The sequence below is a fragment of the Butyrivibrio sp. MC2021 genome (assembly GCF_000621605.1).
Taxonomy (GTDB): domain Bacteria; phylum Bacillota; class Clostridia; order Lachnospirales; family Lachnospiraceae; genus Butyrivibrio.
In genome coordinates, this window is record NZ_KK211316.1 from 1 (window position 1) to 57,671 (window position 57,671).

Annotated in this window: 47 protein-coding genes and 1 riboswitch (1 of these 48 running past the window's edge); of the genes, 14 read left to right on the forward strand and 33 right to left on the reverse strand. The window is 41.3% G+C overall.

The annotated features are described in order from the left end of the window. Positions 1 to 431: 431 nt before the first annotated feature. The 3 genes from T359_RS0118285 to T359_RS0118295 all read right to left on the reverse strand — a co-directional run bounded on the left by T359_RS0118285 (position 432) and on the right by T359_RS0118295 (position 7,811). A complete protein-coding gene (locus tag T359_RS0118285) occupies positions 432 to 1,550 on the reverse strand; it encodes an IS110 family transposase (protein ID WP_026517506.1) in 1,119 nt (372 codons plus the stop codon). A gap of 221 nt (positions 1,551 to 1,771) precedes the next feature. Continuing rightward, the gene (locus T359_RS23160) at positions 1,772 to 5,770 is read right to left on the reverse strand and encodes an endo-1,4-beta-xylanase (protein ID WP_242839134.1); all 3,999 of its coding nucleotides are present in this window, start codon (positions 5,768 to 5,770) and stop codon (positions 1,772 to 1,774) included. Positions 5,771 to 6,038: 268 nt separating this feature from the next. Continuing rightward, positions 6,039 to 7,811 (reverse strand): glycoside hydrolase family 13 protein, encoded by a 1,773-nt coding sequence (locus T359_RS0118295; protein ID WP_026518639.1) that lies wholly within the window; start codon positions 7,809 to 7,811, stop codon positions 6,039 to 6,041. Positions 7,812 to 7,977: 166 nt separating this feature from the next. Here T359_RS0118295 and T359_RS0118300 point away from each other — a divergent pair, with 166 nt between their 5' ends. Further along, the gene (locus T359_RS0118300) at positions 7,978 to 8,349 is read left to right on the forward strand and encodes a hypothetical protein (protein WP_026518640.1); all 372 of its coding nucleotides are present in this window, start codon (positions 7,978 to 7,980) and stop codon (positions 8,347 to 8,349) included. Here the strand turns inward: T359_RS0118300 and T359_RS21955 are convergent. The 8 genes from T359_RS21955 to T359_RS21095 form a co-directional block, all read right to left on the reverse strand. Next, positions 8,330 to 9,133 carry a metallophosphoesterase gene (locus T359_RS21955; RefSeq protein ID WP_051545615.1) on the reverse strand — a complete coding sequence of 268 codons (804 nt, stop codon included), beginning with the start codon at positions 9,131 to 9,133 and terminating at the stop codon, positions 8,330 to 8,332. The two genes, T359_RS0118300 and T359_RS21955, sit on opposite strands and share 20 nt — an antisense overlap. 82 nt (positions 9,134 to 9,215) lie before the next feature. Next, the gene (locus tag T359_RS0118310; protein ID WP_026518641.1) at positions 9,216 to 9,893 is read right to left on the reverse strand and encodes a hypothetical protein; all 678 of its coding nucleotides are present in this window, start codon (positions 9,891 to 9,893) and stop codon (positions 9,216 to 9,218) included. Between the two features lie 87 nt (positions 9,894 to 9,980). After that, positions 9,981 to 10,385: an oxidoreductase gene (locus tag T359_RS21090; protein ID WP_330370227.1), complete on the reverse strand. Its 405-nt coding sequence runs from the start codon at positions 10,383 to 10,385 to the stop codon at positions 9,981 to 9,983. 203 nt (positions 10,386 to 10,588) lie between these two features. Continuing rightward, entirely contained in the window at positions 10,589 to 12,271 is a 1,683-nt protein-coding gene (locus tag T359_RS0118320) for an N-acetylmuramoyl-L-alanine amidase family protein (RefSeq protein ID WP_155840187.1), read from the reverse strand. A 273-nt stretch (positions 12,272 to 12,544) separates the two neighbouring features. Continuing rightward, positions 12,545 to 13,603 (reverse strand): DUF3089 domain-containing protein, encoded by a 1,059-nt coding sequence (locus T359_RS0118325; RefSeq protein WP_051545617.1) that lies wholly within the window; start codon positions 13,601 to 13,603, stop codon positions 12,545 to 12,547. A gap of 140 nt (positions 13,604 to 13,743) precedes the next feature. Beyond that, entirely contained in the window at positions 13,744 to 14,151 is a 408-nt protein-coding gene (locus T359_RS0118330; protein WP_026518645.1) for a hypothetical protein, read from the reverse strand. Between the two features lie 128 nt (positions 14,152 to 14,279). Then, the gene (locus tag T359_RS0118335) at positions 14,280 to 15,080 is read right to left on the reverse strand and encodes a creatininase family protein (protein WP_026518646.1); all 801 of its coding nucleotides are present in this window, start codon (positions 15,078 to 15,080) and stop codon (positions 14,280 to 14,282) included. 2 nt (positions 15,081 to 15,082) lie between these two features. Then, entirely contained in the window at positions 15,083 to 15,745 is a 663-nt protein-coding gene (locus tag T359_RS21095; RefSeq protein ID WP_051545619.1) for an ECF transporter S component, read from the reverse strand. 177 nt (positions 15,746 to 15,922) lie between these two features. Then, positions 15,923 to 16,041, reverse strand: a riboswitch (FMN riboswitch). A gap of 73 nt (positions 16,042 to 16,114) precedes the next feature. Here T359_RS21095 and T359_RS0118345 point away from each other — a divergent pair. Both T359_RS0118345 and T359_RS0118350 read left to right on the forward strand, forming a co-directional pair. Further along, positions 16,115 to 16,789 carry a hypothetical protein gene (locus tag T359_RS0118345; protein WP_026518647.1) on the forward strand — a complete coding sequence of 225 codons (675 nt, stop codon included), beginning with the start codon at positions 16,115 to 16,117 and terminating at the stop codon, positions 16,787 to 16,789. Further along, positions 16,786 to 17,760: a hypothetical protein gene (locus T359_RS0118350; protein WP_026518648.1), complete on the forward strand. Its 975-nt coding sequence runs from the start codon at positions 16,786 to 16,788 to the stop codon at positions 17,758 to 17,760. Before T359_RS0118345 ends, T359_RS0118350 begins: the two co-directional genes overlap by 4 nt. Here T359_RS0118350 and T359_RS0118355 read toward each other — a convergent pair. Next, the gene (locus T359_RS0118355; protein WP_035785000.1) at positions 17,757 to 18,506 is read right to left on the reverse strand and encodes an HAD hydrolase-like protein; all 750 of its coding nucleotides are present in this window, start codon (positions 18,504 to 18,506) and stop codon (positions 17,757 to 17,759) included. The genes T359_RS0118350 and T359_RS0118355 overlap by 4 nt on opposite strands. Positions 18,507 to 18,606: 100 nt before the next feature. Between T359_RS0118355 and T359_RS0118360 the strand changes: the two genes are divergently transcribed. Then, positions 18,607 to 19,026: an HIT family protein gene (locus T359_RS0118360; protein WP_026518650.1), complete on the forward strand. Its 420-nt coding sequence runs from the start codon at positions 18,607 to 18,609 to the stop codon at positions 19,024 to 19,026. Positions 19,027 to 19,089: 63 nt separating this feature from the next. Here T359_RS0118360 and T359_RS21960 read toward each other — a convergent pair whose 3' ends face one another. The 7 genes from T359_RS21960 to T359_RS0118395 all read right to left on the reverse strand — a co-directional run bounded on the left by T359_RS21960 (position 19,090) and on the right by T359_RS0118395 (position 30,294). Beyond that, on the reverse strand, positions 19,090 to 20,682 hold the full coding sequence (locus T359_RS21960; protein WP_051545621.1) for an EAL domain-containing protein: 1,593 nt from the start codon (positions 20,680 to 20,682) through the stop codon (positions 19,090 to 19,092). A 122-nt stretch (positions 20,683 to 20,804) separates the two neighbouring features. Continuing rightward, positions 20,805 to 22,094 (reverse strand): endo-1,4-beta-xylanase, encoded by a 1,290-nt coding sequence (locus T359_RS0118370; protein ID WP_026518651.1) that lies wholly within the window; start codon positions 22,092 to 22,094, stop codon positions 20,805 to 20,807. 136 nt (positions 22,095 to 22,230) lie between these two features. Further along, complete coding sequence (locus T359_RS0118375; protein WP_026518652.1) at positions 22,231 to 23,385, reverse strand: glycosyl hydrolase family 8; 1,155 nt, start codon at positions 23,383 to 23,385, stop codon at positions 22,231 to 22,233. Between the two features lie 115 nt (positions 23,386 to 23,500). Next, entirely contained in the window at positions 23,501 to 25,495 is a 1,995-nt protein-coding gene (locus tag T359_RS0118380; protein ID WP_026518653.1) for a glycoside hydrolase family 31 protein, read from the reverse strand. 131 nt (positions 25,496 to 25,626) lie between these two features. Then, entirely contained in the window at positions 25,627 to 25,998 is a 372-nt protein-coding gene (locus T359_RS0118385; RefSeq protein WP_026518654.1) for a response regulator, read from the reverse strand. 166 nt (positions 25,999 to 26,164) lie between these two features. After that, positions 26,165 to 26,953, reverse strand: a complete 789-nt coding sequence (gene srtB, locus T359_RS0118390; protein ID WP_051545624.1) for a class B sortase — start codon at positions 26,951 to 26,953, stop codon at positions 26,165 to 26,167. A 98-nt stretch (positions 26,954 to 27,051) separates the two neighbouring features. Next, complete coding sequence (locus tag T359_RS0118395) at positions 27,052 to 30,294, reverse strand: hypothetical protein (RefSeq protein WP_026518656.1); 3,243 nt, start codon at positions 30,292 to 30,294, stop codon at positions 27,052 to 27,054. A gap of 264 nt (positions 30,295 to 30,558) precedes the next feature. On the opposite strand from T359_RS0118395, the gene T359_RS0118400 reads away from it, so the two are divergent. Together T359_RS0118400 and T359_RS0118405 are read left to right on the forward strand one after the other, a co-directional pair. Continuing rightward, the gene (locus tag T359_RS0118400) at positions 30,559 to 31,863 is read left to right on the forward strand and encodes an ABC transporter substrate-binding protein (RefSeq protein WP_026518657.1); all 1,305 of its coding nucleotides are present in this window, start codon (positions 30,559 to 30,561) and stop codon (positions 31,861 to 31,863) included. A gap of 16 nt (positions 31,864 to 31,879) precedes the next feature. After that, positions 31,880 to 33,643: a methyl-accepting chemotaxis protein gene (locus T359_RS0118405; protein ID WP_026518658.1), complete on the forward strand. Its 1,764-nt coding sequence runs from the start codon at positions 31,880 to 31,882 to the stop codon at positions 33,641 to 33,643. Here the strand turns inward: T359_RS0118405 and T359_RS21105 are convergent. The 11 genes from T359_RS21105 to T359_RS0118460 all read right to left on the reverse strand — a co-directional run bounded on the left by T359_RS21105 (position 33,640) and on the right by T359_RS0118460 (position 43,260). Continuing rightward, on the reverse strand, positions 33,640 to 35,385 hold the full coding sequence (locus T359_RS21105; protein ID WP_155840188.1) for an AMP-binding protein: 1,746 nt from the start codon (positions 35,383 to 35,385) through the stop codon (positions 33,640 to 33,642). The genes T359_RS0118405 and T359_RS21105 overlap by 4 nt on opposite strands. Further along, positions 35,382 to 36,137, reverse strand: a complete 756-nt coding sequence (gene accA / locus T359_RS0118415; protein ID WP_026518659.1) for a carboxyltransferase subunit alpha — start codon at positions 36,135 to 36,137, stop codon at positions 35,382 to 35,384. Before accA ends, T359_RS21105 begins: the two co-directional genes overlap by 4 nt. After that, positions 36,124 to 36,783: an acetyl-CoA carboxylase carboxyltransferase subunit beta gene (locus T359_RS0118420; RefSeq protein ID WP_242839135.1), complete on the reverse strand. Its 660-nt coding sequence runs from the start codon at positions 36,781 to 36,783 to the stop codon at positions 36,124 to 36,126. Before T359_RS0118420 ends, accA begins: the two co-directional genes overlap by 14 nt. Before the next feature lie 192 nt (positions 36,784 to 36,975). Beyond that, positions 36,976 to 38,304 (reverse strand): acetyl-CoA carboxylase biotin carboxylase subunit, encoded by a 1,329-nt coding sequence (locus tag T359_RS0118425; protein WP_026518661.1) that lies wholly within the window; start codon positions 38,302 to 38,304, stop codon positions 36,976 to 36,978. Position 38,305: 1 nt separating this feature from the next. Beyond that, positions 38,306 to 38,740, reverse strand: coding sequence for a 3-hydroxyacyl-ACP dehydratase FabZ family protein (locus T359_RS0118430; RefSeq protein ID WP_026518662.1), 435 nt, complete (start codon positions 38,738 to 38,740; stop codon positions 38,306 to 38,308). A gap of 19 nt (positions 38,741 to 38,759) precedes the next feature. Next, positions 38,760 to 39,143, reverse strand: coding sequence for an acetyl-CoA carboxylase biotin carboxyl carrier protein (locus tag T359_RS0118435; protein WP_026518663.1), 384 nt, complete (start codon positions 39,141 to 39,143; stop codon positions 38,760 to 38,762). A 2-nt stretch (positions 39,144 to 39,145) separates the two neighbouring features. Next, on the reverse strand, positions 39,146 to 40,390 hold the full coding sequence (fabF, locus tag T359_RS0118440; protein WP_026518664.1) for a beta-ketoacyl-ACP synthase II: 1,245 nt from the start codon (positions 40,388 to 40,390) through the stop codon (positions 39,146 to 39,148). Further along, complete coding sequence (fabG, locus tag T359_RS0118445) at positions 40,383 to 41,126, reverse strand: 3-oxoacyl-[acyl-carrier-protein] reductase (protein ID WP_035785008.1); 744 nt, start codon at positions 41,124 to 41,126, stop codon at positions 40,383 to 40,385. The genes fabF and fabG overlap by 8 nt, the downstream gene beginning before the upstream one ends. Before the next feature lie 28 nt (positions 41,127 to 41,154). Continuing rightward, positions 41,155 to 42,084, reverse strand: a complete 930-nt coding sequence (locus tag T359_RS0118450) for an ACP S-malonyltransferase (RefSeq protein ID WP_026518666.1) — start codon at positions 42,082 to 42,084, stop codon at positions 41,155 to 41,157. 13 nt (positions 42,085 to 42,097) lie between these two features. Further along, the gene (fabK, locus tag T359_RS0118455; protein ID WP_026518667.1) at positions 42,098 to 43,027 is read right to left on the reverse strand and encodes an enoyl-[acyl-carrier-protein] reductase FabK; all 930 of its coding nucleotides are present in this window, start codon (positions 43,025 to 43,027) and stop codon (positions 42,098 to 42,100) included. Between the two features lie 11 nt (positions 43,028 to 43,038). Next, entirely contained in the window at positions 43,039 to 43,260 is a 222-nt protein-coding gene (locus T359_RS0118460; RefSeq protein WP_026518668.1) for an acyl carrier protein, read from the reverse strand. 263 nt (positions 43,261 to 43,523) lie between these two features. On the opposite strand from T359_RS0118460, the gene T359_RS0118470 reads away from it, so the two are divergent. From T359_RS0118470 to T359_RS0118480, 3 genes are all read left to right on the forward strand, one after another. After that, positions 43,524 to 44,372, forward strand: a complete 849-nt coding sequence (locus tag T359_RS0118470; protein ID WP_026518669.1) for a MerR family transcriptional regulator — start codon at positions 43,524 to 43,526, stop codon at positions 44,370 to 44,372. Between the two features lie 81 nt (positions 44,373 to 44,453). Beyond that, positions 44,454 to 45,812 (forward strand): MATE family efflux transporter, encoded by a 1,359-nt coding sequence (locus tag T359_RS0118475; protein WP_035785012.1) that lies wholly within the window; start codon positions 44,454 to 44,456, stop codon positions 45,810 to 45,812. Positions 45,813 to 45,997: 185 nt separating this feature from the next. Beyond that, positions 45,998 to 46,282, forward strand: a complete 285-nt coding sequence (locus T359_RS0118480; protein ID WP_026518671.1) for an HU family DNA-binding protein — start codon at positions 45,998 to 46,000, stop codon at positions 46,280 to 46,282. Positions 46,283 to 46,357: 75 nt separating this feature from the next. Here T359_RS0118480 and T359_RS21965 read toward each other — a convergent pair whose 3' ends face one another. Together T359_RS21965 and T359_RS0118490 are read right to left on the reverse strand one after the other, a co-directional pair. Continuing rightward, positions 46,358 to 47,188, reverse strand: coding sequence for a hypothetical protein (locus T359_RS21965; protein WP_026518672.1), 831 nt, complete (start codon positions 47,186 to 47,188; stop codon positions 46,358 to 46,360). After that, positions 47,188 to 48,015, reverse strand: coding sequence for a ParA family protein (locus T359_RS0118490; RefSeq protein ID WP_026518673.1), 828 nt, complete (start codon positions 48,013 to 48,015; stop codon positions 47,188 to 47,190). Before T359_RS0118490 ends, T359_RS21965 begins: the two co-directional genes overlap by 1 nt. Positions 48,016 to 51,044: 3,029 nt before the next feature. On the opposite strand from T359_RS0118490, the gene T359_RS0118495 reads away from it, so the two are divergent. From T359_RS0118495 to larC, 4 genes are all read left to right on the forward strand, one after another. Then, positions 51,045 to 52,211, forward strand: coding sequence for a replication initiation protein (locus tag T359_RS0118495; RefSeq protein WP_026518674.1), 1,167 nt, complete (start codon positions 51,045 to 51,047; stop codon positions 52,209 to 52,211). Between the two features lie 259 nt (positions 52,212 to 52,470). Beyond that, a complete protein-coding gene (locus T359_RS0118500; protein ID WP_026518675.1) occupies positions 52,471 to 53,772 on the forward strand; it encodes an ATP-binding protein in 1,302 nt (433 codons plus the stop codon). A gap of 369 nt (positions 53,773 to 54,141) precedes the next feature. Beyond that, positions 54,142 to 54,480, forward strand: coding sequence for a hydrogenase maturation nickel metallochaperone HypA/HybF (locus T359_RS0118510; protein ID WP_026518677.1), 339 nt, complete (start codon positions 54,142 to 54,144; stop codon positions 54,478 to 54,480). A 21-nt stretch (positions 54,481 to 54,501) separates the two neighbouring features. Further along, positions 54,502 to 55,728 carry a nickel pincer cofactor biosynthesis protein LarC gene (gene larC, locus T359_RS0118515; RefSeq protein WP_026518678.1) on the forward strand — a complete coding sequence of 409 codons (1,227 nt, stop codon included), beginning with the start codon at positions 54,502 to 54,504 and terminating at the stop codon, positions 55,726 to 55,728. A 60-nt stretch (positions 55,729 to 55,788) separates the two neighbouring features. Here larC and T359_RS0118520 read toward each other — a convergent pair whose 3' ends face one another. Further along, entirely contained in the window at positions 55,789 to 57,024 is a 1,236-nt protein-coding gene (locus T359_RS0118520) for an extracellular solute-binding protein (RefSeq protein WP_026518679.1), read from the reverse strand. 122 nt (positions 57,025 to 57,146) lie between these two features. On the opposite strand from T359_RS0118520, the gene T359_RS0118525 reads away from it, so the two are divergent. Then, positions 57,147 to 57,671 carry the 5' portion of a GTP-binding protein gene (locus T359_RS0118525; protein WP_026518680.1) on the forward strand. The gene runs 423 nt beyond the window's last position, so the window shows 525 of its 948 coding nt (coding positions 1-525); it begins with the start codon at positions 57,147 to 57,149; its stop codon lies beyond the right edge, outside the window.

Consider the following 57,671-nt stretch of genomic DNA (forward strand, 5'->3'; position numbering starts at 1 on the left):
ATAATTCTGATATGTAATGACCTCCTGTCAAGAGAAAGCTTACAGGAATCCACCACATAATTATTTAGTTGTTTCTGAAGGCACCTTGAAAGGGCCTCGGGGTATCAGTTCCCGGCATTGGCCACTCTGATATACGTGGATTGGTTACCGACAGGTCAATGGTCCGCCGTGAGCTCTACCGTCTACCATCGTGGATCACAGATTGCTCCGTGCCAACATAGAATTATCGTAGATAGCTCGAACCTTGAAATGGCCGAAGCCCTTTCAAGATGTCTTCAGTTGTTGCTTTTGTTTTGGCCAGATGTAAATGGCGTAAGCCATCTTACATCTGCTTGATTACCCACTATAACAGTGGGATGATGATGTCAAGGCTGCGAAGCACCGCCTTGGGCGGCTTGGCCTTGAGATTAGCAGCGCACTGTTATAACAGATTAAGCTATATTATCGGTCATCATGCCCCACATAAAGCAAGCGAGTTCTCTTGCAACTGCCATTATTGCCACATTTCGCTTTTTTCCATTATTTAATACCATTTTGTAGTATTTGCGTTTCAGACGTTCATTAGCTTTATCTGCATATGCAATAACTTGTGGAGTATTTCCATTTTGACGAGCTTTGATTGTTTTGGATTTGTAACCAACTCTGCCTCTAGTATAGCATTGAGATGCTTCTGTTAACAGAGTTCGTACGTGACTATTTCCTGCTTTTGTAATGCTAAGCCTAGTGGTATCGTCTCCACTGGATGCTTCGCCAGGAACAAGTCCTATATATGAGGCAAACTTTTCTGCGGAAGAAAAACGATTAAAATCTCCGACCTCAACAATAACTGATAATGCAGAATGAGTCTGAATACCAATGAAACAACATAGCTTTTTTACAGATTCTCTGTATTCATCTACTGATGCAAGTTCTTCGATTCGCTTATCAAGACGTTCTATTTTATCAGTAAGCGTAGCATATGTAAGCAAGTACTCATCAAGAATCTCTTTATATAAACCTTCGGGTTTTAATGCTTTTAACCAATTGATATGTGCTATTGTCCAGTGACTTTTACTTTCGTATCTATAGTCGTGGCGAAGGCAAAAAGACTGAATTTGTTGTTTGATCTTTTTTAGTGCAAGTTTATGATCATTCCGCATGCGCAGATATTCTTTAGTCTGTTCATCTTTGGCAGTAGGAATATGTACTGGACTATAATTGTTTTGACACAAACATCTGCCAATAAGCTCAGCATCACGCTTATCAGTTTTTATTCTCTTGTTATTACGCTGAGAAAGCATGGTAGATGGCGCTAGTATCACACAGTTAACATTTCGGTCTGTTAGCTGATGATATAAAGTATAGCCAAGACACCCGGCTTCATAACCGCATATAAATGTAGTATCGTTACCGTAGATTGAGCGAAGGAATTCAAGATACTTTAAAACTGCTTTGTAATCTGCTGAAGTACGCTGGTAATACAAACCTTTTTCGACTTCAATTGTATAAGCGCAAAGTGTAAAACTTTCCTTATGGACATCCATACCTACGTAAACTGTGTTATTATTCATTTAGTGACCTCCTTTTGTATGCGGTAATCCCTGTTACCATTGACTCGACATCTTTAGTATACAGGTGAATCCACGTTGCTACAAAATGGAGGTCATTACATATTGTCTATCATCAGAATGTAAACCAATAATGTTAAAAAAGTATAAAAGAAAGAGGCCCGACCTGCCTATGATGCAGGTCGAACCCCTTTATTATTGGAATATCCAATATTATTCAGTTATCAATCAAGTGTGTAGTTGAGAGAATTGCCAACCTGGCCTACGCCAAGAGCACCGAACTCAATGCTCTGACCGTTAGCGATGTAGCTGTTCCAATCAACAGGCTTGATTACGTAGTAGTTGCCGCTCTCTGTAAGCTTAACGTTCCAGCAGTTAGAAAGATTGATCTCGCTCTTGTTAAGCTTAAGTGTCCAGCCGTTAACTGCCTTACCTGTGTTGTTCTTAACCTTGAAGTTGATCTGATATCCTGAACCCCAGCTGTTTACGCTGTATTCAAGCTCAAGACCGTCTTCGGTAACTACAGGCTCCGGATCGGGCTCAACTACTGGCTCAGGAGTAGGCTCTGGATCGGGCTCAACAACAGGCTGCTGCTGTTCAGATACATTAGCCTTCTCGAACTGCCAGAGCTGGTTGTTTCCACCGTTGTATCTCCACTGGCATACGTTTGTGCCATCAGCTGTCTTCTTCTCATAGATATCAAGAGTCTTAGCTGAATTTGAGCATCTTGTAGCGATTGTGAAGTAACCTGAATTAGCAGTGTTCTTAACTACGAACTTCTGAGCGTTTCCGCCGTGTGCAGGATAGATACCAACGTTTGCACCATCCTCATCCTCGCCGTTAGCAACGTCAAGCATGAAGTTGCCAAGTCTTGATGTAAGAGTGATGTATCCGTCTGAAGTATTTGTTACATACCACTTCTGACCGTCAACGCCTGTACCTGTGCTGATAACAACGTTTGTCCAGCCGTCAGCTGTGTTGTTCTCAACTGTGAGGTACTTCTGTGATAAAGGATTCTTTACATAGTACCATCCATCCTGGATGTAAGCATTTGTGTTCTCGTTAACAGGCTCGCTAGGCTGTGGTTCCGGCTCAGGATCGGGCTGAGGTGTAGGCTGAGGATCAACTGAAGGAGTCTGTGATCCACCTGATCTAGGCTGTCCAAATACCTCAACGTTAGCCTGGATTACCTTGTTGTATGCTGACTTAGCAACACCGGGTCTTGAGAACAGAAGAGGAGCAGAATTGTTGATCCATGTTGTCTGATCTGAAAGTCCCCACCATGTTACACCGGTGATCTTAGAACCATTCTTCTTGAGGTTGTTGATGTTCTTGAAGAGGTTGTAAGCATAGTTAGCAAGGTCTGAGTCACCCTTGTTGGTGATATCAAGCTCAGTGATCTGAACTTCGAATCCTGCGTTAAGGAATGACTTAAGTGCTGTTGTGTAGTAATCAACTGAAGGATAGTTGGTTCCAAGGTGAGACTGCATACCAACACCTGCGCAAACCTTCTTACCCTGGTTGATGTAGTTAACAAGTGTGATTACATCATTAACTTCCATGTATGTGTTGTAATCGTTGTAGAACAGGCTTACAGAATTTGTGAGCTTGAAGTACTCAAGAGTCTCATAAGCATAGTTGAATGCCTTCTTAACATAAGTAGCATTTCTTCTGTTGTTGCCGTAAACTGCTTCCCAACCGGAGTTGTTAGCATGAAGGATCTCGTTTGCTACGTCCCATGCATATACTACGCTGCCGTACTGGTTGTTGTATACATGGTTCATAACTGTCTTAACATACATCTCAAGACGCTTATCCATTGTGGATGAGTTAACGAATCCGCCGTTTCCTGAATAGCCGTTTCTGAAGAACCAGCTAGGAGTCTGTGAGTGCCATACAAGAGTATGCGCTCTCATCTTAAGGCCGTTCTGGTAGCAGATCTTCATAACTTCATCAACAGTGTTGAAGTTGATCTGAGGAACATACTGCTCATTGTATCCGCTAGGGATGTAGTAGCCTCTGTTCTTAGCTTCGTTTACAGAGATAAGTCTTGCGCTGCCTCCGAGAAGTGCGTCGGGCTTCATCTCGTTCTCAAGAGTAATGCTGTTGTAGTGTGTCTTAAGGAATGCAAGCTGGCTGGAATCACGAAGCTGATAAAGGTTGATACATGTTCCTGAATTGCCGAACTGCTTACCATATGTGTTAAGGAGGTTAGCCTCTACGGTCTGACCCTGGCTGCCCTGATTGCCGCCCTGGTTTCCACCCTGGTTGCCGCCTGTGCTGCCACCGGCTGAAGAGCCTGAGCCGTTGCCCCATGTAAGGTAATCAACATATGCATCCCATGTTCCGTCATCTGATGTTACAACGAGTTCAACTGTTGTAGCACCTGTAGCGTGGTTAACGCCCTCGATTGTATACTCTGCAGGATACTGATCACCGAAGTAGAAGGTTCCCTTCTCCTCTCCGCCGATCTTAAGAACTACCTTAGCCATGTTGCTGCCATCTGAGCAACCGCGAAGAGTAAAGTCGTGTGTGCCATATGCGAAGTACTGATCGAAGCTTACCTTATCGTTGTTAGCATAAAGAGCAACACCATTGAAAGGACTTGAGATTGTGCCTGCATACTGGCCACTCTTAGTCATGTTCTCGCACTCAACCTTATTGTTGTTCTGTGCTGTCTCGTTGCCACCCTGATTGCCGCCCTGGTTTCCACCCTGGTTGCCACCTTCGTTGCCACCCTGGTTTCCGCCGCCGGCTGTCTCGCCCTGAGCTGTTGCCTTCCAGTAATCAAACTCAAAGCTTCCGTTGAATACGAATACAAGGTTCTTAACTCCGGTAACGTTCTTCATTGTGCCTGTGAACTCTGTATTCTTGTTGTTTGTATTAGAAAGATTGATAGTTCCGAGAAGGCTTCCGCTAGGACTGCCGTCTCTTACCTGAATTGTGCCTGTACCTCTGCTGTTAACGCTAACTGTGATGGAACCAAGTCCCTTGGAGAAGTTAACTCCCTTAACCTTGGTGTAATCACCGTTAGAAATGTTATCAACCCATGCTGTGCCATCGCCATTGCCTGATACTTTGATTCCGCTCTGTGTAAACATTGTCTCAGCCTGAACTGCTGAATAGGGATCTACGTATGAGGTCTGTGAAACACCTGACATAGTAGGTGTAAGTCCGCTGATCTTGCCGCCTGATACATTGATCTTATCGATCTGTGTTGTTCTGTAGCCAAGGCTCTTGCGGATGACCTTAGACTCAACTGATCTTGTGTGATAAGCCATGTAATAGCTGCCCTTGAACTCAAAGATCTGGTGGTGGTTGTTTCCTGTTGAACCTGAGAAGAATACTCCGGGGTTCTTCATAACCTCACCCTGATATGTGAAAGGTCCCATAGGTCTTGAGCTGGTCATGTACTCAATTGCTGCGTTGTTGAAACCGTTTGCGCAGTTCCAGTTGGAGCAATATGAATAGTAATATGTGTTACCGATCTTGTTGATGCCTGAATCTTCGAAAAGATAAGGAGCATCGATAGTTGCAGCAGAGCCTGATGTGCTAGTCATGTTAGAACCGAGCTTGATAACTCTTGCTGTCTTAGGATGTGCATTCTGACCTGTAGGAACACCGCCACCGAAATAGAGATATCCCTGTCCGTCTGAATCTACAAGTACTGCAGGATCAAAGAGCCATTCAACTCCGCTGCATCCTGAGGTCTGTCTTGTGATAAGTGCCTTACCGATAGGATCTGACCAAGGTCCTGTCGGGCTGTCAGCAGTAAGTACCCCAATGCTGCTGGCATTGTTTGCGAAGTAAAGGAAGAACTTATCCTTACCGTTGATTTTCTTGGTAGCGATACATGGAGCCCATGAATTGGAAGCCCATCTTGCTGCACCGCTGCTGCCTGCTACTTTGAAGCTGCCATGGTCAGTCCAGTTGACCATATCCTTAGATGAATAGCAGTTCAGTGTGTTGATCTTGCCGTAAGTGTTCTCGTTGTTGCCAGCGAGTTCCTGAGTGTCATTGGTAGTATAAACATAGATTGTGTCGTTATACACCAGTACTCCGGGATCTGCGCCGTAGTTCTGTGTTACAAGCGGGTTATTCTCGTTGTCGGCCTTAACATAGCTGCCGTTAACAACGCTTGCCGCCTGCACTGTTGTGCTATTTCCAATGACTGCTCCCCCAAACAGCATCAGACATAGTGCTAACGCTAAACGTTTTTTCATAGCTACCCCTTTCCAAATATTATGTTTATTAGCTCGAGCACCCTCATTCTACCAATTATGAAAGGGATTACACTTATCAGATGTTGCGTTTTGTTATTCATAATTTGCTATTTTATGACTTTTTTGTAATATTTTGAAATCCACTTCAAATGCAGGCATTTAACGCGCTAAAGGGTTTCGAAACGGCTTTTCGAAAAAAGGTATTTATTTCTATTTTTGTAATAATTTGTGTGTGATATTTATCGTTTAGTAATATTTGCAATAACGTTTATTTCCGCCTCAGGATCAGTATCCCATTCACTCCAAGCAAGCCGCTCAATCCCTCTTCAGCTCTCCATTTGCGGGAATATAGTACCTCATCAAAATCTCCTGTATCGATTTTTACATCTTTTTCTTCACAGTTAAGATAAATCTGAATAGTCTCATTTTCACCTATCTTTTCATAAGAAATGACTCTGTCTCCGTAAACGTCATTTGGGAAATGGAAATTTCTGCTCTTGCAGGACTGCAGACTCTGTCTCATGGAGATAAGCTTCTTCATCTCGCTGATCTCAGCGTCCTTTTTTCCGGAATCTATCTCATCCCAGGGCATGCATCTCCTGCAGTCAGGGTCATAGCTTCCCTCCATGGCCACCTCGGTGCCGTAGTAGATGCAGGGGCTTCCGGGCATGGTGAAAAGCACAGCCAGCTGCTGGTAAAAAATATCTATATTGTTCTCTGCCTTATCAAGAAGCCTGTTGGTGTCATGGGAATCCAGCAGGTTAAAAAGAACATCGTTGACCTGGGAATAATACATGGTAAAACACCTGTTTATATCATATTCGAAGGTCTCTCTTCCTCTGTTCTTATATACCCAGAAATCCGCAATGGCGGTGGAAAGAGGATAATTCATAACAGAATCGTACTCATCTCCCAAAAGCCATGTTATGGAATCATGCCAGATCTCACCCAGAAGATAGAAATCCTCCTTCATATGAGATGTCATGTATCGCACTGCTTTAAGGAAGGAATGGGATATCTCGTTACCCACATCGAAACGCAGTCCGTCGATATCAAAGGTCTCGATCCAAAATCTGATTATGTCCAGAAGATACTCCTGAACCTCAGGGTTATTGGTGTTGAGCTTGGGCATATACCGGGCAAAAGCGAAGGAATAATACCTTCCGTCCCTGGTATCACCGTCCTGTTCCACAGGCCACTTGTTGACCATGTACCAGTCCGCATACCTGGAATCGCGGCCTTTTTCCAGGACATCGATCCACATGGGATGATCCGATCCCGTATGGTTGAATACCGCATCCAGCATGACTCTGATTCCCATCTCATGGGCTTCCTTAACAAGCATCCTAAGATCCTCGTTGGTGCCGAAATGGGGATCCACCTTCTTGTAATCTCTGGTGTTATATTTATGATTGCTGTCGGACTCAAAAACGGGATTAAGATACAGGCCGGTGATGCCAAGGTCCCTCAGATATGGCAGTCTGTCCCTGATTCCTCTAATATCTCCGCCATAATAGTCGTGAAAATCCACCCTGCCGCTCTGCCAGGGAAGCACGTTCTCCGGATCTATGCTCTTATCGCCGTTGCAGAATCTCTCCGGGAAAATCTGATACCACACCGTATCATTGACCCAGGAGGGGGTCTTGCAGACATCCGCAGGATTCATCCAGGGCATGATAAAATAGGACAAAGTCTTGCCTGTCTGGTCCATCTCCTCCTTTGTAAGGAAGCCGTCCTCGAAGAAAAACATGCATTCCTCTCCTGCATGAAGCTCAAAATAATATTTGCATCTCTTGTACTTTGGCTGAAGAGTTGTGGTCCACCAGACGTGATTTTTGAGGCGCTTCTTATAGACTATCTCCTCTCTCTGGCCGCTCCACTGCTCACTTCCGCCCATGATACCGGCTTCGTAGGGATCTCCGTAGACAATATAAACTCTGTCTATGTCATATCCTGTTTTAATGTTGATGATCAGATTATCCTTGTCGAGCGGATAACAGTACTGCTCTGACATTCTGTGGTAAATAGCACTTAATAACATAGTATTCTCCTTTCGGAAAACGTTTTCCTTGTTATTGAAACTATAACCTACTATAAACAAATTGGCAATAACTTTTTTAGGGAAAAATAATTTTTTTCAGACTCTAAACTTTCAATTTTTCCTGCCGATATACCTTCTGAAAAGTTCGGAAGGAGGATTCTCATAAATGGATTTAGGTTTCCTTGCATCTGCAAACAGTATCACAACAAAATACTTATCACAGAACGTATCACCTCAGCAGAACGCTGACACTTTAAAGATAGACGAAGATACCAAAAAGAGTTTCGGCGCTGAATTTGAAAAAGCTTACGATTCCATGGTATCCACCAAGATTCTCAGTACAAATCTGCGACAGAGCTACGAGGCCGCTAACCAGGACTCCTACAAGGAGCACGCATCACGCCTCAGTTTCTCCATCGACAATCGTGTAATAGATATGCTGCAGCTCCAGCTCTCTGATGAAATGAGCTCCAGAGTTAACATCGCAATGGAAAATGCAACACAAAGCCTTACAGAATCTATTGCTGCAGCAGGTTGATCCCATTACTTTTTTCTTCATTTTCCTTATTCTCTGCAAAAGAGCAGGTAAAAGCAGTCATATCATCCAAGCGCAGGAGGATCCCTCCTTTATTGGGGTTATCCGTTTCCCTGTGGCTGCTGCAACCACCGTCAATATCAATGATATTCCCGTCAAAAAATGGCGCAAGGCCCGAAAAACCCGGATTGGCAACGTAAACAGGCACATGTCCCAATACTACTCTGCATGGGGCTATGGCTGCGTACTCCCCGGGACTTACAAATATGTCATCGCGATAGGGCGTCATCCACACAATAGCCCAGGCTGTTCTGTAATCCAGCCTGCAATATGGTATATCTATGAGTTCTGTCTGGAAAAAAGAGTGTGTAAGAAGATAGGTTTCGTCTTTTACCGTAACCATAGTAGAAAGAGGTCGGGTACTGAGCCATTGTACAAGCTCAATCCTTTCCTCTTCTTTTAAATTCAAATATTCATTGAAGGTCTTGTCCCCGCCGTTCTTGAGAGTCCAAAGGCGGGCATCGCTGCCGGGCAGATCCTCCACCGTCTCAGGCACTGAGCCGTCCGGGGCCACCGCGTTCAACATCATAAATTCGTGATTTCCCAGAAGGAAATGCATATTGGGAGAATTCTTGACCTGCTGCAGGATCCTGATTCCTGCGGGGCCTCTGTCTATGGCATCCCCCAACATATAAAGGGAATCTGAATCAGAAAAATCCGCCTTTTCAAGCAGGGTCTTAAATATATTGTATTGTCCGTGAAGGTCTGAAATTACGTAAGTTGACATATGCTTTCCCCCAAAAAAGTTATGACTCACCTACTTATAATACACTAACAGCCCCGTTTATTACAGATTTTCTTGATTTTTCTTAAGATGCTCTCTTTAAAAGATTCTTTGAAACACATAAAGCGGCTGCAAATATCTTTTCTGTGCCGTCTTCAAAGCAAACTCTGATCTTGCCCTCAGCGGTATCTTCAACAGTTCCCTCTCCATATCTGGCATGGCTTACAACGCAGCCAACAGGGAACTTATCCTGAAGCTCTTCTTCGGAAATTACAGGTATTTCCTTAACTACAGCCTTTTTAGGTACATAAGTAACCTTCGGAACCACATAGCTTTCTATCTCAGCCAGGCAGCTCAGCATGAAGTCCAGGTTGTCATTGGTAAAAAATACGATCTCGTGGGGAATATACCCTTCTGCTGTCTCGGGATTCAGGCGCTTGTTGCCGTGCTTGATAAATAAAATGGCTCTGCTGCCTACGCTTTCAAACATCCCAATCATCTCGTTTATCTTATTCTTATCCTGAATTGATACAGGCTCAGAAAGTCCCTGAGCATCGGCCTTTCTCTTAAGTGCCGTAAAATCACGCTCTGTGGCATAAATCACAAAACGGCTGTTAAATAAGGTATCCACACACAACATAGAGCCACGGTCTTTGAACTGCCAGGTGTGCTTCACCTGATCGTCATGTCTGTCAAAGCGTTTAAAGCCCTTTTCTTCAATCATCCCGCATACTTCATCGAAAGAATATAATTCTGCTTCCATTGGTTACTCCATTCAAAATGTGTTTTTTATCTGTTCAATTTTTTGCGCGCGAACTTCTATGTTAGCACATTTTGAATGAAAAGCAAGTCAGTGTTTTGTAATCTCGACGGGATCGCCTTCTGCCAAAACGTTCTCATCCCTGGTGGGAACCGCTGATGGCGCGATCTGCTCACCGAGATCCGGTGCGGAATCCCTGCCTGCATGGTTCAGCTGGATGATAACCGGTGCCCCTGCGTCGTGGCAAACCTTGGCTATCTGCGCATGTCCCTCTATAAACTCATCGCTCCAAAGGCCCATGTGGTTCCTGCCGAATCTTCCGCCGGGAGTAACCGCTGTTGCCTCCACACAGATAAGGCCGCAGCCATGCTCCGCCCTCTCCTTGTAATGCTGAATATGCTTCTCGGATACAAAGGCGTCAGCTCCAGCAAAATCGAATTTTACGGTGGGAGCCATGGTAAGTCTGTTCCTTACAACTATTTTATTTATTGTGATAGGGGATCATTAACTCTGGTCATGATCGTCCTCCTTAAGCGCTTTTTCTGCGTATTGCACTATTATAGCCAAGAAAAAGCACTCTACAACCGTGAGCTTTGTAGTATTTTCCGGAGGATGCCTACCGGATAATTAAAAATATGCAATCCAAGTAATTTAAAAAGACCACTTAACCCGAAGGCCAAGTGGTCTTAATAGATTTATTATTTCATTAACCTGCCGTTTTCATCAAATGTGTATTTTTTGCCCCATCTGCTGATGGTTTCTGACTTAGCCATATGTCCGTCAGCTTTAATATAATATCTATCGCCATCCTGGGAGATCCATACACTGGATTTCTGTTTTCCTTTTGCGTCGAAGTAATAGGTATCGCCGTCTATATCAACAAATCCGGTCTGAATTACACCCTCTTCATCAGCGTAATAGGTTGCTGTCCATTTTTTTATCCAGCCCTTAACCAGCTTACCGTCTGAACCAAAATAGAATTTCAAACCATCATCTTCGAAAAAGACGTTTTTCTGAAGAACACCTTTTTTGCTAAAGAGATAGTAATCGTCCTCAATAAACTGCATTCCGACAGCCTTCTCACCACTTGGGTACTCATAGTAGGTCTTACCATACTTGGTATACCAACGACCTTCCTCGATTATTGGAATCTCCTCTGAGATAATAAATTCATCAGAAATAAAGGTGAATGAATTATCAAAACCGGCAAAGCTCAGGAGTCTTGTCCATGGAACATTGTTTACCGTTAATGAATAAAATCTGTCAAGTTCATGTGTATCAGCATATTCATCGCTGATCCTGACATCTGCTTCAAAACGGTATGTCCCGGGGGTAAATATTTTATCTGTAATTTGAGACCACATGCCGCCAATCTGCTTATACCATTCGCCTTCGATTGTAACCTCTTTTCCTTCAATTAAAACAAAATCAGGCATCTTGATTGGTTCGCCAAACTTAGGAATAGACTCAAAATCGCTGGTTGCTTTTGTTTGTGTAACAATGATTATCTGGTCATTTGTCAGATCTATTATTTCAGATTCAAAAGTGATTATTGTGTAATCATCATCCTTTGATTTATGTCTGGTCCACTCTTTGCCATTGACGGTTAATGTAAGGTTTTTATCCAATTCGTAATCATCAGCATTTTCATCCAGGACCTTTACTTCTACTTCATATTGGTATTTTCCGGATGTAAAGAACTTATCTGTCGGTGTTGCCCAAATATCGCCTCCTACGTCAGTAAACCAGCCACCGGATAATTCTACCGGTAACTCTTCAGTCAACTCAAAACTAATGTCCCTGATGGGTTCGCCTTTCTTGCAGATATCCTCATAATCACTTGTTACACTTATGGATGAGATAATGGTCTTTTCAACAGGCTTTGGTACATCAGATTCAGATATAAAAATACTATCAGTTGCGATCACGAGTTCCTCATCCTCACTAGCGGGGAACATCGTAAAATTAGGTTCGTCATTGATATATAATGTAAAATTCGGATCAAGTCTATATTTATCCGCAAATTGTTCGGCAACGTCCACCAGTAAATAAAATCTATAGTGGTAGCCAACCATAAAAGTATCATCTTCTCTACAGAAGTTCCATGACTTCTCGTCCTTTGAGCTGATCCAAAAAGGCTCAATAACAATCATATCATTATCAAGTATCTCTACTTCAGGTGTCTCAGTTACATTACCCTTAACAGCAATTTCTTTATAATTACTGTTGATATGTGCATTTGTAATTACTGTTGCCTCTTCTAACAGTATTTCCTCTTCAAATTCATCGAATTCTGCAGCATATGCAACAGCAGGCTGCATAACAAGGCCTGCCCCCATTAATAATGCTAATACTCCGGTTAATAGTTTTTTACTCATCATATCCCACCTCATCTTTCTAAAATAAATCTAAATTGCTTTATTATTTTAAGTGGAATTTTATCAAAAAAACATTAACCTTTAGTTAGTATTTTATTTCATTGTTTTGGTGCATTATTAATTTGTCAGCTTTTAATCATTTTCAGAGAAAGGTAGGGTAAAAAATGAAGTTCCCATAAATGGTATTTTAGATGAAGTGTTAGCTCTGGAATAATTGTATAACAGAACTAAAAAAGCGGTCATAGCCGATTATTTCCGGTTATGACCGCTATATATTTATGATGCTTTCTGTGAAAGAGCTTTTTTCTCAATAAACTTGTTTGTTCGTAGCTGTATGTTTTCCTTAAGGTTTACGAAGAAGAGGAAGTTATCATACAGGTGATAGGAGCCGTCAGGGAAAATATCCAGAACCTTGGGATAGTCGGTTGTGTTAATGCCTGTGACAATCAGGGAACCTCTCACAGGATCAATATAGGCTCCGCACTTTCCGGGAGTCACAGAGGTAATGGCTCCGGTCTTGGAATCCTGAGTTACGGTTCCCTTATTCAGGCTCTTGGGAGCTACAACGCTGTCTGTGCGCCAGTTTAAAGGATTGATTGAAATAGCCTTTGTACCGGCGGGAATCATAACGCTGTCTGTAACGTTTCCGTCTTCGCATTCATAGCTGATAACAACTCCAAGGTCGTCCTTGCACTTGGCAGGCACGATCTGAGGATATTTCTCGATCATTTCAGCGGTCATAGGCCATCCGATGGCATATACAGCCACAAGATTATCACGAAGAGCTGCGGCATCACCGCTGTTTCCACCATAAAACTCCTCAAGAATTCTGTAGCACATATCTGCTCCCTGGGAGTAGCCTGCCAAAATAACAGGCCTGCCGTTGTTTTTGAATCTCAGGTAATATTTGAAAGCAGCTGATACATCGATATAGGCATTTTTCAGGGCTTCTTCTCTCGTTTTCGCATCAATTCCATACACATTCATGGCTGCCTGTCTGTAATATGGCGCATAAAGCCTTGAGGTTTCAGCATAAAGAGCCTGCTGCTGATTCATGGCATATCTGAAGGCTGACTTATAACCGGGGGTTATTGTAGCATTGGTGACGCTTTTTGTGTCCACCGTTGGAGCGACAATGAAAACATCAACCGCCTTATCATCCCCGATTCCGTCATAAAGCCAGTTATTTGCAAGGGAATAGTCCAGAGGACTTGTAAAAGGAATAACTCTTGCCTCAGCTGCATCAGAAACAATAGTACTGCCCAAAAGGCTTCCAAGAACTGTAAAGATACATAGTGCAGATTTGATAACTTTTGTTATTTTTCCGATTTCCACTTTATTTCTCCCTCCTGTCTGTGTTATTTCACTACACAATTGTATCATTTTGAATTTTCGTCATTTCTAAAAATACTATAAAAAAGACCACTTGGCCTGCGGGCTAAGTGGTCTTTCAGATTATTTCGATATTAAATACATTATCCTCTGAGAATATCCTCTGCAAGGCTGACACACAGATCCGGATTATGCATGATAAAGAGGTGGAACTGTAAAATACTCTTCATCAGATTTTCATCCGGTAATAAGCCAAGCTTATCGAATTTAGACATCTCATATTTAAGGTTATCCATCAGATCTGCGTCAATGGTCTGATCCTGGAAGCTCAAGGGAATCGGAACAACCTTGATATTATTTTCAAAGCAGAAGGATAAGAACTGATCTGTGGGCATCTCTGCGCCGCGGCCATATTGCCTCAGCTCACGGGACAGGCTGATCATATCATCTGAATAAAGAGCATAATGCACATCCTCAATTCTGAGCGCATAGCTCCTGGGGACCAGATGCCCGATCTGCTCCTGCGTAAGGGTCATGTTACTAAAATTCATACTACTCTCTCCTCCAAAACAAAACGCTTTTTTCAATAGGGACATTATAAGAGGTGATGCCCTACCTCACAATGGAAAAAATGATGAATTATGACCCTCAAAAATGTGCTAATTTGTCAAAAAAATTTTCAGATAATTTCTGCGATTTCCATAATCCCCTGCACCGCTTCTTTGGCGCTCTCATCAAGGATTATTTCCCCTTTTTCAGCGGTGGCTCCACTCGGATCTCCGCCAATTCCGATGGGCTTTCCCTCCTCAGTTATAAAGTCTTCACCCATCCATGGAAGGGCAACGCTTCCGCCAAAGCTAAGCTTTTTGCCCTTCCGGGTGTACTTGTGGTTACCCGGCACGGAGGATTCCAGGTCCACAAGACTCTCATCTATCGCCATTACCATGGCAGTCTCCATCTCTCCGCCGTGGAAATCCATTTCATTTCCGGGAGAAATGGTGGCCTTTACCCTGGGACTTGAGAAGGCACCAGAGGCAATAAGAAATACCTTCACTCCAAGGTCCTGCCTTGCCTGTCTGCTGACAACTTCGGCAAGAGCGCGGTTTCCGCCGTGACAGATGAGAAATACGATATTTTTAAAACCGTGGCGGCCAAGACCGTCACAGATATCGTACAAAATATGATAATAGGTCTCCGGCTTAAAGCTTACAGACCCGCAGAAATTCTGGTGTTCAACGCTGTATCCCACAGGAATCACAGGAAATGTCAGGACATTTACATCCTGGTTTTTAAATTCATTATTTTCCCCAAGCTGAGTTCGAATTCTTTTTACCATCTCTCCCGCAATAAGGGTGTCGGTACCAAGGGGAGCCTGATTCCCGTGCTGCTCCACGGCTCCCAAAGGAACAATAACAAGTGTTTTGTTTTTGCCCACCTGCTCCATCTGAAGCCTTGTGAGATTGTAATACTCCTTTATCATGATCAGGCTGCCTCCGACTCTGCTGTCTCAGAAACTGCCATGGAATCGCGGCGGAGCTTCCTTGCTGCGGGAACGGCTGCCAGAAGTCTGTCATATACGGTATAGCCGATAAAACTGTTGATTGTAAGCTTCATAACATTGAAAGGAATTGTGGCATAGAAGATAAAGCTCTGAAGGTCCTGAATCCTGGAATTGGCGCTGCCTACCATTTTTACAACGTCGTCCAGGGATATTCCCATGGCCTTTGCATAAAGGGGAAGGGAAACAAATGCGTTCAGGAAACAGGCTGCTCCTGTTCTGATGATCACGCTCACAAGAAGGGCCAGGGCTGCTGCCTTCCTGGTCTGACCAAGCTTTTTGTAGATGAGCCAGGTAGGTATTACGAACATGATGATAGCCATGAGATTAACGAATTCTCCCACGAACATGGAGTTGGTTCCGGACAGGATCAGCTTTACAACCAGCTTGATGATCTCAACCAGAGCGCCCTCCATGGGTCCCATCAGGAAAAGAGCTACGATTGCGGGTACATCACTGAAGTCAAACTTGTAAAAGGGCGGCATCATTGGCACTGAGAATTCAAGAGACATAAGTACTCCTGCCAGTGCTGAGAGCATTCCTACGATTACGATCTGCTGTGTGGTGATTTTCTTTGATTTGAACATTGGGTTCCTCCTTAGATAAACAATAATTTGTTGTGAAAATGAGGATTCCCCAAGGCGACATGAAAGTAGCTAAAGACGCCCAAAATGGGTAAAAGAAAAGCAAGTGCCGATTATCGGGACACTTGCAAATACGTCAAAAGCCGGCTACAGGAAGTGCCTGCGGCACCTGCTCCATAGCTGATTCTTCTCTCATCCAGACTATACTGTCGGTTTGGGAATCGCACCCAATCAGTCGCTTATCGCGAGTCGCGGACTATACCGCCGGTAGGGAATTACACCCTGCCCCGAAGAACTATTCAATTTCCTTTAATAAATTATCAGAATATTCTGACTCTGTCAATCAATCATTTATTCTGATAAAATTGTTATATGAATAATGATAATGAATCGGTAAAAAAAGAACGTGAATCCATATTTCTTAATGAATATCTCATGCTGGCAGCATGCATATTTGCTGTTGTTACCAGCATTATTTCCTATTTTTTCATCCGTAACAGCGGAGATTCCTTCACGATTTTCGTGATCATTGTAAAACTTGTCACCACCATTGCCATGTATCTGGCCTTCAGGCATTATAACTGGGATGTGGCAAAGGGCCTTATGGGCGGGGTTTTGTTCTGCCTCATGTATCAGGAGGCCTATCTTGTTCTGGCCAAGCTCTGGGGTGAAGAGGATTTCGACACATACCTTATCGCCGGGGTTCAGGGCAGTATCTACCTGGCCGCCGCAGGCATGTCTTTTCTCATGACCATCATCATAACCATCAATCACTTTTTCATAAATTATGCGAAGCATGGTAACCCGGAAAATGTAGTCCTGAACCGAATGGCTATCATAATCAAATTTACCGTTTATCTGCTGCTTCTTGGCTCCAACAGTCTACTGGGCCTCCCCGCCTCCGTATTATGGAATAATGCGATGCAGTACCTGACAGACATGGCTATTTTCCTGCTTATCGTCAGCATCGAGTCCCAGTTTGACTCCTTCAAGGTCCTCCGTAAGGAGCTTCTCATGGAAAAACGCAAACGGAGTGAGAAAGCATGAGTATTCGCAGAGGTCTCTTTGGAATATGGCTCATGGCAATGACTCTTCTGTCCCTGGGAGCCTTCACCACCTATTACGTGGCACAGATGCGCTTAACCATCCTTCAGGACGCGTATCTGGCTCTTTGCGTGCTTCAATTGACGACTTTGCTGATTTATCTGTGGGGACCGGAAAAATTGAAATTCAGGCCCTTAAAAGCTCTTTATCACCTATTCTTTGCTTCATCCCTTTTCGTGATCCCGGCCTTTGTGTTCATCTTTTTTGCTCTGGTGTCCCAGTATCATACCCGGATTCCTGAGAGTATAAACGCTGAAAACATGGATCCAGGGGACATTCTCCCAGGCGAAGAGACTCAAATATACAACACGGGCTCACTTTATATCTTTTTCCCGGAATACTCGAATATAGAGCTTGTATGCAAGGACCGCCCCTCAAAAAGAGACACTTCAGTGACCTGGTGCTGCGGCGCTGCCTTCCAGCACACCGTAAGCCTTGGCTTTTCCCAGATAAATGTTGAGGGTGATCACGCCGTGTCCGGAGCTTACTATGAGAGCCCCTACAACAAGGATTCTTTTGCGGCATTTACTTATGCGAATAATGAATTTTCTTTTGAATTTACCGAACCCACCCTTGCAATAAAAAAAGCCGCAGAAGCAGGCGGCAGCGGATTCATGCAGTTTGGGCTCATTCATGACGGTGAAGTTGTAATGGATTTTAAGATGCCAAGAACAAGATGTTTCAGAACCCTTGCGGAGCTGAATGGAAATGTCTGCATTATTGACTCCGTGAACATGATGCATTTTGATGATTTTCTGGCTGAACTCCGGGATCTGGGCGTCACCAATGCGGTTTACATGGATATGGGCGCCGGATGGAATTATTCCTGGTACAGACGGGCTTCAGGAAAGGTAAAGACACTTTTTGGTCTCCCCGTTCCCTGGTCCCATAACTGGATAGTTTTTAAATCTTAAAAAATCTGCAGAATGTCCTTCACTTCCTGAAGGCTCTTAATCTCATAGTCAATCCTGAGATCCTGATTCAAAGGAAGGTTCTTGGGATTGTACCAACAGCACTTTATTCCTGCGTTATTTCCGCCCCTGATGTCGCTGGTAAGGGAATCTCCGATGATAATCATCTCGTCCTTTTTTATGTTGCCCAGGTACTTGCCACCTGAGTAAGGAAGGTCCTTTTCGCGCTCCATAAGCCACTTGTCGATCTCTTCAAAGCATGGGGTAAAAAAGTCTATTGAGGGCTTCTCAGCTCCTATCTCCTCTGAGATAAAACAAAGGTCAAAGATCTTGTCAAAGCCTGAGTTTTTTAACTTGCCGGTCTGAGCCTTCTTGGTTCCGTTGGATGCCATGCACTGCAGAACTTTTCTCTGGTAGCTCTTTAAAAGTTCATAGGAATCGTCCCTGAAGCATATGGTCTCCCCCAGAAGCTCCTGATATCTGTCATTGAAAGCCGCTGCGATGGATGTGTCTTTTCCCAGGAAGCCAAAGAATTCTCTAAAACGGCCCTCCAGAACCTCCTGCTTCTCCATCTCGCCCCTCTCAAGGGCCTGCCAGCGCCTTCTGTTGATGACCATATAATCTTTTAACATATCCTCAGTGAACTCTCCGAGGCCAAATTCCCTGAAATCCGTGCACAGGGCCTCCCATTCGGCCACGTCGAAATCCAAAAGTGTATTGTCCAAATCCCAAAGTACTGCTCTTATCATAAAATCTCCTATTTTGTTCAATAAAAAACTATTCTATCAGAAAACTATAGTTCATAATACACTTAAGTAAAAATTTGTAAACTGTTCGGAGGAAATTATGATGATCGACAATAATTGCGGATATTGCGTAGGCGGAGAGCCTCTTGCCAAGTTTGGAATCAAGATCTGTGACCTTGAGGTCAGCCAGCTTATTCTTTTCAAGGAGCAGAGCCATCCAGGACGCTGCATCGTAGCATATAAGGACCATATCAGTGAGATCGTAGATATCTCAGATGAGGAGCGCAATGCATTCTTTGCTGACGTAAATCGCGCTTCCAAGGCTATCCACAAGGCCTTTAACCCTGACAAAGTCAACTATGGTGCCTACGGCGATACAGGCTGCCATCTTCACATGCACCTTGTTCCCAAGTACAAGGATGAATATGAGTGGGGCGGAGTTTTCGAGATGAACCCCGGCAAGACCTTCCTTACTGATGATGAATATCAGGAAATGATCGAGAAGATCAAGGCTAATCTATAATCTGAATATTTTTTGTATGAAAAAAGGGTACGCTGTCACATCGGCGTACCCTTTATTTATGGTCTATTCAATTGGAGTCGCGGAGCCGTAGGCCCTTACAGGCACTCCGTTCTCATCGAATTCCGTGGTATATTTTACCTTGAAATGTATCCTTGCCGCAGTAAGGGGCATTACAGCCTCAAGGGAACCTATTCCCGCCGCCAGCTGTCTGTGCCACTCCCTGTACATATCTGCGTAATCCGGCTGGAAGAGGCCGCTCTCTATAACGGGCTCCGGATAGTTTTTGATAAGCGGCGGAAGCCCCAGATCCCTCATACACCTGAAGCAGGGTCTCATCTCCTTGGTGGCGATGGTGTACTCCCAGGCGTAGCTTTTAGTATGCTCACTGGCATATCTGAATTTGCGCTCACTCTCAAATACATCCTGAAAACTCTTCTTTTCCGCAGTGATATTGCTGATTATCGCATATATCAGATATTCATCCCCCGCATTTCCAATGACTCTGAGATGGTATCTGATACACATCTGGTCTGTTCCGCAGCACTTGGAATTAAGGAGCATCCAGCTCTCGCAAACCTCCTCTTCCGCTGAGGATATGGCCTTCTCTATGGTATCGACAAAGACCTTTTTGCTATCTGTCTCAAAATATTTCCAGGGATTGGACTCAATAAAATCCCTCTCAGAAATATTCATTCCGATTTCTTCGATATACTTCCTGTTAACCCTGATGAATTCCAGCTTTTCCTTGTTGTAGGAAAAAACAGCCGCACCCCCCACAAAATTGTTGAAGATCAGAGTCTCCAGTGAATTGGGATCCCAGAAATTATCCGCTTTGAAGGTCTTAATAAGCTCTGAAGGGCTCTTGGTAGGCTCATGATAGGCAATACTCATTTTTTCCAGAAATTCATCTTCAGGCACCGGTTTGGAATAAAGATATCCCTGAATATAGTAGCAACCGATGCTCTTCATGAAATCTGCCTGCTCCAGAGTCTCGACGCCCTCAACGATGATGGGGGTTCTGAGCCATTTTGCCATCTGAACTACGCTTCTTATGATGATTCCGCCTCGTCCGCTGACATTACCGTTCAGGAAATTCAGATCCAGCTTGATAATATCCACATCAAGGTCCTTCAGGATATTCAAAGATGAGTATCCGCTTCCGAAATCATCCATTTCCACGATATATCCGAGTTTATGGAACTTGTCGATCACTGAAACCATAAGCTCCATGCCGCCGATCGCCGATGTTTCTGTGATCTCTACTCTCAGATATTTCACAGGAACATTGTATTTTTGGCGCACTTTTTCAACATCATCAACATATGAATGCTTGAAGATGTCATTTCTTGACATGTTAAATGAGATGGGAACAACAGAGATATCATCATCAATACAGTTTCTGATGAAACGACAGGCAGATTCCACCATCTGGATATCCGCCTTGTATAAAAGATCGTGTTCTTCCAAAACGGGAATAAAGTCTGAAGGATATTGCATACCATATTCAGGGTCTATCCAACGCATAAGTGCCTCAGCTCCAGTCATACTTCCTGTGGCATGATTAAACTGTGGCTGATAATATGCGAAAATATAACCATTACTTATTGCTTCATCAAAACGATCAAGCAGTTCCTGTGTTGTCAGCTGTCTTTGCATACGGTACCTCCCGGATAAAAAAATGTACCCATGTAAAGTTTTCGACATCCTCCCGTATGAATAATCATACCACAGAAACTGCTTGATTTTTCTCGCTTAATTCTTAAATTATTATCAACAAATCAATTAGCGTGTTCTTCCATTACGCTCTTAATTGAAAAATATGAAGGCTTGGGCTCATAGTTCTTATCGAAGATACGGGTGTTTGTGGTATCTCCCTCGCGGTAATGGTCCACAAGGCCAAATAATGTAACGTTTGTTATGTTTGCAGGGCCGCCGTTGTCTGAGTCCATCTCATAGATCATCTTGAAAATTTCCTCATATTTATCGGCCTGTTTCTGGAACCACTCATCGTTTTCTTCGTCAACACCAACTGAGAGCTCTGTGACCTGGATCTCAAGGCCCAGCTCAGCGAACTTGGTCATGGCAGTCTTGATCTCTGAGATCTTAGGATAGCCGATTCCCCAATAGCCCTGCATTCCGATACCGTCGATGAGGCCTTTTTCATTGAGCTTGGAGCAGAGATCATAGATACCCTCTGTCTTTGGCACCTGGAAGGTGTTGTAATCGTTGTAAAAGAGCTTTACATCAGGATCTGCATATTTTCTTGCATAGGTAAATGCCATCTCAACGTAGTCCTGACCAACTGTTGCAAACCATGGGTTGTCATTGCCTTCTATCTTGGTACGGCACTTGAAGTAGCTGTCAGGATCTGCGCTCTCTGGATCTACGGCTTCATTTACCACATCCCAGCAGTAGATAACCCCGGGGTAATTCTCCTGTACATGGGACAGCATCTGCTGAATATAGCTCTCCATACGGCCCAGCATGGTCTCTTTGTCAACGTAGTCGCCGTCATCCTTGTAACCAACCCTGAAAAACCAGTCAGGGGTCTGAGTGTGCCATACAAGGGTATGTCCTCTCATCTTCATTCCTGTCTCCTGGCACCACTCAAGGGTAGGATCGATTGACATAAAGTTAAGAACCGGGCTGCCGTCCTCGCTGTTCTGGCATCCCATCTGATCAAGGATATAGCCGCTCTTCATGAGATTGGTCATGGTGCAGCTGTTAAAGTGCTTAAGTGATAATTCCTTATATTGGGGAATATTGATGGTGTTGTTCTGGGGCATGCTGCCGTTGATACCAACTCCCAGTGTAAAATAGTCCTTGCAAAGATCCTTAAGAGCAACTCCGTCGTCTACAGGCTGTGCTTCCTCTGAAGCCTCCTCAGCCGCAGCCTCTGCTGACGCTTCTGTAGCTGCTTCCTCTACAACCTCCTGGGTGCTCTCCTTTGCAGCTTCAGTCACAAGAACATCGGTCCCCTCAGTGCTGGCTGCAGTTCCTGCCTCTTTCCCGCATCCTGCTAAAAGAGCCAGTGCGATAATACCGCATAAAATACCTTTCCTTTTCATGTAATCCTCCAATTCGGCCCATATATAAAAGAGCCAAGAAATTTAGTGATAAAATACATAATATTTTATCCTAAACCTCTTGGCTACTCACTCTTTGTTGTTATTTGCCTTAATTTTGCTGATAATCAGTTATTATTTACCACATCCTGTAATTTCCTGAAAGAGCCAAGAAAGCAAACAGATACAGGCAGTTGTCGTAGTAGCGGCGAACGCCCTTTCTCAGGGGCTGATTCCAGAACCAGTTTACCCACTTTGCAGCCACTGCAAAATCACTGTCAGGATCCTCACTGTAGGGCACGGAAAGCGCACCCTGGGCAAGGGTAGCCAGAAGTCCCACGGGATGAAGCACAGTCTTATCAAGGGCCTCTCCCTCTACTGTGTATACGCATCTTGCAGCCTCAAGATCTGTTCCGAAGAACTTCATCATCTTGAGAGGAGCGCTGATCTGGCCTGCATCCTCACCGAACCACTCTGCGTCAAGTCCGATATTTGCTGCTGTTCTGTAGGCGTCACTGAAGAAATTGCCGAAATATCCCCAGGGCAGCTGCTCAGTCATGGGGCTTCCGTCAAAATTGGCATATTCTGCGCTGAGACCTGTCTTCTCGTTGCAGGCCTTTGCAAGATATTCTCTGCTGACTCTTGCAGCTCTTTTAAAGAACTCCCTGTCCTCCTCGTTGGCCCAGAGAGCAAAAAGCTCGTAGAAATGAGGCAGATGATAGGATGGATCTGTGTGAGGGCTTCCCGGAACAAAGAGGATCTGGCCATTTTCCCTGTTGAACATAGGGCATCCGGGTCTTCCGTTCTCTCCCTTGTGGATCATGGAACTGAGAAGCTCGCGGGCCTCTCTGCTGTACTCAAATATACCTTCTCCGTCGCCCCATCTGTGGGATGCAAAGAAAAGAGCCATAGCATAGAACTCCTCTCCGTCAGGAGCAGGGCCGTAGGCGTTCTTTTTGCCGTTTGTCTCACAGGACCAGGCAAAATAGCCCTCGTTGTCACCTTCTGTCATGAACATATAGGTCTTGGACCACTTCCAGATGCGGTCAAATTCCTCCTTCATGTCCAGCTGTACGCACATCATCATACCATAGGACATACCTTCTGTTCTGGCGTCGTTATTGCCGGTATCTGTGAGATATCCCATATCTTCGCCGGCTTCGTGATAGATACGCTCATTTTCATCGTAGAAAAAGGTGTCTACCACCTCTTTAAGCCTGGCCTCGATCGCTGCATCGGTCCTACCGATCTCCTTAAATACGTTTCTGTAAGTTTTTGTCTCAAATGCTCCCATGCTATTTTCTTAACCTCTCTGTGATTCTTTGCTGTTTATCTGCGTATAATAGCTGCATATATGTTATTTGCGTTATATAACATATATGCAGCCTTAAAATTCACTTGATATCCTGTCAAATGCGCTTAAATACAGGGATTGACTCGATAGGTGCCTTGGATGTGATCACTTCAGCACCCTCATATACCTTACCATTTCTGATGTCCTGCCATTTTCCCTCAGGGAGATATACCTCTCTCTCAAACTGTCCCAGCTGAAGGATAGGTGCTACAAGATACTGTGAGCCAAACATGTACTGGTCATAGGTATTCCAGCACTTCTCATCCTCAGGGAACTCGTAGAACATAGCTCTGAGTAATGGCGCACCGTTCTTGCTGGTCTCCTCATAAAGGGTCTTGATGTAAGGAATAAGCTCATGTCTGAGGGAGAGCTGATCTCTCATGATCTTGAAGTTCTCCTCACCATAGCTCCAAAGCTCGTTGGGCTGGCCTGTATGAAGATATCCGCCGCCGAAGGTCCTGTTATCCAGTGTGGGAATGTCGTAAGGGCCTCTGTCTCCGTGAATCCTGAGAACCGGTGAAAATACTGCAAACTCAAACCATCTGATAAGGAGCTCCCTGAAATCAGGGTCATTCACGTCATCTGTCATAAATCCGCCGATATCTGTGGTCCACCAGGGAATTCCTGCAAGCCCCATGTTAATACCTGCAGCCAGTTGATCTCTCAGGGCTTCGAAGGTACTTGGAACATCTCCGGACCATACCACATTTCCGTACTTCTGGCTTCCTGCCCAGCAGCAGCGAAGCAGATTGACCACAGACTTATCCTGGATCTTTGTCATATTCTCGTAGAAAAGTCTGCTGTAGAACTGAGGATATATATTGCTGCACTCTAAAGCGGGCCCCAGGTAATATCTGCAGTTTTCAAAATCATAAACCGCGAGATCCGGCTCTGAATTATCTAGCCAGAACATGTCTATTCCAAGGTCATAATAGTTCTTTTTGCAGACATCCCATACATACTGCCTTGCCTCGGGATTGGTGGCATCAAATACGGTGCAATCGCCCTCGAAATCGTAGTTCTGAAGGGTTCCTCTCTCATTTTTCATAAGAAGGCCCTTCTCCAGCATGTCATAAAAATGTACGCTTCTCTTATCAACTGTGGGCCATACGGAAACCATGACCTTGATGCCCATGCTGTGAAGCTCATCGCACATAGCCTTGGGATCCGGCCAGTATTTCTCATCAAAAGTCCAATCTCCCTGAACTGTCCAGTGGAAGAAGTCTATTACGATACAATCGATAGGCACTCCAAGCTCTTTGGCTTTTCTGGCAACTCCCAGAACCTCTTCCTGAGTCCTGTAACGGAGCTTGCACTGCCAAAGTCCCAGAAGATCCTCCGGCATATCCGGAGCTCTTCCTGTAACCTCTGTATAATTTTCCAAAAGCCCGCTGGGGCCGTCGGAAACGGTGATCCAGTAGTCCATCTCCTTGGTGGCCTCTGCGATCCACTCTGTATAGTTATTTCCGAAGGTAACTCTTCCTACCGCCGGATTATTCCACAAAAATCCATATCCAAGGCTTGAAACAGCAAAAGGAACCGAGATCTGTGAATTTCTCTGCTCTAAGTTAAGAACGCAGCCCTTAAGGTCTGTATAGGCGTGCTGATACTGCCCCATTCCGAAAAGCTTCTCACCGTCATTACTCTCAAATTTCACATTGAGGTGATAATCTCCGCCGTTATGAGCCTTATATTCTCTGTTGATATATTTAAGACATCTGCTCTCTCTGGAAATGGTTCCGCCGTAGGACCTGAAATATTCCCTTAAAAAGAGCTTATCATCCCTGTAAAAAGAAATAACTCCGGCACTGTTAACTGTGGCCTTGATCCTTCCGTTTACGATCTCAGCGCAGACTCCGTTCTCATCCTCACCGGTCCTTATTACAGGAGCACTTTTTTCCACGTTTTCTGTAAGTGCCCAGTCTTTTCCGCTAAATTCGGGATACATTGTGCTTCTGACTCTGAAGGAATCCTTTCCCCAGGTCTCGATTTTTAGGGTTTCGCCCTGTCTTTTTGCTATAAGTGAATTGTTTTCCTGTAAAAATCGCATAAATTTACCCCCTCTCCGGTATTCTCTAAAAAGCATACCACAGCGGGGGCTAATAGTTATAGTCATATAATGCTATTTTTCTCTTATTTTTGGCTCTATTTGCCACGTAAATGTATCGGGCGACTATTTTATCAATCTTCGTCGCCAAAGACCTTTTTAACGGCTTTAATTACGTCAGAAGCAGTAAAGGGTTTGATAATGAAATCCTTCGCGCCTTTTTTCAGAGCCATCATGATCATATTGTCATATTTCTGGTCTGAGCACATGATTACATTGGCCTTGGAATTGATGTTCATGATCTCTGTAAGAGTATCAATTCCGTTCATTTTGGGCATATTAATGTCCAGAATAACAAGATCAGGACTCTTTTCTTTAAACTGCTCAACAGCCTGCTCACCGTTGAGAGCTTCACCGATGATCTGATACTTTTCAGGATCAAGGGCAGATTTAAGCATTTCTCTCATAAAAGTCGTGTCATCAACAATAAGTATCTTTTTTCTCATGAAATTCACCTCGTTGTCAAAAACTTCGTCTCAACTATAATTCTACAACGTCCGAAGGAAATTCACAAATCCAAGTTTATAAAATTACAATAAATTGATAGCGCCATTTCATAGAAAAAAGCTACCTGCAAATTGTTATGCAGGTAGCTTTTAAAAATTCAAATAATCAAAGATCATGCTCGTCAGAACGTACAGCGCAGATTACAAGACGCTCATCATCTGAAGCTGACGTACATGTCGACAATGTGACAATGCTGTCATTATTGTTGTACACGTCTGTCGATACATATGATTTACTAAGAATGTGCTTAACGGCGCCGTCAAAATTTTCAGGATTAGGGCCGTAGGTGTAGTAAATCTGATCGTTATCCTTTACATCACAGTATGCAAAGATCTGATATCTGTAGACCTTGCCTGCAGTAAAGATCTGGAAATACTGGTGATCCTCATAGTAGCTCTTATCTGTCTTGTAATAACGAAGTCGGCCAAACATTGAGAGGTCTCTCATGTTGTGTCCGTAAATGAGCACGTTAGGATCTGAAAAATCAGGTGTGGACTCCCCATCAAGGAATATAGAACCTGCTGTGGAAGCCTTACCGTCATATGTTTTTCTTAAATAGGTTGTATTATCACCGGAATAAAGAATAGGATAACTGATATTCTCATTCTCGAAATAAATCCAGCCGATAATATCTGAATTTCTTGCTTCAAGTCCTGTGAGGTCTACGCTGATATTATTCCACCAGCCATTTTCTTCTTCCTCAACGGCATCATTTGAAACAAATTCCTCAGGAAGTACCGTGTCCACCGCCTCAACTTTTTTCTTAGCTTCTTCGTTGATTGAAACGTACTGCTGCTCTGTTTGCTCATAAAGAGCATTGGACCTATTGTACTCGCTGACTGTAACAAATATAACTCCGGCAGATACAGCTACCATGATTGCTCCGGTAGCCATAATCAGCTGCCATCTGTATTGTTTGATCTTTTTCCAAATAAGATTTAAGAAAGTAGCAACTACGAGAACAAATATTATATATCCACGCTCAATCTTGCTTATCTTTTTTTTTTGAAATCGCCTCTCTTGAATCTTTTAAGTTCAAATGCAGAGAAACCAATAAGTCCAACACCTGCAAGAAGAACAATTACCCAAACCCATACTACAGGGAGATTGTCTCCTGTCTGAGGTGCTCTTGCTCCAAGTGCATCTCCGGAGCTTGATGAAGAGCTGCTTGATGATGATTTGGTTGATGTCTTAACTACTGCATCTGTCTCTGTATAGATAAGAGTGAATCTGGAAAAATAACGAGAGTAAATATATACTTTTCCGTTGCTCTTATCTACATAATAGGTTCCGTCTGTAAATGAGCTTGAAGGTCTTGATGACAATTTGGAGAATTTCTTAACTTCTCCGCTGTGCTCACGTATTACGTTTACTGTCTTTGCTGCATTGGTTGTTCCAATATAGGCGATTACGTCAATGGCTGAACCAAGATCGCTTACATCTTCATCTGATTCTGTGTTTTCAGTTTCATTATTTTTTACTGTCTTATGAACAGTTACATCGAGACTGTCTGTATTAACTACTGACTCATCACCATATTCAGCTATTGTGTTAAGCTCTGTTGAACCAAGAGTTGACTTGGAAATTGGCTTAACATTAAGTGTATAGGTTACTGTCTTGCCGCTTACCTTTTTACTGGAAGCGTAGGTTGACAGTCCTGATGATGCTACGTTTGTAACTCCTGTGCTTACATTATTAGGATTACTGAAGTTTACGCTTGATGATGCCTTACCGGTTGATGATGATGAAGAACTTGTAATCTTCCAGGTGTATGACTTGGTTCCTGTGAAGTTGTCATCATATGCCTTAAGGTAAACTGTGTAAGTTCCTGCCTTGGTAGCCTTAAGTGTTGACTTGCTCTCATCAACTTCGTATTCTTCATCCAAAGTAAGTGTCAAACCTGATACTGTAATAGTCTTTGGAGCAGAATGCTCAATTTCATTTCCTGTATATGAGTATGAAACCTTAGTTGATGAAGGAATAGTAGCTGATGAAATACTAAGTGGATTAATCTTCCATGACTTTGTTACTGTTCCTGTATATCCGTTCTTACCGGTTATAGTGATCTCATAATCATCGGCATCGGTCTCTTTTGTATCACCGGATATATCATAGTAGCTTGTGCTAAGTTTCTGTCCGTCAACTGTAACTGTAACTGTAGGTCCCTGCTCCTTGCTGTTGTATGTGAAGGAGGTCTTGCTCAATTTTACATCACTTGATGTGATCTGCTGTCCTGCATCAACAATGTCATATCTAACACGTGCTGTAGTAGGATCGCTTGGATTATTGATTGTAACCTTTGTACCGGCCTTATTGATAACCCAGTTTACATGGCCTGTGCCGTAAGCACTGTATGAACCAAGTGCTGTAGGTGCTGTCTTTGACGCTGTGCTGTCAGCGGCAGATACATAGTAAATTGCTAAATTCTTTACCTCAAGTTTTGAAGTATCTGAAGCATAAAGCTTCGCAGTGTACTTTGTTCCATATGGAACCTGATTATCTGTAAACTCTTTACTTGTGCTTGAGTTAACTATCTTTAAGTGAATATCAATAATAAAGTAGGTTGCTGTTTCAGCCGATACTGTGATGTTGTAATTATCATTTGAACCTGTATATGTAAGTGTAAGTGGATACTCACCAACCTTGCTGTTATCAAATGAAGATGTTGGAGCAACTGTTACTGTCACACCTTCTATTTCATTGGTTGTGAACTTATCCTTAACGCTCTCATCAAGACAGGTCAATGTATAAGCTGATGAAAATGCAAGAGGCTCGCCGTCCTTGATGCTTGCCAGATTGTTTGCTGCAAGCATTACGTTGACAGGTTTGATTTCCCACTCGCCGGTAGCCTTTCCTAATGTGCCATAGGTCTCACCAACAAATGTAACTGTGAAATCATATGTGCCTGCATTTGTTTTCTTAATCGGAACCAAAACATAATCTGTTTCAGCTGTTAACTTGGTATCTCCGATCTTAACTTCAATATCTGATGCTTTAAGTTCTTGTTCTACCGTATTATATATGAAAGGATTGATAACTTTTACAGATGAATCTGTCGCATCAGCTGTTATTTTAATCACATACTCTTTGGATGTATCCTCTGTGCTTGAACCGCTTCCGGCTTCAGAGCTTGAATCAGAGGTACCACTTAATTTGAGCTTTACAGTCAATGTCTTATTTTCATCAACAAAACCTTTTTTAGTAATAAGGAACCACTTACCGGTTTCTGTTGTATCCTCGACATAATTGCCGCTCTCATCAGTAGAAGGTTTGTTGTCGCTGTCAACCTTTAACTGCTTTGCTTCGAAAAGCTCTGTGTCATTGCTAACAGGTGCTCCGTCAATGATCACTTTCTCGATCAGGTCTGCGGTAAGAATAGGAGCATCAGCTGTTCCTGCCTCATCCTTGGTCTCGGATAATACTTCGGTAAGTAATGTAGCAGTGCCGCCCTTGGAAACATATGAATAAGGCTTAGTGTTATCGGGAAGAACCGGCTTGGTTTCTTCTTCCTCAAACTCAGCTTCCTCTTCCATATCACCGGTTCTTACTTCTCCAAGAACCTCTCCACCGATCACATCGACTGTAATATTAGGAAGCTCTGCATCTGTTACGAACACTGAAGGAATCTCAGGAACATATACAAATCTGAGCCATTCCTCATCGCTGGTGAACTCGGGTCTGTCGCTGAGTTCTTCGCTGAGAGTCCACTCAACTCCCGCAATATTTATTTCATCTGAATCAGCTGCAAAAGCAGTTGTTGAAAATCCATTAAATACATTATCGAAGAAGCTACCGATCAGACGAGCAACTATATTGTCCTCTTCTACAGTTATCTCCTCTTCAGGCTCTTCCTCTTCAATATCATCATCAAAAGGAAGCTCAATTACTGTTGCACCATTGTCAGAACTGTCTTCGCCGTTCTGTTCCTGAGTATCATCAGTATAATCAGCCTCTCCGTCATCTTCTAATATGATGTTATCCACATTGGATTTGATTGCCCTGAGAGTATCAGGGAAAACGATATCTGCTTCGGATGCGCCCGGATTAAGCTGCTGGTATGCTACATCCTTATCCAGATCTTCAAACAGGGCGATCTCTATGGGATCTATCTCTGCCTCATCCGCTACAGCCATTGATGTCATATCTGCGTTGGCTAATGCAACAGATGCTGCTACCGCAAGAGCAAGCCCTCTCTTTGCTACTATTTTTTTGGATTTACAACAAAACTTTTTCATGATTGCATAGTACTCCCTATAAATATATAAAGTGATTATAAACCCATATCGCTATTAATATAAAGTTTTTTTTGAAATTTTATACTTTTTTCTTCCCTGAAATAAAAATATCATTTGTAATATTCCCTACTTATAAATAACAAAAAATAAAATTTTATAGGCATTTAATGGATATTAGTCATTTTTACTGAGATAATATTGTTGATATGTCGTTTATATTTCTACGTTTATTTGCTTGTTACTATTTTCTTCGAGGTGCGCATTATGAAAAAAAGGAAAATATTATCTTTTGTCATGACATTTTTTCTTATCATTTGCATTTCCGGATGCGGACAAAAATCTTCCGGAGACTCTCCAGAAGCCGCTGTAGCCAAGGCAGAGTCTATTACTTTGGTAAATATTAAATCTGAAGTTAACGCCCAGATTCAGACCCTTGCCTCTCAGTACGAAAAGGAGACAGGCATTAAGGTTTCGGTGATTAATGTTGATCCCGGAGTAGATTCCCAGGCAACATTAAAAGGATATTATCTGTCGGATCAGATGCCTGACATTATCGCCTGCGAAGCTTCAGGGTTCTCAAATTGGGAAGGATTACTCGTTGACTTATCTGATCAAAACTGGGCAACCAGGACCGATGCAGCCTATGTTGATGCTACTTACGGAACCCTCGGATTCCCATTTACAACCGAGGCCATAGGCCTTGCATACAATGCTGACATTCTTGAAAAGTGCGGAGTGGATCCCAAAAGCATTACCGGACCGGCTGCTATGAAATCAGCATTTGAAGCAATCGATGCAAAAAAATCATCCCTGGGCTTAACCGCTGTAGTAGGCTACTGCGCTGAGCCTGAAAACCTTGGCTGGTCCAGCGGAAATCATATTTTCGGAGCATATATCGATTCCGGTCTTTCCAGATCAGACACCACCTACATTGACATGTTAAATAATCAGAACAAAATAGATGATGCACGTTTTTCGGATTATGCGAACATGATAGGACTCTTCATTCAATACTCCGATCCAAAACTTCTTGTAGCCGGCGTTTATAATGACCAGGTAATGGGATTTGCTTCCGGCAAATACGCATTTGTTACTCAGGGCTCCTGGATTGGCGCAACTCTTGTGGGTGATGACGCATCCGCTTATGCCAGCGCCGGCAATTTCAAGGTGGGAATGGTTCCCTACGCTTTCCAGGACGGTCAGGACACTATTTTGACCAGTGCTCCTTCCTGGTGGGCTATCCCAAAAGAGGGACAGGTTGATGCGGCCAAGGACTTCCTCCAATGGTGTTCAGAGGATTCCGGCCAGAAAATCCTGGTGGAAGAAGCTGGATTTATCAGCCCCTTCAAGGATTGTAAATATGTAGCTTCTGATCCTTTTGCAAGCACGATCTCCAAATATATCGCCGCAGGCAAGACCTCCAGCTGGCACTGGATGGATATGCCGGAAAATCTTGGTCAGAAGGGCTTTGCTTTTGCCTTCCAGAAATTTGCCAAAGGAGAACTTGATGCCGCAGGATTCTTAAAGGAAATACAGAAAATAGCCACAGACTGGTATGCAAAGCTTTGAGGAAGGGGGTGTAAAAATGGCTGATAAATCTTCTATTAAAATAGGGAAGAAAGACTCCATAGTATTTCAGTTATCATCATTAAATCTTTTGATGCTCATTGCCTTTATTGCTGTTATGGCACTGGTTATGTCCTCCATGAGAACATCAACCAATACAAGTATATCCATGTTCAGCTCAATGATGACCCTCACCAATCATGAAGCTGCTCTGAAAAATGACGTAATGTCTCTCTATGATCAGACCACAGGCTATGTCTCCGCTGATGCGGCAGAAACAAAAAGTGCTCTGATGCCCCAGATTAAAGTTGCAAAAGAAGCTGTTTCCAAAGATATAGCCGCTTTGGAAAATGATTTTTCCACCTATCAGAATGAAGCTGCAACAGCACAGCTTGCGGAGATCAAACAGCAGTACTCAAGGTTCTCTGCCCTTATTGACTCCGCCATTGAAAAATGTGACGCCGGGGATCAGTCCTCTGCCTACAAAGTCCTTTTTGATAAGGCTGAGATCCAGAAGATCGCAATTTTCCATTCTACAAAGGTGTTGGATCAGGCCATTACGGATTCAGCTGATGCCACCACAGCCATGATGAAAAGGCTTCTTCAATCCGGCAATCTGACCGCCATGATCGGTGCTATTGTTATGCTGGTCCTTATTGTGGGCAACTTCCTTATTTCTTATAAAAATATTGTAAGAAAGATCCGTTCAATCAGTGATGAAGTAAATGGCATGATTTCAAATATCGAGAGCGGAAAGGGTGATCTTACAACCAGAATACGGACAAAAACGAAATCAGAGCTTCTTTATATCACCACAGGAATAAATCAATTTATCGAAACTCTTCAGAATATCATGAGAGATGTAAAGAGCGGCTCCAAGGTCCTTGCTTCATCCTCTGAAGAGGTTAAGAGCCAGCTCCGTATCGCAGATGACAACGTAACCAACACTTCAGCCGCCCTGGAGGAGCTGTCCGCCAATATGGAGACTCTTTCCGGCACTGTTTCTTCCATAAATGACCGTGTAGAAGACGTTAAATCCGCTGCCATGGAGATCACGGAGCAGGCCCAGTCAGGCGCAGAAACCGCCAACTCCATCAAGCAGGAAGCCAATGAGCTCAAAACCCGCGTAAATCAGAAAAAATACGAAGCCGGGGATCAGGTTTCCCAGCTTTCAGCCGTACTGTCCCAGTCAGTGGAGGATTCCAAGAAGGTTGGCCAGATCGGCGAACTTACAAATGTAATCCTGGATATTTCCAAGCGCACGAATCTCCTGGCCCTTAATGCTTCTATCGAAGCAGCCAGAGCCGGAGAAGCAGGAAAAGGCTTTGCGGTTGTAGCCGGTGAGATCAGCTCCCTTGCTGAAAACAGCCGTGAAACCGCCGCCAATATCCAGGTCATCAGCACAGAGGTTACAGAAGCCGTTAACAGACTGGCTCAGAATGCGCAATCTGCTCTGGATTACATCAACGGCACCGTCCTTGGTGATTATGATGAATTTGTTACCACCGGAGAAAAATATGAGCACACCGCCGATCTTATGGACGATATGCTCTCAAGCTTTGATAAAAAGGCCGAAAACCTCAATAATATAATGCAGGAAATGGTTGAATCCGTTCAGATGATCACTTCATCCATTAAGGAAAGCTCCATTGCTATCACCTCTTCTGCAGAGAATTCTGCTGAAATTGTGGGAGGTATCAAGAAAATATCTCAGGCCATCGGCAAAAATAATGAAATTACAGAACAGCTCAACGATACCACAGAGAAATTCCAGGCTCTTTAACCTGCGTTTTCCTCGTCAATCTTACGTATCATCGCTCTGCTGATCTTACCACTGGAACTTCTGGGCAGTTCCTCTACAAATTTGATTATTCGAGGGTATTTGTAGATGGCTGCCCTCTTTTTGACGAAATCCTGCAGCTCCGTGATGAGCTTTGTGCTGGCTTCATATCCCTTCTTAAGAATAATGCTGGCTTTTACCACATTTCCACGGTTTTTGGAGGGAAATCCTGTGACAGCGCACTCAAATACAGCAGGATGCTTCATCAGTATGTCCTCAACCTCAGATGGGCCTATTCTGTATCCGCTGGATTTGATCACATCATCATTTCTTCCAAGGAAAAAATAATTCCCTTTTTGGTCACCTATGGCCATGTCCTTGGTATGATAGACACCGCCTCGCCATACTTCTTCATATTGAGCATCATCTCCCAGATATCCTTTAAATATTCCTATAGGTTTTTGACCATTTTCGGAAATAATTACTATTTCTCCCTCTTCTCCGCAAGGAACACAGTTGTTATTTTCATCCACCAGAGCAATTTTATAAAGGGGAGAAGGCCTTCCGATTGAGCCGGAAATTTGCTCCGAATTTACAGGAGTACATATCTGAAGTGCAGTCTCTGTCTGGCCAAAGCCCTCTCTGATAATCAGACCAGTTTGGTCAATAAACTTTCTGGAAACCTCCTTTGGCATAGGTTCTCCGGCGGTAGTAACATATCGCAAGTTATCCAAATTATAATCTTTTATTTTTTCCAAAATTAAATATTTATATACCGTTGGTGGAGCACAAAATGTATTTACTTTTTCTTCGGAAATAATTTTTAACAGGTCTGATGCATAAAACTGCTCATAATCATAGACCATGATTGCTGCTCCCAAAAACCACTGGCCATACAGCTTTCCCCAGGCTGTTTTAGCCCACCCGGAGTCTGCTACCGTAAGATGAAGATCCCCTTTTGTTATCCCATGCCAATTTTTGGCCGTATAAATATGGGCTATGGGATAAGAAAAATCATGAATTACAGCCTTGGGGGCCCCACTGGTTCCTGATGTGAAATAATAGAGCATATCATCATTTTTATCGGTGGTTATGCGAACTAAGTTGGCCGCCGACTTTTTTATTAATCCCTCTAAATTCTCAAAACCCGGATAATTATCACCAACCACTATCTTAACTATATTTTTATCAAAAGAAGTTGCTTCCTCCACTTTTTTGCAGATATGCTCCGTATTTACGCATATTACCGCTTTGGCACCGGATACCTTAAATCTTTCGCGAATATCCTCTGCAGAGACCATATGGGAGGTAGGAATGGCCACAGCTCCAAGCTTATGAAGGGCCAATATACTGATCCAGAATTCATATCTTCTTTTAAGCAAGAGCATAACCGAATCATGCCTGCTTATTCCCAAAGCTTTAAGCGCATTTGCAGCTTTATCGGTAAGCCCTTTTATGTCACCGTAAGTGAAAACTCTTCGTTCTCCATCTGCACTTTTATGTACCATTGCAACCCCATTCGGTTCCTCAAAAGCCAATCTGTCCATGACATCATAGGCAAAGTTAAAATGCTCAGGTACATAGGTTTCTATTTTATTTATTTCACCGTTTTCACCTATTATTTCCTTGTAATAATCCTCAAATATTTCAGGCATTTTGCACCTCTTACTGCGATTTGATATACCGCATGTTATTCTATTGAAAATATTATTTATTTTTATTTTCTTACGTTTATTTTTCCTCAATATCCTATCGTTCTGAATTTTCTGTACCTGGCTTCCAGAAGATCTGTAAGCTCTGTATTCATCAGCTTATCCAGTTCTTTTTCAATTTCTTCCTTGTTCCCTTTTTGGTCACCTTTAGAGCAGATTTTATCAATTATCCCCAATTTATATAATTTTTTTGCAGTCAGTGAAAGTGCCGCAGCCGCCTCAGGGGCTTTTTCCGTGGTCTTCCACAGGATATTGGCGCAGCTCTCGGGAGAAACAACGCTAAAATACGCATCTTCCATCATCCAGATCCTGTCGCTGTGGGAGAGAGCCAGGGCTCCTCCGCTTCCGCCTTCGCCTATTACAATTGATAAAATGGGGGTTTTCAAATCAGACATTTCAAATAGATTATCAGCAATAGCCCTTCCCTGGCCATTCTCCTCAGAAGCCACATCACAGAAGGCACCTGCGGTATCCACGAAGCAAATGACCGGCCTGTGGAATTTTTCCGCCTGTTTCATAAGTCTTAGGGCTTTTCTGTAGCCTTCCGGTTTCGCGCTTCCAAAATTATGGGTAATTCTGTCCTGGGTATTCTTCCCTTTTTCTACACCTATAACTGTCACCGGGAATTTTCCAACCCTTCCGATCCCTGCAATTATCGCCTTGTCATCTCCATGGAGCCTGTCTCCATGAAATTCCATGAAATCCTCGACGATCTCATTGATATAATCTACAGAAGTCTTGCGCCCTTCATCCCGGGCAGCTTTTACAATCTCATAAGCATCCATCTTTTTCTCCGTGTAGTTCCAAAAGCTTTCCAAGATAATCCATCTGTACCTCTCTTGGCACTATTTCATCGATAAAACCACATTCCAGTACACTTTCAGCCTTCTGAAATCCCTTGGGAAGAGGCTGATTTGTGATTTTTTCCACGATTCTCGGACCCGCAAAACCAACTCTTGCCCCGGGCTCAGCCAGCGTAATATCCGCCTGCATGGCAAAGCTTGCGTCCACACCTCCTGTGGTTGGGTTAGTCAGAAGTACTATATAGAGATTTCCCGCGTTGCTGTGCCTTTTTACAGCCGCAGAAACCTTGGACATCTGCATGAGCGATATCATTCCTTCCTGCATCCTTGCACCACCCGAAACAGTGATACCTATTACAGGCAATTTATTTTCTGTGGCATACTCAAAGAGCCTTGTTATCTTTTCGCCCACCACAGCTCCCATGGAACCCATCATAAAATTGGCATCCATGGAAAAAATCCCTGTTTTTCTTCCCCATATAGTAGCTGTGCCGCAGATAACACCCTCATTTTCCCTGCTTTTTTCTTTGGCTGCCGAGAGTTTTTCTTCATATCCGGGAAACTCAATTACATTCCTAGACTGAAGCTCCGCGTCCATCTCAATAAAGCTTCTTTTGTCAGTCAGCATTAAAATTCTTCTTCTTGCTCTGACAGAAAAATAATGGCCGCACTCAGGACAAATAAAATAATTTTTTCGAATTTTACTTACACTAATTTTGCTATCACATTTTTTGCAGATTATTTTTCTTGTAAAAATCTTATTTGAAGAGCTTTCAAGCTCGTTGTCGGCCTTAAGAAACAGTTTTTTTAATTCCATTTTTTACAGCACTTTCTTAAAAATTCCCGTATCATAATTACCGGATACAAAACGACTGTTATTCATAAATTTCATATGCATATCACGATTATTGCTGACTCCCACCAGAACAAATTCAGACAGGGCACTTTTCATTTTTCTTATGGCCCCATCCCTGGTGGAGGCGCATACAATGAGCTTTCCCAGCATTGAATCGTAAAATGGAGTAACCTCACAGTTGGTATAAAGTGCCGAATCAAATCGCACATCCACGCCCCCTGGGATATGCAATAACTCTACTTTCCCTGTAGCAGGCTTAAAGCTGCTATTATCCTCGGCGCAGATCCTGCACTCAATCGCATGCCTGTTCCTGCGGATATCTTCCTGCTTAAAAGGAAGCTCCACACCAGCGGCTGTTCTTATCTGCCACTCCACAATATCGATCCCGCAGACCATCTCTGTGACAGAATGTTCAACCTGAAGCCTGGTATTCATCTCCATAAAATAAAAATCATTTCCCTGAAGCAAAAATTCCACGGTTCCTACAGTGACATAGCCCACTGCAGATGCAAGCCCCGTCGCGGCCTTATACATTTTCTCTCTGACCTCAAGAGGCAATATAGGAGCAGGACATTCCTCGATCAGCTTCTGATTTTTCCTTTGAATAGAGCAGTCTCTGTCTCCCAGAGCAATGACATTTCCTTTTTTATCAGCAATTATCTGGACTTCCACATGTTTTACGCCTTCCAGATATTTTTCCATAAATACTTCATCATCACCAAAGGATACAGCAGCTTCTTTTTTTACCTGAAAAAAAGCATTTTCCAGCTCCTTTTCTTCCCTGACGATTCTTATGCCCTTGCCACCGCCTCCGGCTCTGGCTTTCAAAATAATTGGATATCCTATTTTTTCCGCCCAATCCTCAGCTTCTTTTAGATTTTTCAAAAGGCTGCTTCCCGGAGAAACAGGCACGTTTGCGCTGATGGCCAGATCTCGTGCGATTTCTTTCTGCCCCATTCTTGCCATTACTTCGTATGCCGGTCCGATAAAGGAAATTTCATTTTCTTCGCAAATTCTCGCAAATTCAGGGTTTTCAGACAGCATGCCGTAGCCGGGATGAATGGCCTCCGCTCCGGATCTTTTTGCCACGGTAATTATGGAAGCCATATTTAAATAGCTGTCTTTTACCAGCGGTCCACCGATACAATAGCTCTCATCTGCCATCTCCACATGGAGGGCATCCCTGTCGGCAACAGAATAAATAGCAACAGTTTTTATTCCCATTTCCTTGCAGGCACGTATTATGCGGACTGCCACTTCGCCTCTGTTTGCAATAAGAATTTTAGAAAACATTTCAGCTCTCCTTTTCTTCTTTTACAATTGCAAAAGAAAAATCTCCATTCATGCATCTTTTTCCATCCACCGAAATTTCTCCGTGAAGCATGTACATCGGTGGAAATTCTTTTAATATTTTGGTGTCAATGCGAATCTTGTCCCCGGGTTTTATCATCCCTCTGAATTTGACCTTATCAAGGCCTGTATATACAGGAATAAATCCCTCCTGAATCATTTTATCCGCAAATAATACGCAGGCTGACTGAGCCATCATTTCGCACTGGATAACTCCGGGAACGATGGGATTTCCTGGAAAATGTCCCTGAAGAAAATATTCGTCGCCTTTGACCGTATAAAATCCTGTGGCGGTCCCATCCTCATTTACGTAAGCCTCCTCCACCAGTAGCATAGGCTCTCTGTGAGGGAGTATTTTTTTTAATTCCTCTTTATTCATTTTTTGTCCCTATATAAAATCAATCAATTACAAAAAGCACCTGGTTGTATTCAACAAGATCCCCATCACTCGCTGTTATTTCCTTTATTTCCCCGTCCACCGGTGCAAGAACCTCATTTAGCATTTTCATCGCTTCAATGGTACAGATACATTCTCCCTTACGGACCATATCACCCACCTTTAAAGGCTCTTTTTCTCCCACTTTCCCATAAAAAATGCCGAGTAAAGGAGCCTTGACTTCCGTTCCCTTTTTAGTCACCTTTTCCTCAATTGGCGGAGTAATTACCGGTTTAGCAGAATTATTTTTTTTCTTGAGAGTTAATTTGAAATCCCCCTCTTCCACAGAAAGCTCAGAAAGTCCTAATCTTTCAAATAAATCACCGTAATCCTTTAATGAATTCATTTTTATTTTTCCTCTGAGTATTTTTTAAAGGCTATGCAGGCATTATGTCCTCCAAAACCAAGGGAAGTGCTTATTGCGAAATCCACTTCGGCCTCTACAGCTTTATTGGGAGTATAATTCAGATCACATTCCTCATCCTTTTCCTTGTAATTTATTGTTGGAGGGATAATGCCATCCTTTAATGCCAGCACAGATGCAATTGCTTCTACCGCACCGGTCGCTCCCATCATATGTCCCGTCATAGACTTGGTGGAGCTCACATGGATATCATATGCTTTTTTACCAAACACCGCCTTAATAGCCTTTGTTTCCATGGCATCGTTTAAATGTGTTCCTGTGCCGTGGGCATTTATGTAAATTTCGTTTTCATCGGTTATTCCTGCTTCTTTAACGGTATTTTTAATTGCTCTTATTGCACCGTCTCCCTCCGGATCCGGAGCTGTAATATGATATGCGTCTGCGGTATTACCATAGCCCGCAACTTCAGCCAGGATCTTTGCTCCACGCTTTTTGGCATGTTCATATTCCTCAAGAAGCAATATTCCTGCTCCTTCGCCCATGACAAAGCCGCCTCTTCTCTTGTCAAAAGGAAGGCTGCCTTCCTCCGGTTTTTCTGAAAGATTCAGCGCCTGACAATTAACAAATCCTGCCATGGCCAGTTCATTTATTGATGCTTCGCTACCACCTGCTATTATTGCATCCGCGTATCCGTGCCTTATGGCGCGGAAGGCTTCACCAATTGTATGGGTTGAGGTCGCACAGGCTGTAACAACAGGAAGTGTCGGTCCTTTGGCTCCGAATTTAATTGAAACGGCCCCTGCAGCCATATTGCTGATCATCATAGGTACAAAAAACGGAGATACCATCTCAGGTCCTTTTTCATAGAGCTTTTTTGTCTCTCTGATGGTGGTATTTATTCCGCCAATTCCTGAACCGATATAAACGCCAAATCGCTCTTTATCCAACTCGGATTCCAGAATCCCGCTCTGCTCAACAGCCTGCTTCGCAGCTCCCATGGCATATTGCATGAAAAGATCGGATTTTCTGATTTCCTGCATTGTGTCGTAGTAAGATTTTGGCTCAAATTCCTTGACCTCGGCATCAAGACTCACCTTAAGTCCCGAAGCATCAAATCTGCTGATCTTATCTATTCCGCATACACCGTTTTTGAGATTATTCCAAAAAGTATCAATATCATTTCCCACAGGAGAAATAACTCCCATTCCGGTCACAACAACTCTATACATACATTCCTCCGTCTACTTTTATCACTTCACCTGTTATATATGATGAATTTTCGCTCCCAAGAAAAAGGGCAAGATTTGCCACATCCTCAGGTTGCCCCAGCCTTTCTATGGCAAGTGATTTTTTCAGTTCCTCGTGGGCTGCCTCCGACAGTTTGGCGGTCATGGCTGTCTCTATATATCCCGGAGCGATTGCATTACATCTGATATTTTTCCTGCCATATTCCTTTGCCACTGACTTGGTAAATCCAATAATCCCTGCTTTTGACGCCGCATAATTGGTTTGTCCACGATTTCCCATAAGACCGACAACAGAGCTGATATTTACGATATTCCCGCCTCTTTGTCTGATAAAATTTCTTATAAATGCCCGGGTCACAAACATTGTCCCCTTCAGATTGATGTCGATCACATCATCAATATCCATTATCCCAAGGCTTGGAAGAAGGTTATCCCTGGTTATTCCTGCATTATTTACCAGGATATCAACCTTGCCGAAATCAGCTATTATTTCCTCTGCAACGGAAGCTACCTGATCCGGATCCGAGACATCACAGATATAGAGCCTTACTTTTCTGCCTGTTTCCGAAAGCTCCAAAATTGCACTTTCTGCTTCCTCTGTCTTTCTGGTTGCAATAACAGCTATATCCGCGCCGTTTTCTGCGTATTTACCTGCTATTGCCTGACCTATTCCCCTGGTACCGCCTGTAATAACGGCAACTTTGTTTTCTAAGATCATTTTTTCTCCTCTGACAATCACCTCTGATTCAGACCGCAAGAGCTTCCTTCACCTTCATCAGAGACTCCATATCGCTTACATTAAAAATCCTGGCCTCAGGCGCAATCCTCTTTACGAAGCCTGACAATGTCTTTCCGGGGCCACATTCAATAAATGTATCAATACCATCTGCTATCATATTTCTTATGGTTTCTTCCCACCTGACACTGTTTGATACCTGAAGAGCCAGTGTTTCAGCCATATCTGCTTTATTTTCCGGGTATGGTCTGCCGTTCATATTTGCATAAAGAGGTATTTCCGATTTATTTAAATTAAATGTTTTTTGATCCTGAAGAACACTTTTTATATGCTCTGTGGCCTTACTCATATAAGGTGTGTGAAAAGGTCCTCCCACTGCTATCTCGACGAATCTTATTTTTTTCTCGGAAAGCTTGTTTTTTAAATTTTCGATTTTTTCTTTTTTTCCTGAAACCACAATCTGTCCCGGACAGTTATAATTTACCGGAAAAACCCCTGTTTCTTCGCAAACCTGCTCGAGTTCACCCCTGTCCATTCTAAGAACGGCCACCATGCTTCCTTCTGTTTCTTCAGCAGCTTTCTGCATGGCTTTTCCTCTGGAACAGACAAGCTTGAATGCATCTTCTTTCGACATAACCTTTGAAACGGCAAGTCCAACCACTTCTCCCAATGAAAATCCCGCTGTTGCATCAGCTTTGATGCCTTCGCTTTCCAATGCCATAACACTTGCTATGTCAGCCAAAAACACACAGGGCTGGGTATTTTCTGTTTTTTTCAGCTCTTCTTCTGTTCCACAGATTATCTGAGATAATGTTCCCGGCCTTATAGCTTCCGCAACTCCGAAAAAATCATGCACTTCTTTTATGTTCTCAAAAAATTCCTTTGCCATTCCCGGATACTGGCTTCCCTGCCCCGCAAGTAAAAATGCTATTTTTCCCATTTATTTCTCCCATTCATGTACCCATCAGAACAAAAGCATCTCTGCATATTCCGGTTACTATTTCCTCGCAGGTATTTTCACTGTTTACCAGACCTGCGATCTGTCCACACATGCAGGATCCTGTTTTTACATCCCCTTCAATCGCTGCTCTCCTGAGGGCCCCTGCTCCCATCTTTTCAAGTACCTCTGCAGGTGTATCTGCCTTTGACTCCAATTCATTAAAATCACGTGTCATTCTATTTTTCAGCGCTCTTACCGGATGTCCAAGACTTTTTCCCGTAACGATTGTGTCTCTGTCCTTGGCTTTTAATACTTTTTCCTTATAATTCTGATGAACATTACATTCTTTTGCCGTAAGGAATCTTGTTCCCATCTGGACAGCCTTGGCTCCCAGCATAAACGCTGCAGCCATTCCACGGCCGTCTGCTATTCCTCCTGCTGCAATTACAGGGATGTTCACAGCATCAACAACCTGTGGCACCAGCGCCATTGTCGTTGTTTCACCTACATGGCCTCCGGATTCACATCCCTCTGCTACCACCGCACAGGCTCCCATCCTCTCGGTCATAACAGCCAGGGGCACACTGGCTACCACGCAGATCACCTTTACTCCTGCATTTTTGAGTTTTTCCATGTATTTCGCAGGGTTTCCCGCTCCCGTGGTAACAACCTTTATTTTTTCTTCGCAGACCACATCCACGGCTTCTTCGATATATGGACTCATCAGCATGAGATTTACACCAAAGGGCTTATCCGTCAGACTCTTCGCCTTTTTTATCTGCTCCCTGAGCTGCTCACCGTTTGAGTTCATCGCGGCTATAAGCCCCAGGCCTCCTGCATTTGATACCGCAGCTGCCAGCTCAGCGTCTGCAATCCAGGCCATTCCTCCCTGAATAACCGGATATTCTATGCCCAGCAGCTCGCAAATCGGATTTTTTTCCATTTCTGCTCCTCTTACTGCTTCTCGATCAGTTCTGCAAGTTTTTCAATAGTTGTTATCTCCTGTGAAAGTTCGATCTTGCAATCCAGTTCTTCCTGCATCTGCATAACAAGCTCCATAATGTCCAGTGAATCAAGTCCAATATCTGTAAAAGTGTCTGTGGCTTTGATCTCTGATTCCTCCTTGTCCAGATACTCCGCAATTATTCTGATGATTGTTCCCTTAACGTCTTTCATTTTTCATTCTCCTTTTCCCTTAATTTTCCATTCCCTTTTTGTTCACCTTTTATTCCTTTTTCAGTCACTTGTGCCCAAAAAGCCCTTGAAATCACTTATTTCTTTGCTACAATAAACTTGGGGCTTACCCCCAGGTCAAGAATTTTTTTGAATAAATTTTATCGAAATTATAACCATCAAAATTTGGGGCATTTTAGCCCCGAAAACCATTTTTATGACTTACTTATCGTTTTTGACACAAAAATCGAAATTAGAGGGCAAATATGGACAAAAATAATTATTCCGGGGATAAAATGGATTATTCACTCAGCGTAGGACAATTCGCCAAGCTCTGTGAAACCACAAGAGACACTTTGAGATATTATTATGAGCAGGATATTCTGATTCCAAGAATCGATTCCGAAAACGGATACCATTATTATTCAGCTTCACAGATCAGCTCATTCTTTTTTATCAGCACAATGAGGCAGGCGGGTTGTTCGATAAAAGAAATTAAAAATATAATTCATAATTCCACCAAGGATAGTCTCACAAACATGGTTAATTCCAAAATTCTTGATATGCAGATGCAGCTTTATCTGATAAATAAAAAAATCAGTTCTCTCCATCTCGCTATGTGGATACTTGGAAAATATGATTCCGATAATTCCGGAATCCCTTCTCTGGACATTATTCCCGAGATCAGTATAACCGCAACTGAAATTAAAAATTCCGGTAAAGCATATCACACAGCTGACATAGCATCAGACATTTCCGTTCACCTAAAAACAACCTCAAGTGAAGGTGCTCTTTCCGGATTTCCCACCGGTGTGACTATTTCTTATGCCGATCTTGTGAATAAAAAATATGTTTATAACAGCATTGTCAGTTTATCTCTTCTACCTGCCGATAATATTCAAAGCAGGCCTTTAAACAGTACTCTTGCCGTCACCTGCTACCATGACAATATGGATATCAACATTGATGAAACTTACGAAAAAATAACACAATTTATTCAGAATAATAATTTAATTCCCTGCTCAGATCTGTATTCCATCAGTCTTTTTAATTTATACAGCAAGGAAAAAATGCATAATTATTTTAAATATTTATTTATTTGTGTTACACAATAGAAAATTCTCTTATGATTATTTTAAATACATGCTATACTTTGTACTTTGAGCGAAAAACAAATTATAGAAAAGGATATTCAGATGAACACAAAAGAAAACAAAATGGGTGTAATGCCCGTAAAACAGCTGATAATCAGCATGTCCCTGCCAATGATGCTTTCGATGCTTGTGCAGGCTCTCTACAATGTTGTTGACAGTATATTCGTTGCCCAGATTGGTGATGGCCAATCCGCACTTGCCGCAGTTACACTTGCATTCCCCATGCAAAATCTGATGATTGCAGTCAGCTCCGGTACCGGTGTCGGAATAAATGCTCTTTTATCCCGTTCTCTTGGCGCAAAGGATTTTGCAAAGTCTGATTCAGCTGCAAATAACGGACTTCTGCTTACATTTATCAATTACATCATTTTCCTGGTTATCGGAATATTTTTCGCCGGTGCTTTTATTAACACTCAGACTTCAGATCCAATAATCAGGTCCTATGGAACAGAATACCTCAGTATTATTTGCTGTTTTTCAGTGGCACTGTTTTTCCAGATGACTTTTGAGCGACTTCTCCAGTCAACAGGAAAGACTCTTTTCAGCATGATCTCTCAGGGAACAGGTGCTATTGTTAATATTATTTTTGATCCTCTTTTTATCTTTGGATTTGGTCCTATTCCTGCTCTTGGAGTTGCAGGTGCTGCATATGCCACTATTTTAGGCCAGTTAATCGGTTGTTCCATCGGTATCTTTTGCAATTTGAGATTTAATAAAGAAATTAATTTTAGTTTTCACAAAATTATCGCTCCCGATTCCTCAACCATCAGAGATATCTACTATGTAGGTGTTCCCTCAATTCTTATGATGTCAATCGGTTCTGTAATGACCTATATGATGAACCTTATCCTTGGTACATTTTCATCTATAGCCATCTCTGTATTTGGTGTTTATTTCAGACTTCAGAGCTTCTTCTTTATGCCTGTTTTCGGACTTAACAATGGTCTTATTCCCGTTCTTGCATATAATTACGGAGCCAGAAACAAGGCCAGGATCAAAGAATCTCTTAAATTTGCTCTGATACTTGCCGTTTCAATCATGTGTATCGGTGCTGTATGCTTCTTATCCATTCCCGAAGCGCTTCTGCATTTATTCAACGCTTCAGATGAGATGATCAGCATCGGCGTTCCAGCTCTTCGTACTATTTGCCTCTCATTCCCGCTGGCAGGGGTTTGTATAGCCATGGGATCCATATTCCAGGCCTTTTCCAAGAGTTTTTATTCTCTTATCGTATCTGTAGGCCGTCAATTGGTTGTGCTTATTCCTGCAGCCTGGCTTTTGTCCAGAACCGGAGTACTTGCAAATGTGTGGTTTGCCTTCCCTATTGCGGAATTAGCCTCACTTGTTCTTTCAACCTTCTTCTTTACTAAACTTTACAGATCCACTGTTTCAACTCTCTGATTTGCTCTGAATTATCCCGGAGTTTATTTTAAAAAGTATTGAATTTAGCGGTTTTTAAGTATAGTGCACTAAAAACCGCTATTATTTTAGGCATTTTTGCGCACAAAACGTCTTGTATAGCGCATAAAATGGGTGTACAATTTTTTTTGTAGTTTAATAATCCTATTTTGAGGGAGGTAAAATCCATGAATAAGACAGAACTTGTTGATGCTATTGCAAAAGAGACCGGTCTTACCAAGAAGGAATCCGAGAAGGCTGTTAAGGCTTTCACAGACGCTGTTTCTAAGGAACTTAAGAAGAAAGGCAAAGTTCAGCTTGTTGGCTTCGGTACATTCGAGACTGCTAAGAGAGCAGCTAGAACTGGTAAGAACCCTCAGACTGGCGCAAGCATCAAGATTCCTGCAGCTACAGTTCCTAAGTTCAAAGCTGGTAAGGCTCTTAAGGACGCTGTTAACGGCAAAAAGAAATAATTTAATAATATGCTAAAAAAGCCTTGAGACTTCCGGTCCCAAGGCTTTTTTCCTGCTTTTCTCAAGATAAATTTTTTATTGTCTTCCTCTAAGTCTTTCTTCGAGTTCTTTATGAGCCTGATAAATATCCATATTTTTCATCATATCCTGCTCGATAAGACTTCTGATGTACTTAGTTGCTGACATATTGGCTGCTTTAGCCATATGTTCAACATAGTCTCTGTATCCTCTGATGTCCAAAAGAAGGAATTTATCCTTCTCATATCTGCTGTTTTTCTCCCCTGATGCTGAAGATGCTGCTCTTCCTCTTCTTGCCGGCTGCTGAGGCATTACAGGCTGCTGGATTGCTGCATACTGATTGTTGTACTGTGCCTGCATTAAAGGCTGATTTATCTGCTGAAGGTTATTTGCATACTGGTTAGCATACTGGGGCTGATTTACGGGCTGATTCATGTACTGAGGCATAGTCTGAGCAGGCATGGGATTAACCGGCTGAACATAAGGCTGCTGATACTGCTGTGGCTGCTCATTCTGTACGTATGGCGCTGCAGGAACAATTGTGGGCTGTGGTTCAGGTATGGTTTCAGGTACAGGTTCAGGTATTGGCTCAGGATCCTTGGAAACAACTGGCTGCGGTTCTGTAGCCACTACAGGCTCCGGAGCAGGCTCATTAACCATTTCCGCTACTGGCTCTTTTTCCGGCTTGATCTCAGGTATAATTTCAGGTTTTTCCACCACCTTCTCGGTGTCCTTTGCCTCTTCCTTCACAGGTGCCTTTTTTTCTGCATTAGAGGCTGTTTTTGCCTCCTCTTTTTCACTTGCAGCATTAAGTGGTTTCATGCCCTGAAAAAGTCCTGTACCGGTCTTTTTGGCGCCCTGTTTTAACATACTAGCTTTGCTTGCCATTACTTATCCCCTCCTAAATACTCATCAATGAAATCATCATAGTCTCTTGCAGCCTGTGATCCTCTTGAATATGCAAACAGATCCATTTTCATTGTCTGCGCTTCTTCAACTGAAACATTAAGTCTTATCTTGGAGTCGTATACCTTGGTTCCCAGAAGCTCTGCCTTTTCTTCAATATCACTGATCCAAATCTTTGAATTGGATGTGTTTCTTACCTTGGTTACAAGGATTCCGGAAACCTTTAATTTATCATTGGTAAAATCGTGAATCTGGTCTATAAACTTATAGAGTCTTGATAATCCCTGAAGTGAGTATGCACCTGGCTCAAGCGGTATTATTACTTCATCCGCAACGGTAAGAATATTCATCAGTACCACTCCCAGGGCAGGGCTGCAGTCAAATACGCAGAAATCATACTCTTTTTTGATCTTTTTGAATGCGTTCTTGATAAGTCGCTCTCTGGCAACCATATTGAAGGTCATATCCGCTGATGCAAGATCAATTCCGCCTATGATCAGGTCAAGATTCTCTCCGATGGGAATAATTGCTTTGTTGATGTCCTTATCGCCGCTCATAACCTCAAAAAGCTTAGCAGGAACATTATCATAAAAATATCTCTGTTCTTCCTCTGTAAGGTTCTCAATATCCTCAGGATCAGGATCTATCTCATTCAGGTCGATGCCTGCTGTCATTGAAAGATTTTCCTGTGGATCCGCATCTACCACAAGAACCTTATACCCCCTATTTGCAAGGCCTACAGCCATAGCATAACTGGATGTAGTCTTGGCTACACCGCCTTTCTGATTACTGAAAGCAATAATACGCATATCTCCTCCTATAAAACTTATATATGTTATTTATTTTATTATTTCCCCACATGATATTATATATATTATTCTATTTATTTTCAATATGTAATATTTTTTATATCTTTGTTATATTCTATATTTAAAATATATGATATATAACATCTATAATCCCCTCTTTATGATATATGACACATATAAATTATATCTTTATTCATCAATTATATTTATATTATTTATATTCTTCTTTTTATATATTGTATATATTTCAAAAAATATAATATATTATATATTCATGTTATATAACTTGAATCACATATTTAACATCCATATATTCTATGTTTATATGTTATATATCATATAAACATGTTATATTATATGTAATTTATCAAATTTGTATCTATATAATATATAACATAAATATATCATATTCATAGATATATATTTTATATAATTTTCTATTTAGAATATTGATCCACAATATTATATAACTTATATTTCATGCATTATAAATATTTTTCTAAATGTCAGCTGGATATTATTTAAATAATTATATATATTATATATATTTTAAATAAATGTTGTATTGAATTACCCCAGAGCAGATATGATCTAGCAGTTTCATTTCAGCATTGTTATATAACATATATGTATTAACATTTTCGAATCCAGGTCTTTTTATTTCCGTGATTCTGGATTATAAAGCCAAAATATTTTTGTTATATGTTTTTTATAACAACTATGAACATATAAATATATATATATCTTTTATATTTATTATTGATATTATATATCTTAAATATTAAATGAATATGTTATATATCTTCTATTCTCTATATTTTATAGATAGTCTATATTTATTATATTGTCAATATATTATTAAAATGAAATATTATATATATCTTCAATAATACATATTTATATCTATATTATATAATCTATAGAAATTAAATATTTCATTTTATAAATGTGTTTTATATTATGTATGTACTATATATCTTATATTACTAATATTTGTTAAATTGCATATTTAATAGAAATATGTAATTTAATAAATATATATTCATTAATATAAATATTGCATAGATCAATTATATTAGATATAATAAATATATATTAATTAATAAATTGATATAATATATTTTATATGTTCTACATATCTTATATGTAACATATAGATATACATGATGATCACTCATCACAATTAAACCCAGGACAATAACTTTATAAGCTGAAATAATAATGATTTATAGCCTATATATTTATCAAAATTTTGAGCCTGGAAGAAGATAGAGCAAAAAAAGAGTGCCAGATCAAAAATTATAGGATTGTATTAATATTGATCAAGAATAGTGGTGATATTAATCATTTTTCTCTTTATTGCATTATTTATTCCCTTAATGATAAATAAGACAGGTGAAAAGTATCAAAAACGAAAAAATACATTATATACAATTTATAAATTATAATATCATGTAATTGCAAAACAAATTATTATTAAAATAATAGATAAAATCGATATAAATAATAAATGTATGCATAATTAATATATAGTGTTTGCAAGTAAATATGCATAATATCAATTAGAAAGTAATAGAATTATTATAATATCAAAAGATATATATCATGTATTTCCGCTGTTTTCACGTATAATTATATTTAGATATAATAATATATGTTACTTAGAGTTTATAAATAGAAAATAAACTAAAAAATTTACCAAATGAGTCGATTAATAATCTAAAATGGTCAGTTAAACAGTTGAAATGTATTCTTCAAAATGCAAGTAGATATAGGAAGATATCTTAAATAATATAAATATAAAAAATAATTGATATTAAATAATTGTTATGATTTATTATTAAAAAAAGTAAGAAAATATAATAATTATATGTAAATATAATATAAATTTTAACTTGCAATCAATTCTTATCTAATATAATAAAATCAAAAATTAATAATTCAATTTTAAGATAAAATGTTAAAATTCTAAATAACATCTGATCAAAAATCTTTTATTAAATTAAATTCTTCCATTTCCGGACTTATTTTCTTAAAATATAAAAGAAACAAAAAAGGAAATAGAACATCCAGTAGCACTAATATTTTGATTACTCCAAAGATGTTGTTTATTTATTTAAATAAAACTACAATTTATTATTAATTAATATAATCAGGAAGTAGCATGGATACTGGATTTATCCTGGTTTTAGGTGACTAAAAAGGGAAAAATAAGTAATCAAAAAGGGGCTCAAAGGTTAAGTATTTGGGTAGTATAAGTTATATGAATTGGCGTGTTGCAGAAAACCTGAAAAGTGACATAAATTGGGGCTATAAGATCATATAAAGGGACGAAAGGTGACAGGAAAGGGAATAAGATTCATTTCTGTCTCTTTTTTTATCATAAAAAAGCTTAAATGCTCTAATATACAGGCTTCAAGAAGGTATGAAAATGATTAAGGTGACCAAAAAGGGAATCTATAGGTAATAAAAAAGGGAATGAAAATATATTGAAAGGATTATAGAAGAGTGAAGGAGCAAGCTGCGATATTGAAACATATAAAAGGTGACTAAAAAGGGAATAATTTTATAGTATTATGACTTAAAGGTGAACAAAATAGGAATAGAATAGTATTCAGACGTCCAAATGAGCACAAAGGATCCTCATATAATCAGGACTTAAACAGATATAAAGAAAATACAAGGATATACATGTTAAAAGTGAATAATTTGGGAATAAAAATAACCTTTTTAGTCAATCTGAAACGGTCAATAGAGATATAAAAGGGCGCGTATATCTTGAAAGGTGCATAGAAAGGGAACTCAGAGTATTAACTAATAAAGTCAACAAAATATAGAAATCGAAGAGGCCAAAACCCACTAAATATGGGAAAAAATAGCTTGAAAGTGACAAAAAAGGGAATATAATAAATTATAGAGTTTACAAAAAGGGAACGTTATTTATTTCTAATTACTTCGTAGGTGACAGAAAAAGGAAGAATCCCGGTTCCTTAAAGGTGTATAAAAAAGGAATATCCAGTGGGGGTGACATGCAAAAGGACAAAAAAGAGCAGCTTATTGTCAGCAGCAAGAGCTACAAGAAATCCAATGAACTGATCAATGCTATGGGAAAGGGAACGGCGCTGAGCCAGAAGCTTTTTGCCATAGGAATGCAGAATATTACAGTGGATGATACTAACAATGTTGTAGCTACTATATATGGATCAGAGCTCAGGAAAATGTTTAAATCAAGCTCAGGATCATTATATGAGCATATAGAAGCGCTTTGCGACCGACAGATTAAGGGAGCCACAATATTTGACTGGAATCTTCTTATGAAGGACAAGGAAAATGGCAAAATTGAGGCTCATCAGGTGGTTACTGATGCTTCTTTCAAAAACGGTACTCTGACATTAAGATATAACAATTCATTAACAGATAAAATAGTAAATCTGAAAAAAGACTACACTGTACTGAGTTTATCCGATACTTTGAGTCTCAAGAGCGTATATTCATTACGATTATATGAGATGCTTAAATCTGCTTATGATCATAAGAGATATATCACAAAAGAGGCCGGTGTGCAGGTCATTGAATATAATCTGACTGAGCTCAAGCTGGAGCTTGGAGTAATCAATTCCGGCGGCAGTAAAGAAATAAAGAATGAGCTCGGTAAAGACTATCCTGATTACGATAAAATCGATGAAATTGCCGAGAAATTGGGCCAAACCAAATACAAAGAATATAAGATTTTCAATAGAAATGTTCTGAGTAAGACTAAGGACGAGCTTAATCTTAAGACAAGTCTTGAAGTAGATTATGAACCCATGAAAAGCGGCAGAAAGACCGTAGGAATCAGGTTCTTTGTAAATAAAAAGGATATTATCTCAGAAAAGGAAAAAGTAGTTCCCGCCAATAAAGATGAGATATTGGATGAACTGATCGACCTGATGCATGATGATTTCAAGCTTAGAGAGATCAGAGAGATTGCGGAAACTGCGGAGTATGATATTGAAAAGGTTAAAAAAGCATATGAATATATGCAGACCTATAATACTACAATTGAGGTTCCAATAGCTTTCATGAAGGAATGCATCAAAAATGAATATTATCTCAATAAGGCAAAGCCAAAGAAAGCTCAGAATAATTCATTCATGAATTTTGAACAGAACAATTATGATTTTGATGAACTTGAAAAGTTGCTGGTAGATAACTAAAAAAATAGATAATCCATATATGATATATATCATATATGGATTATTTTATTACGAGAAAAACCCAAAAATGAGGCTTTAACGAAATGATATATAACACATATAACGATTTATCTGATTTATATGTGTTATATATTTTATATTGCACAGAATTGGAAAATAATAAAAATATAATATTTACAATATGGATGATTTTATAATAATCTGAATTAATAGTACTGTAGCGCTTTATCAGACCTTGGGGCCTGAAATGGAGGATAAAATGGAACGTATTGTGGCGAAGCTATTAATATACGGGGATTTGCCTGAGGATTCTATTCTTTTGAATTTGTCAAAAGTCTGCAGAGATCTTCACAGTCTTGAATATAACAAAGAGGATCTTATATCCAGGGTATACAAAGAAGTAAAGAAACTTCTGGTATTAGGGACTAGCTGTGCGTTTGATAAGAATTTATGGCACAATTATCTGACTTATCTGCTGATCATGGATGAAAACCCATTTAGTCTCACCTGTGAGAAGGTAGGCAGCAAGGATGGAAGCGTGAATCATTTTGCCATAAATGATTTTCATGCATACAGGGAACTTTTCAACTATGATTTTTCAGAGCTGGAAGAAAAGTTAGGCATAGACTGTTTTTCCTGTATAACGGACTATAGAGCTATAGATAAGCCTGAACTTATGTATAATTCAAACGTAAGTGAGAAAGTAAGGGCTTTGAGCGAGCAGCTGGAAAAAACAGCATCAGATGACGAATTTTTTGCCTGTATTACCGATTTTTATAAAAAAATAGGTGTTGGATACTTCGGACTGAATAAAGCCTTCAGAATCAGGGAAAAAGAAGCAGGTGAGGTAGAATTTACCGCAATCAACAATATGGACAAAGTAGTTCTTGATGATCTGGTGGGCTATGAGATTCAGAAAAAGAAGCTTATAGACAATACCAAAGCTTTTGTTGCAGGCAAAAAAGCAAATAATGTGCTGCTGTTTGGAGACTCAGGAACAGGAAAATCAACAAGTATCAAGGCAATAGTCAATGAGTTTTACGGCGACGGTCTTAGAATGATCGAGATATATAAATATCAGTTCAGGCTGCTTTCACAGCTCATTGCACAGCTTAAAAACAGAAATTACAAATTTATCATATATATGGACGATCTTTCCTTCGAAGAGGATGAGTCAGATTATAAGTTTCTGAAAGCCGTAATTGAAGGCGGTGTGGAGACTAAACCGGATAATATCCTGATCTATGCAACTTCAAACAGACGTCATCTTATCAAAGAGACATGGAAAGACAGAAGAGATGTTGAGCAGGATGGCGATATTCATCGTTCCGATACCATGGAGGAAAAACTGTCTCTTGCAAACAGATTCGGAGTAACGATAGGGTATTATAAGCCTTCAAGGCAGGAATATTATGATATTGTTTCAGAACTGGCTGCAAGGCATGGAATAACCATGGAAAAAGAGCAATTATTCAGGGAAGCAGACAGGTGGGAATTAAATCACGGAGGAATTTCCGGAAGAACAGCGCAGCAATTTATTAATTATATTTTAGGACAATAAAAAAGCATATAATAACTTGCGCTATTATATGCTTTATGGATTCCATTTTAAATTTGGGCAGTCATATGCGCAGCCCTGAAGACTTTCGTTTCTGACTTCGCAGGAGGCATTTCTGCAATCGCGGCATCTGAATGTATAGTGGTAAGAATACCGTATTTTACAGGCTTTGCAACAAAACGGCATATTGCTGTTGCGGGCCGTAAAGGTCCTTCCGCAGCCCATGCATTGCTTGACAAGATTGTGGGACATAGTACACCTCCTTATAATACTATTATTGACTATATATATGCATAATCAATTAAATTGCGATAAAATGATAATAAAATAAAAAATATAATAAAATGTTTTAAGAGGACTTATATGCATGAAATGAGCTATCTGATGAGGATGATTTCGATGGCAGCTGAGGTTGCTGAGAAGAACGGAGCAAAAAAAGTCACGAAAATAGTCGTAGATGTAGGAAAAACAAGCGGTGTAATGCCATATTACATGTATAAATACTATCCTGAAGCGTCAAAGGGGACAGTTCTTGAAGGAGCCGAGCTTGAATGCCTGGAGATACCGGTAAAGGCTTTTTGCGAAGAATGTAATAAAGAATATTATCCTGTTCGTGAAAACAGGTATTTATGCCCCCATTGCGGCGGAAGAAAAGCAAGGATCATTGAAGGCAGAGATGTAGCACTTAGGAATGTTGTTATTGAGGATTGACATAGAAAATGGAGGTTCTTTATGAAAACTCTTTATCTGGAATGTAAGATGGGTGCAGCAGGGGATATGCTTGGAGCAGCACTTCTGGGATTATTTGATGAAACAGATGCTATTTTAAAGGATTTAAATGAAATAGGCATCCCTTTTGTAGAATTCCGGCTGGAAGAATCAACTAAGTGTGGAATTGTGGGAAATCATCTGAGAGTAATTATAAATGGCGAAGAGGAAGAGCCAGGCCATTCCCACGAGCATTCCTATGAGCATGATCATGACCATAAACATACTCATGAACATCATCATTCCCACAAATCATTGTATGATATCGAAGAAATCATAGAAAATCTGAACATTAACAAAGAAATCAAGAGCGACATCCGTGAAGTTTATGAGCTACTGGCTGAAGCTGAAAGTAAAGTGCATGGCGTTCCGGTTCAGGAAATACATTTTCATGAGGTGGGTAACATGGATGCAATTGCAGATATTACTGCATTTTGTTACCTGATGCACGAGCTTGATCCGGAAAAAGTAATTGTTTCTCCTATCAATGTTGGGGGAGGAACTGTTAAAACAGCACATGGTATTCTTCCTATACCTGCACCTGCTACAGCAGTGCTTTTGGAGGGGATTCCCTGTTATCAGAGCAATATTGAATCTGAGCTATGTACGCCCACAGGAGCAGCTCTTATCAAGTATTTTGCTTTTGATTTTTCAAATCAGCCTGTTATGGTTCCGGAAAAAATCGGTTATGGCATGGGAAAAAAGGATTTCCCTCAGGCCAATTGTTTAAGAGCTGTTTTAGGCAATGCAAGAGAAGATACAGAGCAAATAGTGGAAATATCATGTAATGTGGATGATATGACCGCTGAAGAAATAGGATTTGCTATAGATATGTTATTTGAAGCAGGAGCTGTGGAAGTTTATACCACAGCTGTAGGAATGAAGAAGGGCAGGCCGGGTACAGTTATCAGCTGCATGTGCAGGACTGATGAACGCGAAAAAATGGTAGATCTGATGTTTAAGCATACAACAACCATTGGAATCCGGGAAAATATCTGCAACAGATATGTCATGGCACGTGAAATCAGGAAAATAGATACTCCTTACGGAGAAGTCAGAGTAAAAAAATCCTATGGCCACGAAGTGTGCAGAGAAAAACTTGAATATGATGACATTGCAGGAATAGCAAGGCTTACAGGCAAATCATTATTGGAATTAAAGAAAGAAATAAGTGATGAAATAGATAAATAATATAAAAGGCGCTACCGATTGAACGGTAGCGCTGTATTTTTTTTATCGATTATTTATATTTTATTCATTGGCAAGTTTATTAATCTCTGTCTGAGATTTCATGATGGTTTCACTGACGGATTGTTCACCGTTTATGCAGCTTACAAGCTCTTTTCCGAACACTTCCTCAATACGGGACCATTTGGTTGTTCTTGGGCGAACTCTTGAATTATTGGTGCCTTTGTAAATTGCTTCAAAATAAGGATATTGCTGGATAATAGCCTCATCTCTGAAAATACTCTTCCTTGTAGGGATACCGCCGTCTTTCAAGGATTCGCGCTGAACTTCTTCGCTGGTAAGGTAGATTGCAAGTTCCAGTGCAAGTTCTTTATTTGCAGAATTTTTGGTTACCCCCAGGAGCCAGTTACCAATCTCGCCGGTTGGTAAAGCAGCAGAAGAAGCTGTTTTTTTACCGGGGATCTGAGCAATTTCTGCAGTCTGACCACTTCCCGATATAAACCATGAAGGCCATCCTAAAGCGATAGCTCCTTCTCCGGAGTTGATATTGCTAATGAGGTCATCTTTTTCGAGATTTGCACCGGTAGCGAGCAACTTACAGTAGAATTCAAGTGCATCCCTGCTTTCCTGTGAATCAATGATAACATTGTTGTTTGAATCAAATATATCTCCGCCGAAAGCCCAAAGAATCGGAAGAAAGTCGGAAACGATGGGATTTCCGCTCTGTCCTCGGATTACGTAGCCGTTTTTCCCGCTATCCTTGGCCTCCTGACAGATATTTAATATGCTTTCCCAATCAGACATGTCCGGGTTGGAGCCGGTAAGGTTTTTATTGTAAAATAATAATTGGACATTTCCGGAGAACGGAAGCGCGTAGGTGGCTCCCAGTGGGTATGGATCCTTGCCCAGCAGCCTGGATTTTTCAACAAAATCTTCATCATCGGAATAACCAAGAGAAGTCAGGTTGCAAAGAATATTCTGTTCAATATATTCAGGCATTAATGGGTCATCTATCATGACAATGTCATATGTAGCCACATTGTTTGAAGCATCGGTAAGCACCTGGCTTCGAATGTCATTTGCGGACATAGAAACGACTTTTATCGTGCATCCGTGCTCAGATTCGAATTTACCCTTTACCGAATTGATAACATCGGTAAAAGATCCGTCCCTTGCTGCGATAGTAAGCGATGTATCGCCTGTTGAGGCTGTATTTTTTTGTTCTGCGCCACATCCTGAAAGAGAAGATGCCAGCATCGCCGCAAGCAGGGTTGAGGCTATAATTTTAGTCCATTTCATAGGCGTTTCCTCCACAAGGTTATACAAGGATATATTATCATATTCCGATATATTATGTATGAAAATAAAATTACCTTATGATTAAATTATAAATAAAAATTAAATAGAAACGGGATGAAGAAATGATAAAGCTAGATTTAATTACTGGATTTTTGGGCTCAGGTAAAACAACTTTTATTAAGAAATACGCGCGATATTTTATTGATAACAATGAGAGGATATGCATCATTGAGAATGACTTTGGCGCCATAAATGTGGATATGGTCATGCTTCGAGAACTGGAATCGGACAACTGTAATCTTGAGATGATCGTAGGGGGAGATGGTCAGGAAGCCCATAAAAGGAGACTTAAGACAAAATTGATCTCCATGGCCATGCAGGGCTATGAGAGAGTGATCATCGAGCCTTCGGGTATATTTGATCCTGATGAGTTTTTTGATCTGATATATGAAGAACCACTGGATAGATGGTATGAAATCGGCAATGTGATATGCATTGTGGATCCGACCCAGGATAAAAATATTTCGGATAATTCTAAATATATCCTTGCTACTGAGGCTGCAGGAGCAGGAATAATATTATTCAGTAAAGCAGGTTTATGCAGCAGACAGGAGCTGGATTATTCCAAAAAGTTTCTTGAAGAAACA

What these genes read in the sequence shown, in the direction of transcription:
- T359_RS0118285 (WP_026517506.1), bottom strand. Translation starts at nt 1,550, where the DNA reads ATGAATAATAACACAGTTTACGTAGGTATGGATGTCCATAAGGAAAGT.
- T359_RS23160 (WP_242839134.1), bottom strand. Translation starts at nt 5,770, where the DNA reads ATGAAAAAACGTTTAGCGTTAGCACTATGTCTGATGCTGTTTGGGGGA.
- T359_RS0118295 (WP_026518639.1), bottom strand. Translation starts at nt 7,811, where the DNA reads ATGTTATTAAGTGCTATTTACCACAGAATGTCAGAGCAGTACTGTTAT.
- T359_RS0118300 (WP_026518640.1), top strand. Translation starts at nt 7,978, where the DNA reads ATGGATTTAGGTTTCCTTGCATCTGCAAACAGTATCACAACAAAATAC.
- T359_RS21955 (WP_051545615.1), bottom strand. Translation starts at nt 9,133, where the DNA reads ATGTCAACTTACGTAATTTCAGACCTTCACGGACAATACAATATATTT.
- T359_RS0118310 (WP_026518641.1), bottom strand. Translation starts at nt 9,893, where the DNA reads ATGGAAGCAGAATTATATTCTTTCGATGAAGTATGCGGGATGATTGAA.
- T359_RS0118320 (WP_155840187.1), bottom strand. Translation starts at nt 12,271, where the DNA reads ATGATGAGTAAAAAACTATTAACCGGAGTATTAGCATTATTAATGGGG.
- T359_RS0118330 (WP_026518645.1), bottom strand. Translation starts at nt 14,151, where the DNA reads ATGAATTTTAGTAACATGACCCTTACGCAGGAGCAGATCGGGCATCTG.
- T359_RS0118335 (WP_026518646.1), bottom strand. Translation starts at nt 15,080, where the DNA reads ATGATAAAGGAGTATTACAATCTCACAAGGCTTCAGATGGAGCAGGTG.
- T359_RS21095 (WP_051545619.1), bottom strand. Translation starts at nt 15,745, where the DNA reads ATGTTCAAATCAAAGAAAATCACCACACAGCAGATCGTAATCGTAGGA.
- T359_RS0118345 (WP_026518647.1), top strand. Translation starts at nt 16,115, where the DNA reads ATGAATAATGATAATGAATCGGTAAAAAAAGAACGTGAATCCATATTT.
- T359_RS0118350 (WP_026518648.1), top strand. Translation starts at nt 16,786, where the DNA reads ATGAGTATTCGCAGAGGTCTCTTTGGAATATGGCTCATGGCAATGACT.
- T359_RS0118355 (WP_035785000.1), bottom strand. Translation starts at nt 18,506, where the DNA reads ATGATAAGAGCAGTACTTTGGGATTTGGACAATACACTTTTGGATTTC.
- T359_RS0118360 (WP_026518650.1), top strand. Translation starts at nt 18,607, where the DNA reads ATGATCGACAATAATTGCGGATATTGCGTAGGCGGAGAGCCTCTTGCC.
- T359_RS21960 (WP_051545621.1), bottom strand. Translation starts at nt 20,682, where the DNA reads ATGCAAAGACAGCTGACAACACAGGAACTGCTTGATCGTTTTGATGAA.
- T359_RS0118370 (WP_026518651.1), bottom strand. Translation starts at nt 22,094, where the DNA reads ATGAAAAGGAAAGGTATTTTATGCGGTATTATCGCACTGGCTCTTTTA.
- T359_RS0118375 (WP_026518652.1), bottom strand. Translation starts at nt 23,385, where the DNA reads ATGGGAGCATTTGAGACAAAAACTTACAGAAACGTATTTAAGGAGATC.
- T359_RS0118380 (WP_026518653.1), bottom strand. Translation starts at nt 25,495, where the DNA reads ATGCGATTTTTACAGGAAAACAATTCACTTATAGCAAAAAGACAGGGC.
- T359_RS0118385 (WP_026518654.1), bottom strand. Translation starts at nt 25,998, where the DNA reads ATGAGAAAAAAGATACTTATTGTTGATGACACGACTTTTATGAGAGAA.
- srtB (WP_051545624.1), bottom strand. Translation starts at nt 26,953, where the DNA reads ATGGCTACCGGAGCAATCATGGTAGCTGTATCTGCCGGAGTTATATTT.
- T359_RS0118395 (WP_026518656.1), bottom strand. Translation starts at nt 30,294, where the DNA reads ATGAAAAAGTTTTGTTGTAAATCCAAAAAAATAGTAGCAAAGAGAGGG.
- T359_RS0118400 (WP_026518657.1), top strand. Translation starts at nt 30,559, where the DNA reads ATGAAAAAAAGGAAAATATTATCTTTTGTCATGACATTTTTTCTTATC.
- T359_RS0118405 (WP_026518658.1), top strand. Translation starts at nt 31,880, where the DNA reads ATGGCTGATAAATCTTCTATTAAAATAGGGAAGAAAGACTCCATAGTA.
- accA (WP_026518659.1), bottom strand. Translation starts at nt 36,137, where the DNA reads ATGGATGCTTATGAGATTGTAAAAGCTGCCCGGGATGAAGGGCGCAAG.
- T359_RS0118420 (WP_242839135.1), bottom strand. Translation starts at nt 36,783, where the DNA reads ATGCTGACTGACAAAAGAAGCTTTATTGAGATGGACGCGGAGCTTCAG.
- T359_RS0118425 (WP_026518661.1), bottom strand. Translation starts at nt 38,304, where the DNA reads ATGTTTTCTAAAATTCTTATTGCAAACAGAGGCGAAGTGGCAGTCCGC.
- T359_RS0118430 (WP_026518662.1), bottom strand. Translation starts at nt 38,740, where the DNA reads ATGAATAAAGAGGAATTAAAAAAAATACTCCCTCACAGAGAGCCTATG.
- T359_RS0118435 (WP_026518663.1), bottom strand. Translation starts at nt 39,143, where the DNA reads ATGAATTCATTAAAGGATTACGGTGATTTATTTGAAAGATTAGGACTT.
- fabF (WP_026518664.1), bottom strand. Translation starts at nt 40,390, where the DNA reads ATGTATAGAGTTGTTGTGACCGGAATGGGAGTTATTTCTCCTGTGGGA.
- fabG (WP_035785008.1), bottom strand. Translation starts at nt 41,126, where the DNA reads ATGATCTTAGAAAACAAAGTTGCCGTTATTACAGGCGGTACCAGGGGA.
- T359_RS0118450 (WP_026518666.1), bottom strand. Translation starts at nt 42,084, where the DNA reads ATGGGAAAAATAGCATTTTTACTTGCGGGGCAGGGAAGCCAGTATCCG.
- fabK (WP_026518667.1), bottom strand. Translation starts at nt 43,027, where the DNA reads ATGGAAAAAAATCCGATTTGCGAGCTGCTGGGCATAGAATATCCGGTT.
- T359_RS0118460 (WP_026518668.1), bottom strand. Translation starts at nt 43,260, where the DNA reads ATGAAAGACGTTAAGGGAACAATCATCAGAATAATTGCGGAGTATCTG.
- T359_RS0118470 (WP_026518669.1), top strand. Translation starts at nt 43,524, where the DNA reads ATGGACAAAAATAATTATTCCGGGGATAAAATGGATTATTCACTCAGC.
- T359_RS0118475 (WP_035785012.1), top strand. Translation starts at nt 44,454, where the DNA reads ATGAACACAAAAGAAAACAAAATGGGTGTAATGCCCGTAAAACAGCTG.
- T359_RS0118480 (WP_026518671.1), top strand. Translation starts at nt 45,998, where the DNA reads ATGAATAAGACAGAACTTGTTGATGCTATTGCAAAAGAGACCGGTCTT.
- T359_RS21965 (WP_026518672.1), bottom strand. Translation starts at nt 47,188, where the DNA reads ATGGCAAGCAAAGCTAGTATGTTAAAACAGGGCGCCAAAAAGACCGGT.
- T359_RS0118490 (WP_026518673.1), bottom strand. Translation starts at nt 48,015, where the DNA reads ATGCGTATTATTGCTTTCAGTAATCAGAAAGGCGGTGTAGCCAAGACT.
- T359_RS0118495 (WP_026518674.1), top strand. Translation starts at nt 51,045, where the DNA reads ATGCAAAAGGACAAAAAAGAGCAGCTTATTGTCAGCAGCAAGAGCTAC.
- T359_RS0118500 (WP_026518675.1), top strand. Translation starts at nt 52,471, where the DNA reads ATGGAACGTATTGTGGCGAAGCTATTAATATACGGGGATTTGCCTGAG.
- T359_RS0118510 (WP_026518677.1), top strand. Translation starts at nt 54,142, where the DNA reads ATGAGCTATCTGATGAGGATGATTTCGATGGCAGCTGAGGTTGCTGAG.
- larC (WP_026518678.1), top strand. Translation starts at nt 54,502, where the DNA reads ATGAAAACTCTTTATCTGGAATGTAAGATGGGTGCAGCAGGGGATATG.
- T359_RS0118520 (WP_026518679.1), bottom strand. Translation starts at nt 57,024, where the DNA reads ATGAAATGGACTAAAATTATAGCCTCAACCCTGCTTGCGGCGATGCTG.